Source organism: Streptomyces coerulescens (assembly GCF_042657965.1).
Lineage (GTDB): Bacteria > Actinomycetota > Actinomycetes > Streptomycetales > Streptomycetaceae > Streptomyces > Streptomyces coerulescens.
In genome coordinates, this window is sequence record NZ_JBHSKM010000025.1 from 224,352 (window position 1) to 280,830 (window position 56,479).

Below are 56,479 nucleotides of genomic sequence, written 5' to 3' on the forward strand. Positions count from 1 at the left end.
CATCGCCACGCTCCAGGTGTTCAACGAGCCGACGACCCTCAAGCCCCTCACCAACTCCGTGTCCACGACCTGGAGTCCGCTGATGAAGGTGTACCAGGACGCCTTCGGCAAGGGCGACATCCACGCGGCGGCCGCGCAGGCCACGATCATCGCCCTGGCCACGCTGCTGCTGTCGTTCGGCTTCCTGCGGGCCGCGAACCGTCGTAACAAGCAGGAGGCATCCCGATGAGCTCCCTCGCCGTCGGCAAGGCCGACACGGCCGCCGACGCCGCGCCCGGCACGGACCGCGGCCGCCCGCCGCTGCGCCGCCGGATCGCACTGGTCCCGACGGTCACGCTGCTGCTCGGCGCGCTCTACTGCCTGCTGCCCGTCGCCTGGGTGGTGATCGCGGCGACCAAGTCCGGCAGCGAACTGTTCTCCACGTTCACCTTCCTGCCGGGCACGGGCTTCGCGGACAACCTCGCGGACCTGAGCGCCTATCGCGACGGGGTGTACTGGCAGTGGATGGGCAACTCCGCCCTGTACGCCGGTCTCGGTGCCCTGTTGTCGACGGCCGTCTCGGCGTTCAGCGGCTACGCGCTGGCGATCTACCGCTTCCGGGGCCGCGAGACGCTGTTCAACGTGCTGCTGGCGGGGGTGCTGATGCCGCCGGTGATCCTCGCCGTCCCGCAGTACCTGCTGCTGGCGAAGGCCGACCTGACGGATTCGTACCTGTCCGTCCTGCTGCCGCAGATCCTGTCGCCGTACGGCGTCTACCTCTCGCGGATCTACGCGGCCGCCGCCGTGCCCACCGATGTGGTCGAGGCCGGGCGGATGGACGGGGCGAGCGAGTGGCGGATCTTCACGCGGATCGCGCTGCCGATGATGGTGCCCGGCATGGTGACGGTGTTCCTGTTCCAGTTCGTGGCGGTCTGGAACAACTTCCTGCTGCCGTACATCATGCTCAGCGACGACGAACGGTTCCCGATCACGCTGGGTCTGTACACGCTGCTCGAACAGGGCGCCAACACCCCGGCGCTGTACACCCTGGTGATCACGGGCGCGTTCCTCGCGGTGCTTCCGCTGGTGGCGCTCTTCCTGGTCATCCAGCGGTTCTGGAGTCTGGATCTGCTCTCCGGGGCCGTAAAGTCATGACCATGAGCAACACGGGGGGCCGACGCAGACCGCCGACGATCCATGACGTGGCGCGCGAGGCCGGAGTCTCACGGGGCACGGTCTCGCGGGTGCTCAACGGCGGGCACTACGTCAGCCCCACCGCCCAGGAGGCGGTCAACGCGGCGATCCGCAAGACCGGTTACGTCGTCAACCGGCATGCCCGCTCACTGATCACGGGGCGTTCGGACTCGGTCGGCTTCCTGCTGACCGAGCCGCAGGAGCGGTTCTTCGAGGACCCCAACTTCAATGTCCTGCTGAGCGGCTGCACCCAGGCGCTCGCCGCGCACGACATCCCGCTGCTGCTGATGCTGGCGGGTACGAAGGACGAACGGCGGCGCATCACGCGGTACATCACCGCCGGTCATGTCGATGGCGTGCTGCTGGTCTCCAGCCATTCCGGTGACCGGGTCGCGGAGGAACTGCGCGAGGCGGGCGTGCCGCTCGTCCAGTGCGGCAAGCCGATGGGGCTCGGCTCGAAGGTGAGCTATGTGGCGGCCGACGACCGCGACGGTGCCCGTGACATGGTGCGCCATCTGCTGTCGCTGGGCCGATGCCGGATCGGCGTGGTGAGCGGGCCGCTGGACACCCCGGGCGGTGTCGACCGCCTCGCCGGCTACAAGGAGGTGCTCACGGAGGCGGGCGTCGAGATCGACGAGCGGCTCATCACCTCCGGCGACTACACCCGGGCCGGCGGCGAGGCGGGCGCCGAACGGCTGCTGGCGCAGGCACCGGACATGGACGCCCTGTTCGTGGCGTCCGACCTGATGGCGCAGGGGGCGCTGGCGGCGCTGCGCCGGGCGGGCCGCCGGGTGCCCGAGGACGTGGCGGTCGGCGGCTTCGACGACTCCGCGGCGGCGACGGAGGCCACCCCCGCCCTCACGACGATCCGCCAGCCCTACGACCGGATCAGCGCCGAGATGGTGCGGCTGCTGCTCGCGCAGATCGGCGGTGAGGACCCGGCTGCGGTGATCTTGCCGACGGAGCTGGTGAAGCGGCAGTCGACGTGACCCGGTGCGCCCTCGGTTCGCTTCGGTTGCGTACGCACTAGTTGCACGGGCAACAATTGGCCGAATCGGTGTTACGGTGCGGGTATGGCAGTGAAGACGGCCGACGCGGGGCTCGAGGAACGGTGGCGGGACATCCTGTCCGTGCACGCGCGCACGATGTGCGAGATCGACCGCGTGCTGCATCCGCACGGACTGGGCGCGAGCGACTTCGAGGTGCTCGACATCCTCGCGACGGCGACTCCCGCGCAGGGCGAGCAGTGCCGGGTGCAGAACCTCGTCGGACGGGTCCACCTCAGCCAGAGTGCGCTGTCCCGGCTCATCGGCCGGCTGGAGAAGGACGGCCTGCTGGAGCGTTCCGTCTGCGTGGAGGACCGGCGCGGCGTGTACGTCACCCTGACCCAGAAGGGCCGTGACCTGCACGCCGAGGTGCTGCCGCTGCAGCGGGGCGCGCTGGCGCGCACGCTGAGCCGCTGACCGTCGTGCCGCGACGGGTCGTCGTCCCGGTGCGGCGCCGTCGTGGTTTGTCGCGCCCACGCGGCGGAGCCGCATATCGATACAGCCCCGCGCCCCTTGCGGCGATGCCATTAGGGTCGGCTAGAGCGCGAACTCCGTCCCGTCCGGCAGGACTTCCGCCCCCGTCTCCGAGACCTGGGCGCGGGCCGCCGAGGCCGGGTCGAGCAGGGGGTTCGAGTCGGCGAGGTGGGTGTAGATCCGGCGGGCCCGCGGGTGACGGGCCAGGGCGGCGAGGCTGCCCGCCGGGCCGGAGACCGGCAGATGCCGCCCGGCCGCGCCCGGCTCCTCGGCCGCGAAGTGCGTACCGTCCAGAACGACGCAGTCCGCCGTCGCGACCAGGTCGTCCAGCAGCGAGGACCAGGCACCCACGCGGGGGGCGTAGACGAGGACGCGTCCGGTGGCCAGGTCCTCGATGCGGTACACGGTCACCCAGCGGCGGTCCGAGGGACGGCCCGGCACATACGCCGGTGCCTTCCCCGGGACGGGATGTGCCGTGACGACCAGCCCGCCGGCCAGCACGAACCCGCCCTCGGTGAGACTGTCCGCCCACTCCCAGGGGGCGTGCCGGTCCAGGCCGGCCCGCGCCGGGGCCAGCGCGGCCAGTACCGGCGGGGCGGCGTAGGTCTTCAGTCCCGCGGCGGCGCCCAGTACGGCCAGGCCCGCCACATGATCGGTCTCGGCGTCGGTCAGCAGCACGCCCCGTACGGGGGTGTGCCGGGGGCCGGGCCACAGGGCGGAGGCGGCGGTGAGCTGGGCGCGGATGTCGGGTGGGGCGTTCAGCAGCCACCAGTCGCGGGAGTTGCCGGTGACGGCCGCGCACTCCGGACCGCGCACGGGCAGCTTGCCGTCGCGAGCGGCGTCGCATCGCACGCAGGCACAGTTCCAGCGGGGAAACCCGCCCGCGGCGGCGGTGCCGAGCAGGACGACCCTCAAGACGACCCCCACCCCTTCGTGTCGGCCCTCCCGGTGGGATCTTCCCTCTCCATACGGCCGAACCACCCCGCGGCAGGGAGCAGTTCCGGCCGACCTTTCCCGCGGCGCGCGAAGGGGATGGGCGGCCTCCCTGTGGCCGCCCATCCCCTTCGGTCGCTCGGTCCCGCTACGGTCGCGCCAGCAGCGTCCGTACGCCCTCCGACGTCAGGGTCAGCGGGTGCGCGGAGCCGGCGTCTATGGTCAGGGCCAGATCCTCGGCCGGCCACTGGGAGGCCAGTGCGCCCAGGGGGACCAGGCGGTAGCGCGAGATGTACGGCAGCAGCTCGGCCATCGCGGGCTCGGAGGTGAAGACCGGGACCACCGGTTCCCCGCCCGGCCGCTCGATGACCGGCAGCGCCACGGCGCCGGGGTCGGTGGCGTCCTCCTCGCCCACGTCGTCGGGTACGGGGACGAGGACGTCGCTGCTCGCGAGCGTGTCCAGCGCCGCCCTGTCCTCGGTGTTGTCGGCCAGGGCGTCCAGCGCCCGCCGGGCCGGTGTGGCGTTGTAGTCGTTCGCGGGTGTGTCCATGGCAGATCCCCTGTCAGCGACGGTAGTGCGGTCCGCCCGGGGATGATCGCGGGGTGCTCGGGCCCCCGGCGCGGCCCTGCTCGCGTACCCGATCCGGACTGGAGCATTCCTATGGTTGTCCAGAGGTCGGGGCATTCGATCCCCGCAGGTCAGGGGATCAGCGGAATGTGGTCGGACGGGAGCCCGAGACGATCGCAGCCGACCCGGCGGGCGAGCGGCTCGGCCATGCTGGGGCCCACATGGGTCCAGTACGTCGCCGCGTCCCGGAAGTAGCGCTGCATCCGCTCGCCGTCGCGGGCGTACCGGGAGCCGGCCGTGCGGAAGAGGGTGCCCTGGAGGACGTCCCAGGTCATACGGCCGGCGTTCAGGAACATCAGCGCCAGGCGGTTGTCCTCGGCGGTGGTGAAGGGGGCGCCGCCGCCCGCGTTGCGGTGGCAGGTCTCCATCCACGCCTCGGCGGTGCGGTGCAGCGCCGCCTCGGCCGTGTGGATCACGCCGAGGGCCTCGCCCAGGTGCCGCTGGTAGTCGTGGAGCTCTCCGCGGGTGCGGTCCGGTTCGAGGACGAGGCGCCGTTCCGCGATCACGCGGGCGTATTCGTCGGCGGCGGCGTACGCGGTGCCGATCATGATGGCGGCGAGCTCGCCGTGGAAGAAGCTGGGCGCCCGCCCGGCGTACATCGGGTTCCCGTGCAGTGCGGAGCCGACGCTGCCGCCCTCGACGGGCAGGTCGAGCAGGCTCGCCTCGCAGGTGAGGTGGGCGGGGATGCGGGCCTGTTCCATGCGGATGCTGTTGGAGCCGCTGCCGCGCAGGCCGAGGACGCCGTGCCAGTCGTCGAGCACCGTCCACACCGCGCGGGGGGCGACGAACAGCACCGGCGGTCCGGGCTGGCCACCGGGGTGGTCGGGGGCGCGCAGGGTCTGGCCGACGTAGTGGGTGGAGTAGGGGGCGCCCGAGGAGTACGGCCAGGTGCCGTCGAGGACGACATGGCCGTCGCCGGCGGGCCGGGCGACGCCGATCGGCGCGACCGTGGACGCGGCCCGGAAGTCGCCGTCGGCGCCGAAGATCTCGTCCTGTGCCCGCTCCTCGAAGAGGGTCGCGACCTGCAGGACGTGCGCCGCGGTGAGCGACAGGGCCCAACCCGTGGAGGGGCAGCCGCGGGCGATCTCGGTGACCACCCGGTAGAAGGTGGGCAGGGCGAACTCGTAGCCGCCGTACCTGCGCGGCTGGAGGATCCGGTAGAAACCTGCCCGCAGGAAGTCGTCGTGGGTGTCCTTGGGGTAGTGCGTCAGCCGTTCCGTCTCCGGCTGGCGTTCGAGCAGCACGGGCCGCAGCCGCACGGCTCGTTCGACGATGTCGCGTTCGGTCAGTCCGGGCTCGGGAGCGGCGATCACGATGCCTCCTGACGTGGGGGGCCGTCCGTCTCATGCCGTGATGCGTGACGCGATACGAGTGATTGAACACGGCAACCGCCTCGGGGTACCGACCGGAAATCGCCAAGTGCCGAAGCCTGTCGCGAACCGTCGTAGCCTGAAGGGAAGGGACAGCTCCCGTCCTCGTGGGCACGGGAGGCGCGTATGCGTTACGACGACCGCAGTGCGGCCGGGCGGCGGCTGGCCGAGGAGCTGCAGGAGCTGCGCGGCCGGGATGCCGTGGTGCTGGGCCTGCCCCGCGGTGGGGTGCCCGTGGCGGCGGAGGTGGCCCGGCGGCTCGACGCCCCGCTGGACGTCCTGGTGGTGCGGAAGCTGGGCGTGCCCGGACAGCCGGAGTGGGCGTTCGGGGCCATCGGCGAACACGGGGTCCGCGTCCTGAACCGCGATGTGATCAGCGAGGCCGGGCTGGCCTCCCCCGAGCTGGCGGCCGTGGAGGCGGCCGAGCGGGCCGAGCTGGAGCGGCGTGTGCGTGACTACCGGCGGGGCCGGGAGCCGTTGCCGGTGACCGGGCGTACCGCGCTCGTGGTGGACGACGGGCTCGCCACCGGGGCCACGGCCGAGGCCGCCTGCCGGGTGGTACGGGGTCAGGGCGCGGCCCGGGTCGTGCTCGCGGTGCCGGTGGGGCCGGCGCACGGCGTGGCCCGGCTGCGGCAGGTGGCGGACGAGGTGGTCTGTCCGCAGACGCATCGGATCCTCGGCTCGGTGGGTGCCTGGTACCGGCATTTCGGCCAGGTCCCGGACGCCGAGGTCACGTCCCTGCTCGCGCGGGCCGCCGAGGCCGGGGCCCCCTCCTCCACCGCCGCGGTCTCATCGGCGTCGGACCGTGAGGTGCTGATCCCGGCCGCCGGCGCCCGGGTGGGAGCCCGGCTGGTCGTGCCGGACGGAGCCGCGGCGGCGGTCGCCTTCGCGCACGGCAGCGGCAGCAGCCGGCACAGTCCGCGCAACCAGTACGTCGCCACCGCCCTCAACCGGGCGGGGCTGGCCACGCTGCTGCTGGACCTGCTGACCGACGGCGAGGCGCACGACCGGCACAACGTCTTCGACATCCTGCTGCTCGCCCGGCGACTGCATGCCGCGTCGGTGTGGCTGCGGGAGGAAACCGGTCTGCCCGTCGCCTACTTCGGGGCCAGCACCGGCGCCGCCGCCGCGCTGGAGGCGGCCGCGCTGTCCGGTTCCGACGTCCGCTCGGTCGTCTCCCGTGGGGGCCGGCCCGATCTGGCCACGCCGGCGGCGCTGGCCCGGCTGCGGGCGCCGACGCTGCTCATCGTCGGCAGCAGGGACACGCAGGTGCTCAGCCTCAACCGCCTGGCCGCGGACCGGATGCACTGCGAGCACCGGATCGCCGTCGTGCCGGGCGCCACCCATCTCTTCGAGGAACCCGGCACCCTGACCACCGTCGCCGAACTGGCCCGCGACTGGTTCACCGCCCACCTCGGCAGACCCACCACGGGCACGCCGCCGCGCCGCTCGGCCTGAGACTCCAGCGGCCGTCGCTGAGGGCGACCGGTTTCGGCCGGTCCGGAAGTGCTGGTTCCGTCAACCTCCGGGGTCATGGAGATTGAGTGTTGAACTTATGCCTAAACTCTGGATCCTGCACGGAGAGGGTCCCTTACGTGAGTGAACCGAACGATCCCGTCTGCCCGGAGTGCGGCACACCCCGGGCGTCCGACGGAACCCCCGACTGCTCCTGCGCCCGCCGTGTCTCCGACGCCCGTCGGGACGCGCGGGCGGCGGAGCGGGCGGCCGCGGAGGACTTCGATCCGGTGCGGATACGACCGTTCGTGGAACTCGACGACGACGCCGGAACGGACCCGATCGGCGACCAAGTACCGCAGGATCCAGGCGACTTGGCGACCACGAGCGCCGTCCCCGCACTCCCGTCCGCCGAGCAGGAGCCGCCGGACGAGACGGCACTCCCCGGCACGGAAATCCACGCGGGCACCCGACGCAGGAACCGCACTCTCCTCATCACGGGAGCGGGCGCCACCCTGGCCGTTCTGCTGACGGGAGCGTTCCTGGGCGGCCTGTTCACCTACGAAAGCCCCTCTCGGGACGGGGCCGTGTCCGACGACGTCCGCGCGCCCGTCCCCGACGCGACCACCGAGGACGGTACGTCCCCGGAAGGACAGTCCACCGCCGTACCCTCCGCATCGCCGTCCCGCGGCTCGACGCCCTCCCCCAGCACCACCCCGAGCGACGACTCCGCGACCCCGAGCGCGACTTCCTCCACGCCCACCACGGCCCCGGCCGGCACGGACACCACCACCAGCGCCGCTCCCGAACCGAGCGACGCGGAGGGGCAGCCCCCGGTTCTGCGGCGCGGCGACACGGGTCCGGAGGTGGTCGAACTCCAACTGCGTCTGCGCCAGACCGGCCTCTACTCCGCGGACGCGGACGGCGACTTCGACCGCCAGGTCGAGAGCGCCGTCCGCACCTACCAGCTCGCCCGCGTCATCCTCGACGACGAGTCGGGCGTGTACGGCGGCCCGACCCGCACCTCGCTGGAGTCGGAGACCTCGGAGCCGTAATCGGTCAGGGATGCGGGCCGGTGGCCCCCGTGCCGCGGTTCAACGCCCGGCACGGCAACGCTCGTTCGCCGACCTCACCCGCCCCGTCGCCCACCACCCGGTACACGTGAGCACCCGCCGTCCGGGACACCGTCTCCGTCAGCCGGCCGTCCGTGAAGAGGGCGCCGGTGCCGTCGTCGAGGGCCCATCCGGCGGGCAGGGCTCCCGTGGCCACGGCCGACCGGTAGGCAGGACGGCGGCCGGGTTCGCTGTCGTAGTGCGGACACACCGAGCCCGGCAGCAGCCCCAGGCCGTCAGGGAGGTGGGTGAGCGGGCCGAAGGAGTCCGTGTGCGAGCCCTGCGCCCAGCAGTTGGCGCCCGCACTGATCCCGCAGAGCAGGGTTCCGTGGTCGTAGGCCTCGTGCAGCAGCCGGTCCACACCGTGTACGCGCCACACCGCGAGGAGGTTGGCGGTGTTGCCGCCACCCACATAGACGACGTCCTGGGCGAGCACGAAGGCGCGCAGGGCTTCGTCGTCGAGCGTTCTTCCGAACAGGTGCAGGACGGAGGGCTCACAGTCGGGGCGGGCACGGAACGCGGCGAGGAACTTCGCGGTGTATCCCGGGGCGTCACCGCTGGCGGTGGGCAGGAAGCACACCTTGGGCCGGTGTGTCCGCGCGTGTCCCAGCACCCAGTCGTCCAGCAGCCCGTCCTCGTCCGTGGAGAAACCCCCGCCGAGGAGGGCCACCTGGAGTGGGCGGCTCATGTCGTGCTCACAGGGATGCGCCTTCTTCCGCCGGCGGGCTCGGTGTCTGCCTCTCCTGTTCGCGGACGCGGCCGCGGTGGAGCGCGAGGGCGCCGAGGAAGCCGAGTGCGAGGGCAGCGAGGACGCCCAGGTTGGCGTAGGCCCAGGCGCCGGACCTGCCGCCGAGGCCCAGGGGGTGCAGCAGATAGCCCTGCCAGTCCAGCCAGTTCGCCGTGGAGTTGGTGACGAGGCCCCAGCCGACGGCGGTGGCCGTGAGCGTCAACAGGAGGGGGGTGAGCGGTACGTCGCCGTAGCGGCCGGTCGGACGGTAGAGGTCGGGTTCGTCGTAGTCGCGGCGGCGCAGGACCAGGTCGGCGAGCATGATGCCGCACCAGGCGGCGATCGGGACGCCCAGCGTGGTGAGGAAGCCCATGAACGGGCCGAGGAAGTCGTCGGCGACGAACACGATGTAGATCGAACCGACGATCATCAGCACACCGTCGAACAGCGCGGCCACATAGCGCGGTACGCGCAGGCCCGCCGAGAGCAGGGCGAGACCTGACGAGTAGATGTCCAGGACCGCGCCGCCGACCAGGCCGAGGACGGCGACGACCGCGAACGGGACCAGGAACCAGGTCGGCAGGATGGTCGTCAGCGCGCCGATCGGGTCGGCGGCGACGGCTTTGTTCAGGTCGGCGGAGGAGCCGGCCAGCAGCAGGCCGAAGACGAGCAGGAGCAGCGGTGCGAGGGAAGCGCCGAATGTGGTCCAGCCGATCACGCCGCGGCTCGACGCGGTGCGCGGCAGATAGCGGGAGTAGTCTGCGGCCGCGTTGACCCAGCCGAGGCCGAAGCCGGTCATCATGAAGACGAGCGCGCCGATGAACTCCTGGGCGGAGCCCGCCGGTACGGCACTGACGGTGGACCAGTGGATGTGGTCGGCCACCAAGGCGACGTAGATGATCGTGAGCACGCCCGTCACCACGGTGATCAGGGTCTGGAGCCGTATGATCGGATCGAAGCCCATCACGCCGACGACGACCGTCAGCGCCCCGACCAGGACCAGGGCGACCACCTTGGTCTCGGTGCCGCCGCCCCAGCCGAGCCGGCCGAACACGGTCGCGGTGGCCATGGTGGCGAGGGCGCACAGGACCGTTTCCCAGCCGACGGTCAGGACCCAGGAGATCACCGACGGCAGCCGGTTGCCGCGCACGCCGTACGCGGCGCGACCGAGCACCATCGTGGGCGCCGAGCCGCGCTTTCCGGCCACGGCGACGAACCCGCACAGCAGGAAGGAGAACACGATGCCGACGACTCCGGCGATCAGCGCCTGCCAGAAGGAGATGCCGAAGCCGAGCGCGAAGGCACCGTAACTCAGGCCCAGGATCGACACGTTGGCTCCGAACCAGGGCCAGAACAGGGTGCGTGGTGTGCCTTTGCGTTCGGTGTCGGCGATCACGTCGAGACCGTGGGTCTCCACACGGAGCTTTCGGTCCGCGGGTCTGCCGTCGAGTGGATCCGGTCGTGTGATCACCCCGGCATCGTCGCACCGCGCACGGCGCCGGGGAAGGCGGAGTCGGTTCGGCGGGACTCGCCGGACGCGTCGAGCAGGCCCGTGAGCAGCGCGTCCGTGGCGGGGCCGAGCAGGCGCTCGCCGTCGGGCGTACCCTCCAGGCCGGCGACCAGGGCGAGGCAGACGTCGGCGGCGTCCTCGGGCCCGATCGAGGCGGCCGTCCCGGAGTCGGTGAACAGGGCGAGGAGCAGGTGCCGCAGATCGGCGGTGAAGGTCCCGCAGAGGTCGCCGCACAACCGGGCCTTGTCGTCGAGGAGTTCGGCGGTGTGCGGGGAGTCCCCGGTGAGCCGCCGGACCAGGTCGAACTTGGCGGCGAGCACGCCCTGTACCCGGGCGGCGTGCGAGGCGTCCTCGGCCGCGGCCGCCTCCCGGGCCCGCCGCAGCGCCTGGGCGTGCAGGCGGGCGGAGAGCCGGCGGAAGGCGTCGTCCTTGCCGCGGACGTACTGGTAGACGGCCGACCGGGACACGCCCATCGTCATGGCGATGTCGTCCATCGTGGTGCGCCGTGCGCCGTACCGCGTGAGGCAGTCGTACGCCGCGTCGAGGACCTCGTCGAGCCGGTCGGCGGCCATGGTTCAGCCCAGCTTCTTCAGCAGTTCGACGGCGAGCGGGGCTGAGGAGGCGGGGTTCTGGCCGGTGACCAGGTTGCGGTCGACGATCACGTGCGGCGCCCACGGCTCGCCCACCCGGACGTCCACTCCGGCCTCGGTGAGCCGGTCCTGGAGCAGCCACTCGGCCCGGTCGGCGAGGCCCGCCTGGGTCTCCTCGGTGTTGGTGAACGCGGCCACCCGGTAGCCGGCGAACGCGTTGGTGCCGTCGGCTCCGGTGGCGGCGAGCAGGGCGGCCGGGCCGTGGCAGACGACGCCGAGCGGCTTGCCGGAGTTCAGGGCGAGGGTCAGCAGCCGACCGGAGTCGGCGTCGACCGCGAGGTCCTCCATCGGGCCGTGGCCGCCGGGGTAGAACACGGCGGCGTGGTCGTCGAGGTCGACGTCCTCCAGCCGGACCGGCTCCCGCAGTTCGGTCATCGTCTCGAGCAGGGCGGCGATCCGGTCGGCGTTCTCCTGACCGCCGTTGACCTCGGCCGCGAGGCTGCCCTTGTCGACGGGCGGCACGACACCGCCGGGTGTGGCCACGACGACCTCGTGCCCGGCGGCCTTGAACGCCTCGTAGGGCGCGGCGGCCTCCTCGGCCCAGAAGCCGGTGGGGTGCTTGGTGCCGTCGGCCAGCGTCCACTGGTCGGCACCGGTCATCACGAACAGGATCTTCGACATGAGAGGGCTCTTTCGCGAGGGGGTTCCGGAGGTCCTGACGCTGTGCGTGCAGATCGTCAGGACGTCGATGCCCCGACGGTACGCACCATCAGCCATTGGAATCCAATAGGCTCATCCATATGAGACATAGGGATTCCGATGAGGAGGGGGAGGGAGTCCGGCCGGGTGGCGCGGCGCCGGTGGACCTGAACCTGCTGCGCACGTTCCTCGCGGTCTACCGCACCGGCTCCTTCACCGCCGGCGCCCGGCTGCTGGGGCTGTCCCAGCCGACGGTGACCACGCAGATCCGCACACTGGAGCGGCAGCTGGACCGGGAGCTGTTCCAGCGTCTGGCGCGCGGTGTGGCGCCCGGCCCCTACGCCGACGAGCTCGCCTCCCGGATCGTGGAGCCGCTGGACGCCCTCGCCACGGTCACGGGCCCGGGCGGCTCCGCCGACGTCCACCCGGTGGAACCCGTGCACCTCGCCGGTCCGACCGAGCTGCTGACCCACCGCGTGATGCCTGCCCTCGCACCGCTGGTGGACCGGGGCGTACGGCTGCGCATCACACCGGGTCTGACCGAACCCCTCCTGGAGGAACTGCGCACGGGCCGCTACGACCTGGTGGTGTCGACGTACCGGCCGCGGGGTCGCGCCCTGGCCTCGGCGCCGCTCGCGGACGAGGAGTTCGTACTGGTCACGACCCCGGCCTGGGCGGAGCGCATCGGCGGTCCCGCGCGGCTCGCGGCGGACGGGCCGGCCGCGCTGCACGGCGTGCCGCTGGTCGCCTACGCCGAGGACGTGCCGATAGTGCGCCGCTACTGGCGACATGTCTTCGGCAGGCGGCTGGTGCGCCACCCGGCGGTCACGATGCCGGACCTGAACGCGGTCAAGGCCGCGGTGGCGGGCGGTACGGGGTTCAGCGTGCTGCCCCGGTACCTGTGCTCCGCCGAACTGGCCTCGGGTGCGCTGGTCCCGCTGCTCGACCCGGACGATCCACCGATCAACACCGCTTTCCTCGTCCAGCGCCCGGGTTCCTCGGGCAACCCTCATGTCGCCCTGGTCCGCGACCACCTGCTGGAGATCGCCCGCGACTGGTGACGCGCCCGGCGGCTCACCCGGCGTCGGCCCGCAGGGCGTGCGTACGCAGCGCCAGCAGGGCCTCGAACCGGAAGCGCGGGTCGCCGAGCCGGTCGCCGAACAGCGTCTCCAGCTGCCGTAGGCGTTTACGGGCCGTCTGCGGATGGATGCCCAGCGCCTGGGCGACCTCGGGAGCGGTACGGCCCCACGACATCAGCAGGGCGTCCAGGGTCTCGGCGAGCCGGGCGGCGCGCCCCCGGGGCAGGTCCGCGAAGACGCCCAGCACCCGGCGGCCGAGCAACTGCCCGATGGGGGCGCCCCGCAAGAGGTACAGCTCGGCCAGCTCGTCGTCGACGCGCAGGAAGGCACCGTCGGTGGGCAGGTCCGCGCGCCGGTCGACGGCGAGGCGGGCGCACTGCAGGGAGAGCCATGCCTCGTGCGGGGGCACGGCCGGGCCGACGACGGCGACCCGGCCCCGGGCGGCGTCCCGCACCCGGTCGAGCAGCCCGCTCGTCTCCGGTTCGGGCACGATCAGCACGACGTCGCTGCCCCGGCCGAGGGAGAGCAGCTCACCGTCCGCGCCGGGCACGGAGAAGCGCCCCGCCGATCGCACGATCACGGACGCGACGGCACCCGGCAGCGGCCAGCGAGCCCGCTCCGCCAGCGGTCCCAGGGCCGCCCGCTCCTGTCCTCGCGGCGGTTCCAGCAGCCGCTCGACCAAGGCCCGGCGGGCCCGTTTCACCTCGCCCTCCGAGCGGAGCTGAGCAGCGAGGAAACCTTTCACCGACTCATTGGACAGGGCGTTGATGTGGACCAGCACGGCCTCGTGCAGGGTCAGGACGGTCGCGGGCGGCAGCGTGGCCTCCTGCACGAACTCGGCGTAGCGCCGGCTGCCGACCCGCGCGCCGACGCGGAAGGCGGCCTGCAGGGCGTCCGTCGTCCGGCCGTTCAGGAACTCGACGCGCCCGAGGTGCCGGAAGTGGTCGAGGTGATGGTCCTGGGCGCTGTCGGGGTGCTCGATCAGCTCCGCGAACTGGAGCACGGCCCGGCGGATCGACTCGGTCAGATCGCGGCCGACGGCGGAGTCGAGCGGTCGGCGGTAGGCCGGCACCTCGTCGCGGATCGCCCGGGTCATGTCGGCGACGATGTGCTCGGTCCGGGAGCGGATCAGCGCGGCGAGCACCGGGTGCAGCTCGTGCCAGGGCTGACGCGTGAACGTCTCGGCCTGTGCCGTCATCGCGCCGGCTCCGTCCCGGGCGGCGGGCAGGAGGTGCCGGGCGCGCGGCGCGACCGCCGGCGGCGACCGGCGGTGGCGTGCGAGGAAGCTGCGCCCGGTGAGGCACAGCCCGGGAAAGGTGTCACGCCCATGACATCTTCCTCCTCTCCCTCCGCTGCTCTCCTGGTCGACTCCCGCGGGCGACGCGAGTGTTGATCCGACGTTACGCGCCAGTAGCTTCCGTGTCTCGCTCTTGTGACAAGGCTTCACCTCGTCCTGACCGATCCCCTCGCGGCCGGGCCGCACGGATCCGCCGGCGCTCCCCACGACCAGTCAGAGGAGCCCCACATGCGCACCCGCAGACTGCGACACACCCGACGCCGACGCCTGCTGACCAGGTCCCTGGCCGGGCTCACGGCGGCCGCTTGTATCGGTGTGGTCGGCGTCGACCGGTCCCAGGCGGCGCCGGACACGAGCGACGCCGTGCCGGTCGCGGCGTCCGACCCGGTCGGCCCGCCCAAGGACGACTTCGCGTCGGCGTTCGCGTACTCCCTGGCCCATCCGACAGCCGTGCCCTCCGGCGCCAACGACTTCGGCTGCCGCCCCGGCGCCGCGCATCCGCGTCCCGTCGTCCTCGTGCACGGCACCCTGGAGAACCGCTACGACAACTGGGCCGCGCTGGCTCCACGGCTCAAGGAAGCCGGGTACTGCGTCTTCGCCCTCAACCACGGCGGCAGCTCCGGCCCGCTGCTCGGCACCGAGGACATGGCCACCTCGGCCCGGCAGCTGGCGGACTTCGTCGACCGCGTCCGGGCCGCCACCGGCGCGGCGAAGGTCGACCTCGTCGGGCACTCGCAGGGCGGCATGATGCCGCGCCACTACATCAAGCACCTCGGCGGCGCGGCGAAGACCGACAAGCTCGTCGCCCTGACCCCGTCCAACCACGGCACCACGTTCTCGGGCCTCGGCCTGCTGGCCCTGGTGATCCCGGGCGGCAACGCGGTGCTCGGAGCGGGCTGCAAGGCGTGCAGTCAGCAACTCATCGGCTCGGACTTCCTACGGGACCTGAACGCCGGTGCCGAGACCGACCCACGCGTCACCTACACGGTGATCACCACCCGGTACGACGAGGTCGTCACCCCGTACACCTCGGCCTATCTGGACGCGGCGCCCAACGTCACCAACATCAAGCTCCAGGACGTGTGCCCCGCCGAGTTCACCGACCACATCGGCATCAGCTACAACGACCTGGCCACCCGCCTGGTGCTCAACGCACTGGATCCGGCTCACGCACAGCGTCCCGCCTGCTGACGCCCTGCCCCCGTGGCCGTCCGGCCACGGGGGCAGGTTCAGTACTTCTTCGAGCCCGCCACGATGGCCTCCCGGATGCGGTGGTACGTCCCGCAGCGGCAGACGTTGCGGATCTCGTCGAGGTCGGCCTCACTGATCTCCCGGCCCTCCGCACGGGCCTGGCGCACCTTGGCGACGGCGGTCATGATCTGGCCGGGCTGGCAGTAGCCGCACTGGGCGACGTCGTACTCCAGCCAGGCCTCCTGCATCGGGTGCAGTCCGCCGCCGACCGTGGCGGGCAGGCCCTCGATGGTGGTGACCTCGTCGGTGGGGCGCAGATCCTTGACCGGGACCGAACAGGGGTTGAACGCCTTGCCGTTGATGTGGCTCGTGCACGCCTGGCAGACACCGATCCCGCAGCCGTACATCGGTCCGGTGACGCCGAGAACGTCCCGCAGCACCCACAGCAGCCGTACGTCGTCCTCGATGTCCACGGTCACGGACTCGCCGTTGAGGATGAAGGTGTGTTCGGGCACGGGAGCTCCTAGAAGGCGCGGCTCAGGCCGTCGGTCGGGGACGCGGGGATCGGCGGGGTGGTGGGCAGCGGTTCGAAGCCGAGCGGTTCCTCGTGGTTGAGGGGAAACGTCGTCGGCATCGTGCCCGTCGCGCGTCCGTAGGCGCAGGCCACGGCGGCCATCGCGCCCGCCACCGCCAACTCCCCGGCGCCGCCCGGGGTGTCGGTGGTCGGGGGCATCACGACGATCTCCAGCTGGGGCGGGGTGTTCCACTGCCGGGTGTAGAAGTAGTGGTCCCAACTGCCTTCCAGGAAATGACCGTTGTCGAGGTGCAGCCCGGAGCTCAGCGTGATCGCGATGCCGTCCATGATGCCGCCCATCATCTGCGCCTCAAGGCCGCGCGGATTCACCGCCAGACCCACGTCCACGGCGCACACGACCTTCGTCACGCGGGGGCCGGTGTACGCGTCGGGGATCTCGCGTCCGGTGGTCTCCCGGCGGCAGTCGATCTCGGCGAGGACCGCGACGTACCCGTGGTACTCGGGGTGCAGCGCGACGCCCTGCGCCGTACTGGCAGGCATGGCGCGGCCCCACTCCCCCACCTCGGCGACCTTGTCGAGGACGGCCCGGGCCCGCTCGTCCTTGAGGAAGGAGCGGCGGAACCGGTAGGGATCCTTGCCCATGCGCCTGGCCAGCTCGTCCACCACCAGTTCCTGCGCGCAGCGCACGTTGGGCGAGTAGATGTTGCGCATGGAGCCGGTGTTGAAGCCCTTGTCGGTCTCGCTGAGGAGCTGGGTGACGACGCCGAAGTGGTAGGGGGTCTGCTGGGTGAGCGTGAAGATCGTCTCGGAGAAGGTGAGGTCGCCGACGGGCAGCCGGCCGGCCTCGGCGGTGATGATCTCGCCGACGCCGTGGCCGAAGTCGGTGGCCACGGAGGTGTGGCGCTGGTCGTAGGTGAGCACCTGGCCGAGCGCGTAGGTGGCGCGCACGCGTGAGGTGGACATGGGGTGCGTGCGGCCCTGCCGGAAGTCGTCGGTGCGGTGCCACATCAGCTTGACCGGCTTGCCCATGGCCCGCGAGACCTCGGCGGCCTCACCCGCGGCGTCGTGGAACAGCTTGCGGCCGAAGGACCCGCCGCCCTCGGTCACATGGACCTTGACCGCGCTCACCGGGAGTCCGAGCCGGAGCGCGATCTCCTCCTGGGCGACGATCGGCGCCTTCAGGCTCGCCCAGATCTCGGCGGAGTCCCGGCGTACGTCGGCGACGGCGCAGTTGGTCTCCAGGGCGCTGTTGCTGGCGAAGTGGAAGGTGAAGCGGGCGTCGACCGAATTCGTCAGCAAGTCGATCCCGGGCAGCGGGAGTTCGGCCTTGCGCAGCTTGGTGCGGACGCTGTCGTCGGAGGCGTCCTCGGCGGTTCCGGGGCCCCAGTCCACCTGGAGCGCGCGGACCGCGTCGATGCACTGGCCGAAGGTACGGCCGCGCACGGCGACGCCGGTCGATACGCGGACGACGTCGGTGATGCCGGGCATGGCCCGCACCGCGTCCAGGTTGCGCACCGAGCGGACGGTGCCGTTGATCGTCGGCGGCCGGCACACCATCGTCGGCAGCGCGTCCGGTACCTGCACGTCCATGGCGAACTTCTTGCGGCCGGTGACCGCGGCCAGCGCGTCGATGCGGCGCCGGGCAGTGCCGATCACCTTGAAGTCCGCGGGCTCCTTCAGGCTGACGGCGACCTGACCGGTGGCCACCGAGGCGGCCTTCACGGCGAGTTCGCCGTAGCCGAGGCTCCTGCCGGTGACGGTGGAGGTGATGACGCCCGCCTTCGCCCTCAGGGTGCCGACGGCCTCCCCCAGTTCCAGCGCGGCCGCTTTCAGCAGGCGGCCCCGGGCCACGGCCGCGGCGACACGGATCGGGGTGTAGGTGGAGATGGTGGTGTTCGAGCCGCCGGTGAGCTGGTTGAACAGCAGCTCGGGCCGTGCGTCGGCGAGCGTGACGTGGATCCTCTCCAGCGGCAGGTCGAGTTCCTCGGCGACCAGCATCGCGCTGGAGGTGGTGACGCCCTGGCCGACCTCGGCCCGGGGCAGGGCGAAGGAGGCCGTGCCGTCGCTGTCGAGCCGGATGGTGATGAGGTTGGCCGTGGGCAGCGCGGCGTGCGTGAGCATGTCGTTGAGGTCGTAGATCTCGGCGGGGCCGGGCAGCGAGGGGACCGCCGCGGCGGCCTCGGTGGGCGCGAGGGCCGCCTCGCCGAGGGGTGCGGCGACGGTGAGCGTGGACGCGGCGACCACATAGCCGAGGAAGCGGCGTCGGCTGAAGCCGTCGAGGCCGGCGCCGGGCGGGGTGTCCCGCCGCTCGGAGCGGTGGTGGGTTCCCATCGGCTGACCTCCCGGCGACATGGCGTGCGGCGGTGCTCGGCGGTTCCTGACTGTGCACGCCCCACACGCGTTCCGGAAGATCCTGGCGGCGCTTCGACACGCAACGCCCACAACCGCCTCACCTGTGAAGCCCCGGGAGCGGCGAGCCTCGAAGAACCGGGGCCGCCCCCTCCCGGGACCTCGGCAGGATCAGCGCCCGGCGGTCACCGTGCGGAGCCCGCGCACGCGCCGGCTGCGCACTCCGTCAGCCACTGGTCGAAGTCTGCGTCGTAGCGGGTGCCGATGTCGTCGGCGTAGACGGCGTGGCCGCCGGGATAGTCGCCGACGCGGAAGCGGGCGAGCATCCGCTGGATGTCGTCCGGGTGCTTCTCGAACATGTACCGGACCGCGAGGTAGCCCCATGGGTAGGTGCGGGTCACATCGCTGTTGGTGTAGGTGTTCCGGAACAGGGTGCTCAGCCGGTAGGTGTGCCTGCCCGCCTCCGTGACCGCCTGGTCGTAGGTGATGCCGCGGTAGCCGTAGGAGACGTACTCGGCGAGTCCCTCGATCCACCACACGTCCGGCACCGACGTCTGCTCGGCGAAGTCGCCCTTCATGTTGAGGCGGGCGTCGAGGTAGTGGGTGTACTCGTGGTTGAGGTTCCAGATCCGGGCGGCGTGCCCGGTGTCCTCGCTCTTCTGGTACATGACCGCGAACGGCTCGTTCGCGGGGTCGGCCGGGTCACCGATCAGGGTCATGCCGCCGTTGTCGGTGCTGATGCCGAAGATCGCGCCGGCGTACGTCCGGTAGTCCTCACGACTGGCGAAGACGAAGAGGTCGAGGGTCGACAGGTACTGGCCCGGGATGGGCCCTGCGTCCCGGACGAGGTCGTGCACATACGCGTCCTGGCGCAGCACGCTCGCACACGCCGCGTCGAGGTCGGCCGAGGTGAGCGACTGGGCCCCGATGCTGCGGTCGGCGTCGCAGCCGTGGGTGATGGGCAGGGCGGCGCGCATCAGCTGTCCGGACAGGTCGCAGACGCCGTAGTAGGTGCAGTTGGCGCGGTCGTAGGCGTCGGCCTGAGTCGCCACCGCCACCCACAGAGCGGCCGTGGGTCCGGTGATGCGGCTCGTGTCCAGCAGGTGTTTGGCCCGGGGGCGCACCGTGCTCCGCAGTGCCGGGTGCTCGACGTAACGGGCCACGTTCATCCCGGCGTTGGAGGTGAGGTACGCACGGTCGGTGCCCAGCAGATCGAGATGGTCGAGGGCGAAGGTGTGGAGGGTGCGGACGACGGACGGGTCGGCGGTGACCGCCCTGACGTACGCCGTGTTCCAGTTGCCGCGCCAGAGCGGGGTGTACACCGAGTTCACGGCCGCGAGCATGCTGTGGATGGTGTCGTAGGAGCTGTCGTAGCCGCGCAGGATCCGCTGGTAGACCCGCAGATAGCGGGCCTGCTGGTCGGCGCTGTCGGTGAGGATGACGACCTCGCCCAGCACGTCGCCGTTCGCGTCGGTGACGTCCCCGGAGTGCGGGCGGGCGAAGAAGGCGTCCAGGCCGCGGGTGGTGTTACGGCTCAGGGCGGCGCCGTACGGGCCGACGTCTTCCGGGTGATTGAACTGCACGTAGTAGCCGGCCCGCAGGAACAGGACGAGTTGCCACACACCGGCGGAGTTGTCGCCGTTGTAGGTCCGTGCCGCTCGGGTGAACGCCTCGGCGACCGTGACCATTTGGGCCTCGCGGAAGACGGCGCGGGCGTCGGCGCCGGTGACCGCGAACAGGGTGTTGACGCAGTCCGTGGTCGACGCCTTCACGAACGCGACGAGGGCCGCGCCGGTCCTGCCGCCGAAGTCGCCGGGGGTGCACGGGGCCGCCCGGAGTCCCGGCTCCGGGCTCGGACGGGTCGGGACGCGCTCCGGCGGCAGGGGCGGCAGGTGGGTGCGGCTGAGCGGCCGGTCCTGTACGGCGGGACGGGCGGCGGTGGTGACGGTCGGGCCGGTCGGTGGCGGCTGTGCCGTGTCCCGGGAGGTGACCGGGACGGCGTCGGCTCGGGGCGCGGGGTTCGCGAGTGCCGGCGTCGACAGTAAGCCGCCGAGGGTGACGCAGACGGCGAGTGCCGTGACCATGCGTCTGGGCAGCACGAAGCGGTAGCGCATCTGGATTCCTCCACGGACGGATGCGCCTCGGAGTGGGGTGCTGAGGCGCGTGTGGCACTGTCTCAACGCCTCGCCGCACCAACAATGGTGTGTGACATAGCACATGGCACCGAGGGGCCATAACGCCCCGACACCCGCGATGAGTTGTGGCTAGGCCCCCGGCACGCTCCACATACGTGCGGCCCAGGTCCTCAAGTGCGGTGACTGTGCGACGAGTTGGCGGTGCGCCTCGGCCGCGGACTGGAACAGGGCGTCGGCCAGGTCCTCGGCGACCGCCGCACGCCGCCAGGCCAGCACGTACCGGCACCACAGCGGCGTCCCGGCGAGCGGCTTGACGACCACGTGCGGCATCGGCCGCATCGTCGGCTGCACCACGGCCACACCGAGCCCGTCCGCGATCATCCCCTGCAACTGCTGCTGGTCGCCGAGGAATTCGTGCACGGCCGACGGTGTGAAGCCGGCCGCCGTGCAGGCCGTGTAGAAGACGCCCGGCCAGCCGGCTCCGTCGTCGGGCGTCAGGAACCAGGCCTCGTCGGCGAGGTCGGCGAGCTCGACCTGGGTGCGCTGGGCGAGCGGATGCCGGGACGGCAGGGCCACGAACGTCGGCTCGGTGACGATGCCGCGATGGGCCACCGCCTCGGAGTGCTCCAGCTCCCTGCCCGGGTAGTCGGCGGCGATGGCCGCGTCCACGACGCCGTCCTCCAGCAGCTCGACGATCCGCGACGAGGCGTAGACGCTGCTCACCGCGAGGGAGACGTCCGGCAGCCGGGAGCGCAGGCCCGACACCATGCCGGCCAGCATCGGCGAATTGGTCGCGGCCACTCGCAGGGACCGGCGTTCCGCCGCGGCACCGGCGGCCGGACGGCGGCCGATCGCGTCGGCGCGGGCGAGGACGTCACGCGCCTGGGCGACGACCTCGAAGCCGTACGGGGTCAACCGCACACCGGTCGGGCCGCGCTCGAAGATCGACTCGCCGAAGTACCGCTCGATGCGCCGGAGTTGGGTGCTCATCGCGGGCTGCGAGTAGCCGAGCTCGGCCGCGGCCCGGCCGACGCTTCCCGCGTCCGCGATGGCACACAGCACACGCAGATGCCGTAGCTCCAGCTCCACCCGCTCACTCCTCCTCCGCACCACAAGGCCACCGCCCGAGCAAAAGGTGCAAATAACAGCAATAGCACACACTCTTGCTGCACACAGACCCCCCTTTGAACGGTCATCCGAACCTGCGGTTAGCATATGAGCGCCACCTAGCTCGAAAGATAGGCCCGTGACTGTCAACGACGACTCGTTCACCAACTGGAAGAACCGCGAGGAAATCGCGGAATCGATGATCCCGATCATTGGGAAGCTGCACCGGGAGCGGGACGTGACCGTCCTTCTCCACAGCCGCTCCTTGGTGAACAAGTCGGTGGTCAGCATCCTGAAGACCCACCGGTTCGCCCGGCAGATCGCGGGTGAGGAGCTCTCGGTCACCGAGACGCTGCCGTTCCTGAAGGCCCTCACCGAGCTGGACCTCGGCCCGTCGCAGATCGACATCGGCATGCTGGCCGCCACGTACAAGGCCGACGACCGCGGTCTGACCGTGGAGGCGTTCACCGCCGAGGCCGTCGCGGGTGCCACCGGCGCCAACAAGATCGAGCACGGCGAGGGCCGCGACGTCGTCCTGTACGGCTTCGGCCGCATCGGCCGCCTCGTGGCCCGCCTGCTGATCGAGAAGTCCGGCTCCGGCAACGGTCTGCGGCTGCGTGCCATCGTCGTGCGCGGCGGCGGCGACCAGGACATCGTCAAGCGCGCCTCGCTGCTGCGCCGTGACTCCATCCACGGCCAGTTCCAGGGCACGATCACGGTCGATGAGGCCAACAGCACGATCAACGCCAACGGCAACGCGATCAAGGTGATCTACGCCAACGACCCCAGCGAGGTCGACTACACGGCGTACGGCATCAAGAACGCCATCCTGATCGACAACACCGGCAAGTGGCGCGACCGCGAGGGCCTCTCGGGCCACCTGCGTCCCGGCATCGACAAGGTCGTGCTGACCGCGCCCGGCAAGGGCGACGTCCCGAACATCGTGCACGGCGTCAACCACGACACCCTCAAGCCGGACGAGCAGATCCTGTCCTGCGCCTCCTGCACCACCAACGCCATCGTCCCGCCGCTGAAGGCGATGGAGGACGAGTTCGGTGTGCAGCGCGGTCATGTGGAGACCGTCCACTCCTTCACCAATGACCAGAACCTGCTGGACAACTACCACAAGTCCGAGCGCCGTGGCCGCAGCGCGCCGCTGAACATGGTCATCACCGAGACCGGCGCCGCCTCGGCCGTCGCCAAGGCGCTGCCCGACCTCAAGGCCCGGATCACCGGCAGCTCGATCCGCGTCCCGGTCCCGGACGTCTCGATCGCGATCCTCAACCTCCAGCTGAAGCGCGAGACGAACCGCGAGGAGGTCCTCGACTATCTGCGTGACGTGTCGCTGACCTCGCCGCTGCGCCGCCAGATCGACTTCATCACGGCGCCCGACGCGGTCTCCAGCGACTTCATCGGCTCCCGCCACGCCTCGATCGTGGACGCGGGCGCCCTGAAGGTGGAGGGCGACAACGCGATCCTCTACCTCTGGTACGACAACGAGTTCGGCTACTCCTGCCAGGTCATCCGAGTCGTCCAGCACGTCTCCGGCGTGGAGTACCCGACGTACCCGGCCCCGGCGGTCTGATCCCACCCGGCTGCCCGGTGCGCGCAAGCACGCACCGGGCAGCGCCCCGAAGGGGCGCGGGGAACTGCGCGACCGGCCACAACGGCGCCGCAGACGAAAACCAACCCCCTTCGGCTCTCCCAGCAACGCGCTCAGTGGCCCCGAAACGCCTCCTCCAGCCACCACGCCCCCTGATCGGCGACCACCTTCGCGTCGATCAGCAGCGGAGCGCTCCGCGGACCGGCGACCCAGTCCGCCACCGCCTTCAGGTCGGCCCGCGTCCGCACGGTCACCGCCTCGAAGCCATAGCCCCGTCCCACGGCCGCGATGTCCGTGGGCGGGAAGCGCACGGTGTCGAGCGGGTGCCCGTCGGGCCCGAAGTGGTGCACCTCGGCACCGTAGGCCTCGTCGTCGTACACGACGACCACCATGGGCAGTCCCAGCCGGCGAACGGTGTCCAGCTCCACGGCGCTCATCAGCGCGCCGCCGTCCCCGAGCGCGGCCACCGGCAGCCGGTCCGGCCGGGCCAGCGCGGCGCCGATGGTGGTCGCGAGACCCAGCCCGATCGACTGGAAGGCCTGGGTGAAGCAGAAGCCCTGCTCGTCCGGCACCGACAGATACATGGTCGGGTAGCCCATGAAGTTGCCCGAGTCCACGCCGACCACCCGCTCGGCGGGCAGGATCTCGTCGAGCGCGATGCCGAGCGTCCTCGGGTCGATCCGCTCGCGTGTGCCGGTGTCCTCGTACGGCACGTCGTGCCAGCGCAGTCGTGCCGCGAGGGCCGCCGCGGTCTCCGGGGTCCGGTAGCCCTCCCGGGGTTCGCCACCCGCCCCTGTCACCCGGTGTGCGGTGAGGCGGACATCGCCGGTGACCCCGAGGTGGACCGGCCGGTGCGCGCCGAGCGCCGACGGGTCGTCGTCGACCTGGACGACGGTGGCGTCGGCGCCGATGAGACGGCCGTGCCGCATGGTCCACATGTTCAGCGCGCACCCCCAGCCGACGACGAGGTCGGCGCCCTGGATCAGTTCGACGGCGAGCGGGGAGGCGAAGCCTCCGGAGACGTCCAGGGACCACGGGTCGCCGTGGAAGAGCCCGCGGGCCACGGCCGAGGTCGCGAGCAGCGCGCCGTACCGCTCGGCGAGCGCGGCCAGGGCCTCCCGGGCGCCGGGTTGCCGCGCTCCGCGTCCGGCCACGAAGACCGGGCGCCGGGACCGTGCCAGTACCTCGGCGAGAGCCGTCACATCGGCCGCGGCCGGCTCCGCGGCGGGCCGCGGCGTGGGCGGCGCCACCTGCGCCAGGGCACCCTCGGGAGCCTCCAACGCCTGTACCGGAAGAGGGAGGTTGAGCACGACGGTACGCCGCTCCCGCACCGCGAGCCGGACCGCCGCGCACGTCTGCTCGACGGCCTCCTCGGCCGACGTCACCCGGACCGTGGCGGCGCCCACCGCACGGGCCAGTGCCTCCTGGTCGACGTAGAAGTTGGACCGGGGCTCGGTCACCTCGGCCGCCAGCACGATCAGTGGCGTGCGGCTCTTCGCCGCCTCCGCGATACCGGTCATGGCGTTCGTCAGTCCGGGTCCCTGATGGACGCTCACGACCGCGACCTCGCCGCTGGTACGGGCGTACGCGTCCGCCATCGTCGCCGCGCCGCCCTCGTGGCGTGCGGCGACGAAGCGCGCGCCCGCCGCGATCATCGCGTTGGTGACATGGAAGTTGCCCGACCCGACGACCCCGAAGACCTGGCCGACCCCGGCCGCGCACAGCGCCCGGCCGACCGCTTCCGCGACCTTCATCGCCGCTCCACCAGGGCGAGCACACGCGCGGGGGCGCCGGAACCGGTGACGATGGGCAGCGGCCCCGCGACGACGACGGCGCCGGTCGGCGGCAGCGCGGCGAGGTTCTGCAACTGCGTCAGGCCGTACTTGTCGCTGCCCATGAGGTAGGAGTGGCAGGGGAAGGCGGGGTCGAAGGAGTGCGCGGCGCCGGCGTCCGTGCCCACCGTCTCCACGCCCATTCCCAGGACCGGCGACTCCTCGGCGACCCAGCGGGCGCACTCCGGCGACAGGCCGGGGGTGTGCGGGCCGTTCTCGTCGGCGTTGAGGAACGCCTCCTGGGAGTGCGAGCGGGTGTCCCAGCCGGTGCGCAGCAGCAGCCAACCGCCGTCCGGCAAGGGGCCGTTCTCGGCTTCCCAGGCCTTCACGTGGTCGATCTCGACCAGGAAGTCGGGGTTCGCGGCGGCCTCGGCGGTGAAGTCCAGGACGGCCGCGGGCGCAAGCAGGTTGCGCGCGGGCACCGAGGCGACGTCGGCGAGGTCCTTGCCGGTGACCCAGTGGTTCGGAGCGTCGAAGTGGGTGCCGGTGTGCTCGCCGCTGCGGAAGTTGTTCCAGTACCAGGCGGGGCCGCGGTCGTCGTACCGGCTGATCTCCTCCAGCTCGAAGACGGCGGTCTGGCCGAACTGGGGCGGCAGTTGGATCACGGGGGTCGACGACGACAAGGGCGACGTCAGATCGACGACTTCGATCGATCCACCGCGCAGTCCGGACACCAGCGCGGCAAGGACGGACGGCTCGGACATGGCGCCTCCTCGAACGGACGGTGTTCGCACCCACAGCATCTCAGTACTGCTCCCTCCCGCCCCATGGGCGCGAGAGGTACAGAGGATTCGGCCTGTTCAGGGCAACTCTGGTCAGCGGCGGGGTAGCACGCCCAGGAGGGTTGCAGTCAGGGCCAGCTTCAAGGAGTCCTTCAGATCCAAATGGAAACGGGCCAGGTCGGGCTCGGCCTCGTAGGCCGCCCGCAGGCTGGGTGGGGGCGTGCTGTACGCCGACAGCGCGCCGGCCATGACCATGGTCTGGAGGCTGAACTGTGTTGCGTTCTCACCCAGCTCCGGCAGGTACTTCCGGATCAGGGCGGTCATGCTTGTCAGGCGGTCCAAGGAGGAGCGCTTGTAGCGTGCCACGACCTCGACGGAGACGTTGTGTTCCAGGACGCTGCCCTGTGCGCCGAAGAGATCGCACAGCACCGTTCGGCCGGACAGCGAGCGACTGAGGATCTCGGCCACCGCCGCCGCTCGCTCGGGCATGGGGAGATCTTCGTCGATGCCGGCGGCCAACTCCCCTGCCAGGTCCGTCAGCCACTCCCGCAGGAAGCGGTCAAGCAGTTCCAGCAGCACCGCCTCGCGAGACTCGAAGTAGCGCAGCACGTTCGGCTTCGCCAGGCCTACACGGCGGCTGAGCTCGTTCAGGGTCACCGCGGCCACAGGCATCTCGTCGAGCATCGCCGACGCCATGTCGAGGATCGCCCGTCGGCGGATCTCCCGCTGCTCTTCAGTTCGCGCCCGCTGGAAAGTCACGATCGCCAGTCTAGATTAGGTACCTTCGGTACGTTGACAACATACCGAAGGTACTTTAACGTCGACGGTACAAGATACCTTCGGTACGTTAACCGGCTGGGAGCCTGACATGGGCGAGAAGTGGACGACAGCAAACATTCCGGACCAGCGCGGGCGGGTGGCCGTGGTGACCGGGGCCAACACCGGCCTGGGGTACGAGACCGCCAGGGCGCTCGCCGAGCACGGGGCGTCCGTGGTGCTCGCCGTGCGCAACGCCGAGAAGGGAATGCGGGCCGCGGCCCGCATGACCGGCGAGGTGACCGTTCAGGCGCTGGACCTGACCTCGCTCGACTCCGTGCGGACCGCGGCGGCGGCGCTGCGGTCCCGGTTCGACCGGATCGACCTGCTCATCAACAACGCGGGCGTGATGTACACCCCGAAGGAGACCACCGCCGACGGCTTCGAGATGCAGTTCGGCACCAACCACCTCGGCCACTTCGCGCTCACCGGGCTGCTGCTCGACCTGATGCTGCCGGTGCCCGGCTCACGCGTGGTGACGGTCAGCAGCACCGGCCACCGCATCCGGGCCGCGATCCACTTCGACGACCTGCAGTGGGAGCGGTCGTACGGCCGGGTCGGCGCCTACGGTCAGTCCAAGCTGGCCAACCTGATGTTCACGTACGAGCTGCAGCGCCGGCTCGCCAGGCACGGCACCACCACCGCTCTCGCCGCCCATCCGGGCGTGTCCAACACCGAACTCATCCGCAACGCCCCCGCCGCGCTCCGCCTGCCCGTCACCTGGCTCGCGCCACTGATCACCCAGACGCCTGCCATGGGCGCCCTGCCCACCCTGCGCGCCGCCACCGACCCCGGCGCGCTCGGCGGCCAGTACTACGGTCCCGGCGGGCGCAACGAGATCAAGGGCCACCCCCGGTTGGTCACCTCCAGCCCGGAGTCGTACGACGTAGCCGTCCAGCAGCGGCTGTGGGCCGTCTCCGAAGACCTCACCTGCGTGAAGTTCCCCGTCGCTCAGTCCCAGCAGAACTCGTTTCCCTCCGGATCGGCCACCACGATGTAGCCCGCGCACAGGGAACCTGGAGGGGCGGAATCGCGTTCTTGTCTGGTAACGGGGTGGCAGGTCGGCCTGCCGACAGGAACGAAGGTGACACGATGAGTGACAAGGCCCGCAAGCTGTTCGAGGCGCTCGACCTCGACCACAACGGGACCCTGACACGCGCGGAGGTGATCATCGCCCTGCGGACGAAGGGGCCGTCGCTGGCCGCGTCGGGAGACCTGCCGATATGGGGCCTGGGCGACGAGGACGCCTCCTCCGCCCTCTTCGACGCCGCCGACCAGAACGGGGACGAGGTGCTGACCCTGGAGGAGTTCTCGGCCGTGGTGGACCGCCGTTTCGGCTGGCGCTGAGCCGGAGCCCGGGGAGCACGGTCACCAGTCCCCCGCTCGGTCCGAACGCCCGGCGCCGGCCGCGGCGGCCGCCTCGTCGACGCGTTCGGCGACCCATGCCAGGAAGGTCTGCACTTCCGTGGCGGGCAGTGCGGTCGCGGCGTCGCGTGCACGTTCGTAGCTGCGCAGCGCGGCGGCGATGAGCGGCCGGAAGCGTTCCTCGGACGCGGCGACCGCCTGCGCGGCCCGCCGCTTGGCCTGCCAGCGGCCCGTGCGGCAGAACCGCACCGAGCGGCAGCCATTGAGGACCCGGTTGTCGGCGAGATGTCCCTCGGCGGCGCTGTGCTCGCGGACCGAGGCTCGGATCGCGGTCAGCAGGTCGGCGCGTTCGGGTTCGGCGATCACCTCGCGCGGCGGACGGCCGTACAGCGGCAGCCCGGACCGATGGGCGACGGAACGATCGATGACGTACCAGAACGCGGGCGACTCGGCCGGGTCGAAGCTGACCCGGCTCGGCAGCAGCGGCCCGGTGTTGAGGTCCAGCAGATAGCCGCCCTCGCCGGACGGACGGGCCGCGAAGTCCTCGTCGTAGACCACCAGCTCCAGTCCCGTGGCGGGGCAGGGCAGCGCGGGGTGCGCCAGGGCGGTGGCGAGGTCGGACAGGGTCCGCTCGGGCAGGGGCTCGTCCACGACGACCGTCACATCGGTGTCGCTGCGCCCGTGCCGGTAGTCGCCGAGCGCGACGGAGCCGACCGCGACGACGCTCACCAGGTGAGGCCCGCACACGGCCCGCGCGCGATGGACGGCTTCTTGGAGGTAGGGGCGGAGTTCGGCGGGGACGGAGTGCGGCTGCGCGGGAGTCCGGGTCATACGGTCAGTGTCCGTGTCGGTAGCGGCCGGAAATCGACGAATGCCCGAGAACATCCGGACCGGGCGACCCTCAGGCATGCCGGCGACATCCGGTATCACGCCAATGTCGGCATACGGCGACCCACGAGCGACCGGCGCCCCGCCACCACCCGCGGCCGTCCCGCCGCGCCCCGTGCCGTGGGCAAATGCACCCCCAGACCATGCTTCACAGACTCGCCACAGAGCCATCACACCAGGTACACATTCGGCCGTTCCGTCGCCGACCCGTCCGCGCCGGGGCAGACGGCCCGGGCGACGACTGCCTAGCCTCCCGGGCCATGCGATCAACACGTACGAGACGCATGGGTCTCGCCGCCCTCCTCGGCCTCCTGCTCGCCGTCTTCGGACTGGCGCCCAGTGCGAGCGCCGCGGACCCCGCACCCGCCGCCCTGACGTTCGCCACCGACGCCGCCACCACGACGCCCGGTGGCACGGTGCAGCTCTCCATGACGATCACCAACAACAAGACGTACGACGTCCTGTTCATCTACCAGACGATCGAGCCCACGTGGCTCACCACGCAGCGCCCCGACCTGAAGTACAGCTTCACGGGCTGCACGCTCGCCACGGCCGCCGGCAGTACCCCGTGCGCCGGCACCGGCCCCAACAACCTCGGCACCAACTACGGCGCCACCATCCCGCCCGGGCAGAGCCGCACCGTGACGCTCACCCTCCAGGTCGCCGCCGACTCCGGCTGCAACGGCAACATCGGCTTCTACTCGTACTACTACGCCGAGTTCAGCGACCGGACGAACACCAGCGGGGGCCCGGTCTTCACGCCGGAGACCCGGGTGCTCTGCGCCTGACGTCCGACCCGGCGGGTCCGGACGGGCCCGCCCACGCCCCGCGCAGATGCCTCCCCTGCGCGGGGCGAGACGGCTCCCGGCTCAGGCCAGTTCGACCAGCAGGTCACCGCCCTCGACCTGCTGGATGCGGTTGATGGCGAGCCTGGCCACCGTGCCGGCCTTGGCGGCGGTGATCGAGGCCTCCATCTTCATCGCCTCGATCGTGGCCACCGTGGCACCGGCCGCCACCTCGTCGCCCTCGGCGACCGTCAGGGTCACCACGCCGGCGAACGGCGCCGCCACATGCCCGGGGTTGGCCCGGTCCGCCTTCTCCGTCACGGGCACGTCCGAGGCCGCCGCCCGGTCCCGGACCTGGATCGGCCGCAGCTGCCCGTTCAGCGTGGACATCACGGTGCGCATGCCGCGCTCGTCCGCGTCGCCGACGGCCTGCAACTCGATCAGCAGCCGCACCCCGCGCTCCAGGTCGACGGCGTACTCCTTGCCCGGGCGCAGCCCGTAGAAGAAGTCCTTGCTGTCCAGCACGCTGGTGTCACCGAAGGTGTCGCGGTGCGTCTCGAACTCCCGCGTGGGCGCCGGGAACAGCAGCCGGTTGAGGGTCCCGCGCCGGTCCTTCGCCAGCCCCTCACGGTCGTCGGCGCTCAGCTCCTGCACCGGCTTGGCCTCGGCCCGGCCCTGCAGCGCCTTGCTGCGGAACGGCTCGGGCCAGCCGCCGGGCGGCGTGCCGAGCTCGCCGCGCAGGAAGCCGATGACGGAGTCGGGGATGTCGAACCGGTCCGGCTCCCCCTCGAAGTCCTGCGGGGAGACCCCGGCGCCGACCAAGTGCAGCGCCAGGTCACCGACCACCTTCGAGGACGGGGTGACCTTCACCAGGCGGCCGAGCATCCGGTCGGCGGCGGCGTACATCGCCTCGATCTCCTCGAACCGGTCGCCGAGGCCGAGCGCGACCGCCTGGGTGCGCAGGTTGGAGAGCTGCCCGCCGGGGATCTCGTGGTGGTAGACCCGCCCGGTCGGCGAGGCAAGCCCCGCCTCGAACGGGGCGTAGACCTTGCGGACGCTCTCCCAGTACGGCTCCAGGTCGCCGACCGCCTGGAGATCCAGGCCGGTGGGCCGCTCGGAGTGGTCGGTCGCGGCGACGATCGCCGACAGCGAGGGCTGCGAGGTGGTGCCCGCCATGGACGCCACCGCTCCGTCGACCGCGTCCGCGCCGGCCTGGATCGCGGCCAGGTAGGTGGCGAGCTGCCCGCCCGCGGTGTCGTGGGTGTGCACATGGACCGGCAGGTCGAACTCCCGGCGCAGTGCCGACACCAGCTTCGCCGCGGCCGGTGCCCGCAGCAGGCCTGCCATGTCCTTGACGGCGATGACATGGGCGCCGGCGTCCACGATCTGCTCGGCAAGGCGCAGGTAGTAGTCCAGGGTGTACAGGCGCTCCGCCGGGTCGGACAGGTCGGAGGTGTAACACAGGGCCACCTCCGCGACCGACGTGCCGGTCTCCCGTACGGCCTCGATCGCGGGCCGCATCTGGGAGACGTCGTTCAGGGCGTCGAAGATGCGGAAGATGTCGATGCCGGTGGCGGCGGCCTCCTGCACGAAGGCGTCGGTCACCTCGGTGGGATACGGGGTGTAGCCGACGGTGTTGCGGCCGCGCAGCAGCATCTGGAGGCAGATGTTCGGGGCGGCCTCCCGCAGGGCCGCGAGGCGCTCCCACGGGTCCTCGGCGAGGAAGCGCAGGGCGACGTCGTAGGTCGCGCCGCCCCAGCACTCCAGGGACAGCAGCTGGGGCAGGGTGCGCGCGACGACAGGGGCGACGGCGAGCATGTCCTTGGTGCGCACCCGGGTGGCGAGCAGCGACTGGTGGGCGTCGCGGAAGGTGGTGTCGGTGACGCCGATGGTCGGCGAGGCGCGCAGCCAGCTCGCGAAGCCCTCCGGGCCCAGCTCGGCGAGCTTCTGCCGCGAACCGGCCGGCGGCTCACGGGTCGGCAGCGGCGGCACCTTGGTCAACGGATCGAGCAGTTCGGGCCGTTCGCCGTGCGGCTTGTTGACGGTGACGTCGGCCAGGTAGGTGAGCAGCTTGGTGCCGCGGTCCGCGGAGTGACGGGCCGTCAGCAGGTGCGGGCGCTGCTCGATGAACGACGTGGTGACCCGGCCCGCCTGGAAGTCGGGGTCGTCCAACACCGCTTGCAGGAAGGGGATGTTGGTGGCCACACCGCGGATGCGGAACTCGGCCACGGCACGCCGGGCGCGGCCCACCGCGGCACCGAAGTCCCGGCCCCGGCAGGTGAGCTTGACCAGCATCGAGTCGAAGTGCGCGCTGATCTCCGTACCAGCGTGGGTGGTTCCGCCGTCGAGCCGGATGCCCGAGCCGCCCGGCGAGCGGTAGGCGCTGATGCGGCCGGTGTCCGGGCGGAAGCCGTTGGCCGGGTCCTCGGTGGTGATACGGCACTGCAGCGCGGCGCCGCGCAGCGTGACGGTGTCCTGGGCGAGGCCGAGGTCGGTCAGGGTCTCGCCGGCGGCGATGCGCAGCTGCGACTGCACCAGGTCGACGTCGGTGACCTCCTCGGTCACCGTGTGCTCGACCTGGATGCGCGGGTTCATCTCGATGAAGACGTGGTTGCCGTCGCGGTCGAGCAGGAACTCCACAGTGCCGGCGTTGCGGTAGCCGATCTGCCGGGCGAAGCGGACGGCGTCGGCGCAGATACGGTCGCGCAGCTCGGGGTCGAGGTTCGGGGCGGGGGCGAGTTCGATGACCTTCTGGTGGCGGCGCTGCAGCGAGCAGTCCCGCTCGAAGAGGTGGATGACGTCGCCGTGTCCGTCCGCGAGGATCTGCACCTCGATGTGACGGGGCTCGACGACGGCCTTCTCCAGGAAGACGGTCGGGTCGCCGAAGGCGGAGGCCGCCTCGCGGGACGCCGCCTCGATGGACTCGCGCAGCTGCGCGGGCTCCTCGACCCGGCGCATACCGCGCCCGCCGCCGCCCGCGACGGCCTTGACGAACACCGGGAAGCCGATGTCATCGGCGGCACGGACCAGTTCGTCCACGTCGTTCGACGGCGCCGACGAGCCCAGCACCGGTACGCCGGCCTCGCGCGCGGCGGCCACGGCGCGGGCCTTGTTTCCGGTCAGCTCCAGGATGTCGGCGCTCGGTCCGACGAAGGTGATGCCGGCCTCTTCGCAGGCCCGGGCGAGGTCGGGGTTCTCGGAGAGGAATCCGTATCCCGGATAGACGGCGTCCGCTCCCGCCCGGCGTGCCGCTCGGACGATCTCCTCCACGGAGAGGTAGGCCCGCACCGGATGTCCCGGCTGCCCGATCTCGTACGCCTCGTCGGCCTTGAGCCGGTGCAGGGAGTTGCGGTCCTCGTGCGGGAAGACGGCGACGGTGCGCGCGCCCAGCTCGTAGCCTGCGCGGAAAGCGCGAATCGCGATCTCACCGCGGTTGGCGACCAGCACCTTGCGGAACATTCTTGATCCCTTCAGCCTGCCGGAGACGGACACCCATGGTGTCGGCGGCTCCCCTCATCACGCCATGTGAGCCGGGCCACTCGCCAGTCGGCGGACACCGGTCACGGTCACCACGGGTACCCAGGTGACCGGACGGGCCTACGCTGTCTGTGAGCCTTCTGTGTGGTCGAGGGTGGTGTGAGCGAGGTGCCCTCATGGTCGGCGCGATACACCGCGGTGCCAATGCGCACGACGCGATCGAGGAGTGGCCGGCGCGGCTGACGGCCGCGGTGGAGCACGCGGGCGTGTTCGAGGACCTGCTCCCGCTCGCCCTGTGGGTGGTCGACGGCGACGGGCGTCTGGCGCAGTGGTCGCTGGCCGCGCAGGACCTGCTCGGCCATACGCCGGAGCAGATGGTGGGACAGGACGCCAAGCGTGTCCTCGTGCCCGAGGAGAACCACGAGCTGGCGGACCGGCTGGCCGGGTCGGTGCGGACGGGCGCGGCGGTGGTCGCACGGCTGCCGGTCCGGCATCGCGACGGGACCCTCGTCGACATGGAGATGTGGCACTGCCCGATCGCCGACGCGCGGGGGCGCACGGGTGTGCTGGCCATCGCCGCGGAGACGTCGGCGGTGGAGCGGATGCGCGATGCGCTGGCGGCGCTGGAGGGACTGTTCACCCAGTCCCCGATCGGCCTCGCCATGCTCGGCCCCGACCTGCGGTTCCTGCGGGTCAACGAGGCGCTGGCCCGGATGGACGGCGTCCCGGTGGCCGAGCACATCGGCAGACGCGTGCCCGAGATCGCCGCCGGCACCGACAGGCTGGAGTCGGTGATGCGGCAGGTCCTGGACCGCGGTGAGGCGGTGGTGGACTTCCGCTACACCAGCGCGTCGGCGGACCCGGAACGGCAGCGGACGTGGTCCTGCTCCTACGCCCCCTTGCTCGGGGGTGCCGGGCAGCGGGTGGGCGTGATCGCCTCGCTGATCGACGTCACACAGGAGCAGCGGGCCCATCTGGAGGTGGAGCGGGCACGGCGGCGCCTCGCGCTGCTGGCGGAGGCGGGCACGCAGATGGGTTCCACGCTGGATCTGACGCAGACGGCGCAGGAGGTGGTGCGGGTCCTGGTGCCCCGGCTCGCGGACTCCGCCGACGTCCAGCTGCTGGAGGAGGCGGTGGCGCCGGACGAGACCGCGGCGTCGGCGCACGGCGTGGTCCGGCGGGCCGCGGCGTCCTTCACGGATCCGGCCGCGCCGGCCGATCACCTCGCGGTCGGCAGCACGCTCCAGGTCCCGCCCGGCTCGGTGTACGAGCAGGTCATCCGCGAGGGGCGGCCGATGAACCTGTATCTGTCCGACATCGGCCCGCTGATCCCCGCCCCCGGCGCCGACCGGCTGCGCGAGTATCTGCGCGCCCGGGTGGGTGCGGCACGCCTGGTGCCCATGGTGGCCCGGGGCACCGTGCTGGGCGCGGTGGTGGTGACCCGGACCCGGGACCGCGAGCCCTTCGACGACCAGGACACCTTGCTGATCGACGAGCTGGTCGCCCGGGCGGCGCTGAACATCGACAACGCACGCATGTACAGCCGGGAGCGCGACGCGGCGCTCACCCTGCAGCGCAGCCTGATGAACCCGTCCCTGCCCGCCGTCGGCGGACTGGAGCTGACCGCCCGCTATCTGCCGGCCGGCGACCACGAGGTGGGCGGCGACTGGTTCGACGCGATCGCCCTGTCGGGCGGCCGGACCGCGCTGGTGATCGGCGACGTGATGGGGCACGGCATCCACGCGGCGGCGGTCATGGGCCAGCTGCGCACCGCCGTACGGACCCTGGCGCGCCGGGACACGGCACCCGACCAGGTGCTGCGTTCCCTGGACGCCACCGTGGCCGATCTGGGCGACAACGAGATGGCCACCTGTCTGTACGCGGTGCACGATCCGGCCGACGGCCGCTGTGTGATCGCCCGGGCGGGCCACCCGCCGCCCGTGGTCGCCGACGCGCGCGGGACGGTCGCCTTCCTGGACGGGCCCGCGGGCCCGCCGCTGGGCGTGGGCGGGCAGGGCGGCGAGGTGCAGGAGGTGGTCCTCGCCCCGCACAGCCTGCTGGTGATCTACACCGACGGTCTGATCGAGACCCGTGGCACGGACCTCGACCAGGGCATGCGCCGGCTGGCGCGGGAGCTGCGGCATCCGGAGCATCCGCTGGACCGGCTCTGCGACGACCTGCTGGCCCGTCTGATGCCCGAGGTGGCGGACGACGACGTGGCCGTGCTGCTCGCCCGGGCGCTGCCCCGATGAACGGGGACGCGGTCCGGTCGCGGGCGTGCTTCGCGGGGGCGCCCCGGTCGCGACGACAAAGCGCGCGGCGCCCCTTCGGCCGATACTGGGAGTGAGCCGCTACGAATCCGACCATGCGCAACCGCAGGACCGGCCGGGGCGCCACACCGCGGGCCCCGGGAACGGCGCGAGATGGGTGGGCGATGCACGACACATCCCCGACGCTGCTCAGTGAGAGCCCGGAGGATCCTTTCTCGGTCCACCGATCCGCGTCGGCGGTGCTGGACGACCGCGGGCGCGTCGTCGCGTGGAGCGATCAGGCCACGGCGTTCCTCGGGCACGAGGCCGACGAGGTGCTGGGCCGGCCGGTGCGCGAGGTGCTGGTCGCCGACGGGGACGAGGCCGTGATCGCCGAGGCGACCGCCTCGTGCCTGCGCGAGCGGGGCTGGTTCGGGCTGCTGCCGGCGCGCCACCGCGACGGGCACCGGGTGTATGTGGGGTTCAGGGCCCGGCGGGTGCATCGGCTGGACTCCGCCGACGAATGGCTCCTCATCGGCTCGCTCGCCGAGGACATCGCCCAGTGGGAGATCGACCGGTCGGTGCTGGACGGTCTGTTCCGCCGGTCGCCGGTGGGTGTCGTGGTGCTCGGCCCGGACCTGCGTGTGCTGCGGGTGAACCGGGCGATCGCACGGTTCGGCGGACTGCCCCCGAAGGCGTACCGCGGGCGGCGCGCCGGCGAGTTCCTGTTCGGCCCCGACGCGGACCTGGCGGAGGCCAAGCTCCGGTCGGTCCTGGAGACCGGCAGGCCGGTGATCTTCGCCGAGCAGCACGCCCGGCTGCTGCACGACCCGCACCGGGAGCTGGTGATCTCCATCTCCGCCTTCCGGATGGAGGACCCGTCCGGGCGGGTGCTGGGCGTCACCGAGATCGTCGAGGACGTCACCGAACGTCACCGCGCCCGGCGGCGCCTCGCGCTCCTCAACGAGGCCGGGACCAGGATCGGCAGGACCCTGGACGTGGCCACGACCGCGCGTGAGCTGGCCGAGGCCGCGGTGCCCGAGCTCGCGGACGCCATCTCGGTGGATCTGCTGGAACCCGTGCCCCGGGGCGAGGAGCCGGACCCGCACGCCATGGGCCCGCTGCGCAGGATGGCGGCCCGCGCCATCCGGCCCGAGGCGACGTCCGTGATGTATCCCGAGGGCCATCTGTTCTTCTTCCCGGAGCGAACGGCGCCGACGAAGTGCCTGGCCGAGCGGCGTCCGGTCCTGCTGCCCGTGCTGGAGGCCAACTCCGGTTGGTTCGACTCCGAGCCGGAACGGGCCGCGCGGGCGCTCGCGATGGGCGTCCACTCCCTGATGGTGGTGCCGCTGGCCGCGCGCGGCGTGATCCTCGGGCTGGTCTGTCTGTGGCGCTCGAGGCAGCCGGAACCCTTCGAGGAGGACGATCTGACGCTGGCGGAGGAGTTCGCCGCCCGGGCCGCGGTCTGCATCGACAACGCCCGCCGCTACACCCAGCAGCACAGCGCGGCCGAGGCCCTCCAGCGCAGTCTGCTGCCGGGTGAGGTGCCCGAGCACCCGGCGCTCGACACGGCCCACCGCTATCTGCCCGCGCAGGCGTCCACCGGGGTCGGCGGCGACTGGTTCGACGTCATCCCGCTGTCGGGGCTGCGTGTCGCGCTGGTGGTCGGCGACGTGGTGGGCCACGGCATGCACGCCTCGGCGACCATGGGCCGGCTGCGCGCCGCCGTACGGACCCTGGCCCACCTCGACCTGTCCCCGGACGAGGTCCTCGCCCGGCTCGACGACCTGGTCGACCAGCTGGCCACCGAACAAAGGCAAGCCGAGGACAGCACCCCGCAGATCATCGGCGCGACCTGCCTGTACGCGATCTACGATCCGGTCTCCCGGCACTGTGCGATGGCCCGGGCCGGCCACCCGCCGCCGACGGTGCTGGGGCCGGACGGCCGGATGTGTCCGTTCGACGTGCCCGCCGGACCGCCGCTCGGGCTCGGTGGGCTGCCGTTCGAGACGGCCGAGCTGGAACTGGCCGAGGGCAGCCTGATCGCTCTGTACAGCGACGGTCTCCTGCTGGCCGACGGCCGCGACATCGACGAGGGACTGACGCTGCTGCGGAACTCGGTGACCGGTCCGTCTCGGTCGCTGGAGCACACGTGCAAGGCGGTGGAGGACGCGATGCTGCCGGACCGGCCGGCCGACGACGTCACGCTGCTGCTGGGCCGGACCCGGGTGCTGGCGGCGGACGACGTGGCCACCTGGGAGCTGCCGGCCGAGCCCACGGCGGCCGGCCGGGCCCGGACGCTGGTGACGGAGCAGCTGACGCAGTGGGGGCTGGAGGAGCTGGCCTTCACCACCGAACTCATCGTCAGCGAACTGGTCACGAACGCCTACCGGTACGCGGGCGGCCCGGTGCTGCTGCGGCTGATCCGCAACGGCCATCTCATCTGCGAGGTGTCCGACTCCAGCAGCACGTCCCCGCATCTGCGCCAGGCCCGCAGCACCGACGAGGGCGGACGCGGCCTGTTCCTGGTGGCCCAGCTCTCCGAGCGCTGGGGCACCCGGTACGGCCGCAACAGCAAGACCATCTGGACCGAGCAGCCCCTGTCGGGGAAGCACACCGATCCGGGTGCCTGACGCGTCACGCGCCGTTCGGGCGGGTGTCCGCCGGTACGGCGGCCGGCAGGCCGAGCGCGCCGGCCACATGGCGCCAGATGGCGGCGAGCGCCGAGTCGAGGGTGACCGTCGGGTCCCGCAGCATCAGCCGGATGCCGTAACCGTCGCTCAGGGACAGCACGAGGGTGCTGAGGTCGTCCACGTCGGCCGGCGTGAACTCGCCGGAGTCGATGCCGCGCCGTATCGCGTCGGACACCCAGCCGTGCAGTTGGGCGTACAGATCGACGGCGAAGACCCGGGTGGTCTCGTCGCGCAGGGCCCGCACCCACAGTTCCTGCCACAGCCGCCAGTCCTGGTGGAGTTCGGGGTCGGTGGGCAGCAGGTTGCGCACGATGCGGGCGAGGATGACCGCCGCCGGCGCCGTCCCCGCGTCGCGGTCGACGTCGAGGGCGGTGCTGGCGAACGAGTGCGTCATCGCCTCGGTGAACAGCTTCTCGCGGGTGTCGAAGTGGTAGTGCAGCAGCGCCGTCGACACACCGGCCCGCTCGGCGACCATGCGCATGCGGATCTTCTCGAAGCCGATGTCGGCGATGACCTCGCACGCCGCGGTCAGGATGCGCTCGCGGGTGTCTGCCGTGCGCACCTTGGTGGCCACCGTGCGGCTCCCCTCGTCCGGTCGTCGTCCGCCATGGCCATCTTCCCTCACGGGCGCCCCGCCGGTACCGGTGCCCCACGCTCCGGTCGTCCGTCGTAGACATGGAAGCCCCGCCCGGACTTGCGCCCCAGCAGGCCGGCCTCCACCATCCGCGACAGCAGCGGCGGCGGCGAGTACTGCGGTTCGCGGAACTCGGCGTACAGGGACTCGGCGATGGCCCGGGTGGTGTCGAGGCCGATGAGGTCGGTCAGGGCCAGCGGGCCGAGCGGGTGTGCGCAGCCCAGGACCATGCCGCGGTCGACGTCCTCGACGGTCGCGCTGCCCGACTCCACCATGCGGATGGCGGCCAGGAGATAGGGCACGAGCAGCGCGTTGACGACGAAGCCGGCCTTGTCCCGGGTGCGGACGACCTCCTTTCCGAGCGTGCCGGTCACGAACTCCTCGGCCCGCTCGGTGGTGGCGGGCGCGGTGAGCAGCGACGGCACGAGTTCGACGAGCCGCAGCACCGGTACGGGGTTGAAGAAGTGCACGCCGACGACACGGTCGGGGCGGGTCGTCGCGGCGGCGAGCCGGATGACCGGGATGGAGGAGGTGTTGGTGGCGAGGATGGTGCGCTCGTCGGTGACCACGGAGTCGAGGCGGGTGAACACGTCGACCTTGAGGCGTTCGTCCTCGGCGACCGCCTCGATGACCAGGTCGTGTTCGTGCAGTGCCGCCATCTCGTCGACGACGGTGACCAGGTCCGCGGCCCGGTCGCGTCGTTCGGCGTCGATCCTGCCGCTCGCGGCGGCCCGGTCGAGCGAGCGGGTGACGCGGAGGCGGCCCGCCCGGGCGGCCTCCGCGTCACGCTCCACGACCGTGACCGGCACGTCGGCCCGTGCGCACACCTCGGCGATGCCCGCGCCCATCAGACCGCAGCCCACCACCCCCACGCGCTTGATGTCGGTCATCGGTCTCCCTCTCTCGTGCGGTGCGGCACGCGTCATGCGACCGGCAGGTCCAGGACCCCGGAGCCGCGCTTGATGAGTTCGTTGGCGATGATCAGCCGCTGGATCTCGGAGGTGCCCTCCCAGATCCGGTCCACGCGCAGCTCGCGGTAGAGCCGTTCGACGGCGTAGGCGCGGTCGTAGCCGCGGCCGCCGTGGATCTGCAGGCACCGGTCGATCACCCGGCCGGACGCCTCGCTCGCCGAGAGCTTGGCGATGGCCGCCTTGGCGTGCAGGGTCTTGCGGTCCTCGGCCGAGGAGTGGTCGATCTCCCAGGCGACCTGGTGGGTGTAGGCACGGTTGACGGCGATGTCCACGGCGCAGTCGGCGAGCATGCCCTGGATCAGCTGGTACGAGGAGATCGGCGCCCCGAACTGCTCCCGCTCCACGGCCCAGTCCCGGGACAGTTCCAGCGCACGCTCGGCGGCGCCGATGGTGCGGGCCGCGATCATCAGGCGCTCCTCGGTGAACCAGGAGCGGGTGATGTCGTAGCCCTCGCCGATGCCGCCGAGCACGGCGTCCTCGCCCACCTGCACATCGGTGAAGGTGAACTCGGGGTGCTCGTAGACGAAGGTGTGCATGAAGCGCGGGACGCGCGTCATCTCTATCCCCGGGGTGTCCTTGTCGACGAGGAAGAGGGTGGGCGCGCGGTCCGGTCCTGCCGCGGCGAGCACGATCATGAAGTCGGCATGGTCGCCGACGGTGACGAACCACTTCTCGCCGTTGAGCACCCAGCCCCGGTCGTTCCTGGTGGCGGTGGTGGTGAGGTTCTGCGGGTCGGAGCCGGCGCCGCGCTCGGTGACGGCGTAGCAGTCGCGGCGCTCGCCCTTGATCACCGGGACGAGGAAGCGCTCGCGCTGCTCCGGGGTGCAGAACCGCAGCGCGTTCGCGGGGCGCCACACCATGTCCCACAGGGCGCCGGTGAGCCGCCCCAACTCCTCCTGCACGGTGACCTGTTCGGCGATGGTGAGGCCGGCGCCGCCCCATTCGGCGGGCATGTTGACGGCCTGGAGTCCGGCGTCCAGCACGGCGTCGCGGACCTTGGCGTGCGCGTCGGCGGGCAGGCCGTTCTCCTCCTCGCACTGGTTCTCGTAGCCGGCGATGAAGTCGGTGAGAGCACGGGCGTCGGCCTTGAGCTGAACCTGACGCGGGGTGAGACGGAAGTCCATGGAAGTCCTCGCTGTGCGGTACGAAAAGGGTGGGTGTCAGTGCGTGGGCAGGGCCAGGGCGCGGGTGCCGCGCTTGATGAGCTCGTTGGCGATGATCAGCCGCTGGATCTCGGAGGTGCCCTCCCAGATCCGGTCGACGCGCAGCTCGCGGTACATGCGCTCGACGGGGTAGGTGCGGTCGTAGCCGCGGCCGCCGAAGATCTGCAGACACCGGTCGGCGACCCGGCCTGCGGCCTCGCTGGCGGCGAGCTTGGCGGTGGAGGCCTTGGCGTGCAGGGTCTTGCGGTCGGTGCCGGGCTGGTCGGCCTCCCAGGCGACCTGGTGGGTGTAGGCGCGGTTGACGGCGATGTCGACGGCGCAGTCGGCGAGCATGCCCTGGATCAGCTGGTACGAGGCGATGGGCGCCCCGAACTGCTCGCGCTCGACGGCCCAGTCCCGGGCGAGCTGGAGGGCACGCTCGGCGGCGCCGACGGTCCGGGCGGCGATCATCAGGCGTTCGTCGGTGAACCACTCCTTGGTCAGTTCGTAGCCGTTCCCGACGCCGCCGAGCACGTCCTCGTCGGCGACGAAGACATCGGTGAAGGTGAACTCGGGGTGCCCGTTGACGGCGGAGTGCATGAAGTGCGGCAGCCGGCTCATCTTCACGCCGGGCGCGGCCTTGTCGACGAAGAACAGGGTGGGCAGCTTCTCGGGTCCGGCGTCCGCCTGCACCAGCAGGAAGTCGGCGATGTCGCCGCAGGTGACGAACCACTTCTCGCCGTTGAGCAGCCAGCCGCCGTCGGTGCGGGTGGCCGTGGAGGTGCCGGAGGACGGGTCGGAGCCGGCGCCCGGCTCGGTGACGGCGAACGCGTCGAACCTCTCGGCGCGGATCACCGGCAGCAGGTACTTCTCGCGCTGCCGCTCGTCGCCGTACGCCAGGACGTTGGCGGGCCGCCAGGGGATGTCCCACAGGCAGTTGGTGACCTTGCCGAACTCCTCCTCGACGATGACCTGGTCGAGCAGGCTCAGGCCCGCCCCGCCCCACTCGGCGGGCATGTTGATGGCGTAGACCCCGGCGTCTATCGCGGCGCGGGTCAGTTCGGTGACGAGTTCCTGCGGCAGGGGTCCGCCGGCCTGTTCGGACTGGTCCTCGTATCGCATCAGCAGGCGGGCGTAGTCGGCGGCACGCCGCTTCAGGTCGGCCTGTTCGGGGGTGTAGCGCATGTCCATGGGGACCTCTTCTGGGTCGGTCGGGCGGGTGCGGCTCGGTCAGGCGAGTACGGCGCGGGAGTCGAGGGCCAGGACGCCGTCGGGCCGTACGAGAAGGGGGTTGACCTCGATCTCGGCGATCTCGGGGTGGGCGGCGGCGAAGGCCGTGATCGTCTCGACGGCCCGCGCCGCGGCCTCGACGTCGACGGGCGGTCGTCCGCGCACCCCGTCGAGCAGGGCGGCGGTGCGCAGTCCGCGCAGCAGGTGCAGGGCGCGGTCGGCGGGCACGGGGGCGAGGGTGAAGGCGATGTCGTGCAGTGCCTCCGCGAGCACCCCGCCGAGGCCGACCATGGCGACCGGGCCGAAGCGCGGGTCGCGGTTGACGCCGACGATCAGCTCGATGCCGTCGGTGAGGTCGGCCATCGCCTCCACGGAGTAGGCGGGGGCGCCGAGCCGGGTGTGCATCTCCCGGAAGGCGGCGACCAGTTCGTCGCGGCCGGCCAGGCCCAGGGCCACTCCCCCGGCGTCGGACTTGTGGAGCAGGTGCAGGGCCTTGAGGACGTACGGGCCGCTGAACTCCCTTGTCGCCGCGAGCAGTTCGGTCACGTCGTGGATCTCGCGGGCGGCGGGGAAGGCGAGTCCGGCCGCCTCGAGGGCTCTGCGGGTCTCCAGATAGCCGGTCTCCCGCAGCGGGGCGGCGGGGCTGGGCAGCGGTGTCACACCGGTGCGGGACACGCCGGGTGCGGTGGCGGCGAGTGCGCGGGCGGCGTCCTCGGTGGCGCCGAAGACGGGCACACCGGCTGCGGCGAGCGTGCGGCAGCTGGGCGAGTCGGGGTACATCGACTGCACGACCAGGGGTTTGGCGGTGGCGCGGTGCCGGGCGGCGATGAGGCGGGCGGCGGCCCGTTCCCCCTCCGCGAGCGCCGTGCCGCCTCCGCCGAGTCCGCTCTCGGCGGCCGCGTAACCGCCGAAGTAGCCGGTCATCAGCACCGCGTCGACCTCCTCGGCCGCGAGCAGCGCGTCGACGGTCTCCGCGTACGAGCCGGGGTCCTGCTCGCCCATCCCGGCGAGGTCCACCGGGTTGGCGACGGCCGACTGCTCCCACAGCGCCTCACGCAGTCGCTCCCGCGTGGGCTCCCGCAGTTCGGGCACGGTCAGCCCGGCGGTCTCGACGGCGTCGGCGGCGATGACACCGTGCCCGCCGCCGTCCGTGAGGACGGCGACCCGGCGGCCTGTGGTCCGGCGTCCGCCGTGCGACGCGGCGAGGACGACGGTGAGTTCGCGCGGGGTGGCGACCAGTTCCACCCCGGCGTCCCGGCAGGCTGCGGCAACCACGTCGGCGGAGGTGGTCAGCGCCCCGGTGTGCGACTGGGCGCTGCGCGCGGAGGCGTCCCCGCGGCCGGCGGTCAGCAGCACCACCGGTTTCCCGGCGTCGGCGGCCGCCTCGGCGAAGGCGCGCCCGTCGCCGAAGTCCTCGGCATACACCGCGATGGCGCGGGTGCCCTCGTGCCGGGCGCAGTCGGCGAGCAGGTCGACGAGGGTGACGTCGGCCTGGTTGCCGAGGGAGACGAACCGGGAGAAGCCGAGGCCGTGCGGGCGGAAGCGGAGCTGGAGTTCGAGGGCGAGGTTGCCGCTCTGGCTCAGCAGCGCGACGCCGCCGGGTGTGAAGGTGTCGGAGGCCAGGAACAGGTCGGTGGTGTTGTCGGCCAGGCCGAGGCAGTTGGGGCCGACCATCACCGCTCCGGCGGCGCGCACCCGTTCGGCGACGGCCTCCTGCCTGGCGCGTCCGGCGTCGCCGGTCTCGGCGAAGCCCGCGGTGATCGCGACGATCGCCCGGGCCCCGCACCGCAGTGCCTCGTCGACGGCGTCCTCGAACCCGGCGGCGGGCACGGAGACCACCGCCAGGTCGACGGGCTCGCCGACCGCGCTCAGGCTGGTCGCGGCGGTGCGGCCGAGGACGGTGCCGCCGCGCCGGTTGATCAGGTGGACGGGCCGGCGGCCGTTCGCGCGGATGGCCTGGGCGGCTATGGCGTGGCCGTACTTGGCTGGGTCGTCGCTGGCTCCGACCACGGCGACGGATACGGGGTCGAAGAGGGCGGAGAGGTCGCGTCCCATGTCACTTCACCAGCCGCAGCGCGGAGTTGGGGCAGGCGGCGACGGCGGCCTCGGCGGCGTCCTCCGCGCCCGGGGGCACCTCGGTCGCGCGCACCTGCGCATAGCCCCATTCGTCGAGGTCGATCAGCTCGGGTGCGGGTTCCTGGCAGAGGCCGTAGCCCTGGCAGCGGGTGGAGTCCAGCAGCAGTTTCATGGTGCGGTCCTTTCGGCGCGGCTCGGCGCGGTGAGGGCTGGGGGTGGGGAGGCGCCCGGAGGGATCCGGGTGCGGCTCACGGCACCGGCACGGTGAAGCGGCGCCCGTCCTCGGGTGCCGGGCCCGCGCAGCCGGGGCAGGCGGAGCGGCCGTGGGCGTCGACCAGGTCGGGGAACCGGTCGAGGAGGGTGGCGACGACGCGGGCGGCGGCGTCGAGCAGTCCGCAGGCGCCGCGGCCGGGCAGTTGCTGCGACCAGCGGTGGAGCTTGGCGACCGTGTCGAAGTTCGCCTCCCCGTGGGCGACGGCCTGGAGTGCCTTGGCCATCGCCCCGGTCCCGGAGAGGCACACCCCGCACTGCCGGGCGCTCTGCGCCCCGAGGTAGGCGGCGCCCTCGACGGCCACGGCGACCGGGCAGTCCTCCGGGTGCAGGAAGTGCAGCGCACCGCAGCCGAGGGCTCCGCCCGCCGCTTTCAGGCTGTCGTGGTCGAGCGGCAGGTCGGACCAGCCCTCGCCGTGCAGCCCGCCGAACATGCCGCCCAGCAGGACCGCCTCGGCCCTGCCGTGCCCGCACACATCGGCGAGGACCTTGAGATGGGTGCCGGCGGGCGCCTCCACGAGCGCGGCACCACCGGCACCGCCGGAGAGGGTCACCAGATGGCTCGCGGCGACGGCGTCCGCCTCATCGGGGCGCGAGTACATCAAGGCGATGCGGGCCAGGGTCTCCACGTTGGCGAGCAGGGTGGGCGCGCCGCCGACACCGCTCTCGAACGGGCGCGGGGGTTTGGCGGTGGGAAGCGCCGGGCCGCCGTCGATGCGCCGTACGACGGCGCTCTCCTCCCCCGCGACGTAGGTGTGCTCCGTCCGCACGACGTCGATGCGCAGCTCCGGGGAGCTTTGAGCCAGCGCCCCGCGTACGGTCCGCTCGGCATCGGCGTCCGAGAGGTACACGAACCCGCGCTCGGCGCCGGTCATGGCCGCAGCCAGCCGCAGACCGTCGAGCACGGCGTGCGGACGGTGCCGCAGCAGCCAGCGGTCCTTCACGGACCCCGGCTCGCCTTCCTCCCCGTTGGCGACGACGACGCGCGGGCCGGGGGCGTCGCGGACGGCACGGAGTTTGACGGCGGCGGGGAAACCGGCCCCGCCCCGGCCGCGCAGCCCCGCGGCGGCGATCCGGTCGAGCAGTCGGTCGGGCGCGACCAGCGGTGCGTAGCCGCCCGCGGCGAGGTATCCGTCGATGCCCTCGCCGCCGGCGTCGGGCGGTGCGTCGAGGAGGCCGGCCCGTCCTTCGGGGAGGAGGGAGAACACGCCGGTCATATGGTGCTCCAGGGCTCGGAAGGGCCGACGAGTGCGGGTTCGGGGCGCGCCCTGAGCCGCGCCAGCGCACGTTCCAGATCGCGCCGCTGGAGAGCGGTGCGGTCGTAGCCCGCTCCGGGCAGGCCGATCAGCATGCGGTGGTGGTCGAGGACGACCTCGCCGGCGAGCAGGGCCGCTCGCGGGTCGGTGGTCCCAGCTCCCGCCGCCTGCACGACCAGGTCGGTGACCTCGCGCAGATAGCGCAGCCAGCCGCGCTGGGTGCCGCGCAGCACCAGCCGCTCGACGCGGTGCCGCTCGGCGGTGACGAGGGCCGACGGCGACCGGCCGGCCGCCGTGGACCGCAGGGCGGCCACCGCTGCGGGCAGCTCCTGTTCGGGCTCCGGCGTGAGGCCGAGCCAGACGAGACTGCGGCGAGCGCTCATGCGTGCCTCCGGGTTCGCTCCGCCTCCGCGTGGTCCGGGGGCGGGGGTGGCGCGGCCATGACGTGGGATGGGGATGCTCCGCCGCCGTGACGTGAGGGACGGGGAGCCGGGGTGGGTGTCCGGATCCGGACCCCCGACGTGGCGCGGACCTGTGGCCCGCGGGCTTACGGAGTGCGCCTGGGGATCCGTCTGCGGGCCAGGGCCATCCGACTACCCAGGAGACTAACTAACTAATTAGTCAGCCCACAAGTCTTGACTTGCCACCACTCCGCCCCCACTCTGACTAACCAATCAGTCAGCCGGATCGCGGCAGGTCCGGAAGTCGTACCTGCCCCCTGTCCCGGCCCATCCCTCACCGCCCATCGCCGCCGCAGCGGCGCGGAGGAGGACCCCATGAACCCCTCGACGACCCGGGCAGCGGAGACCGTCTCCCATGCCCCACCGCAGCCGCCCCCCGAGCATCCCGGGGAGGCCCTGCCGGCCCGCTACTACACAGATCCGGCCGTCGCACAGGCCGAGACCGACCGGATCTTCGCCAAGTCCTGGCAGCTCGTCTGCCACGAATCGGATCTCCCCGGCCCCGGCGCGCGGCTGGCCGCCACCGCCGCAGGCCGCGAAGTGCTGGTCGTCCGCACCGAGGACGGCACTCTCGCCGCCCATCTCAACGCGTGCCGGCACCGCGGGACCCGCCTGGTCACCGACCCCGAGCCGGCGGGCAAGGCGATCCGCTGCCCGTACCACGGCTGGACCTACAAGCTGGACGGACGCCTGGTCGGCGCGCCCGAGGCCCGCCGCATCCCCTGCCTGGACAAGCCCAAGCTCGGGCTGCACCCGGTCAACGTGGAGTCCTTCCTCGGCTTCGTCTTCGTCAACCTGGACATGGAGGCGACCCCGCTCGCCGAGAGCTGCGCCGGGCTCGCCGAGGCCGTCGGCCGCTACGCCGGGCCCGGCCTGATGCCGGTCGGCAAGCACCGCATCCACGACCTGAAGGGCGGCGAGGAGCAGAACGCCAACTGGAAGGTGATCGTCGACAACTATCTGGAGGGCTACCACGTCCCGGTCGCCCACCCGGCGCTCATGCGACTGCTCGACTACGCCGCGTACACGGTGGACGTACAGGAGAACTACGTCCTGTTCGAATCACCCCTGCGCGACAAGCCCTCCTCGAACTGGACCGAGCGGCTCTACCAGCGGCTCGCGACACCGATGCCGGGGCTCCTCGAGGCTGACCGGCGGGTATGGCGGTACGCCGTGATCTACCCGAACACTCTCATCGACTTCTACCCTGACCACGTGCTCGCGTGGACCGCCCTGCCCACCGCCCAGGACCGGGCGGCGATCCCGGGCGCCTTCTACACGAAGACCGGCGAGGGCCTGCGCACCCGGCTCGCCCGGCGGCTCAACATCCACATCGGCTGGGAGACCAACGACGAGGACGCCGAGCTGGTGGAGCGCGTGCAGGCCGGGATGCAGACCCCCGGATTCGAGCCTGGACCCCTCTCGCAGCGCGAAGCCGCCGTCGGCTGGTTCGCCCGCCGGGTCCGGCGGGACCTGGAGGGTGACGCACGGTGACGCCCCCGCAGACCTCCCCCGTGCGTTCCGCCGTACGTCCTTCCTCGGCCTCGGCCTTATCGCGCGCCCTCTGAGCCGCGCACGCACCCTCCCCAGACCGGTCATCACTACGGAATCAGGGCCTGAAGTGAGCCGACCAGCCGGTCCCGCCCTGGAGTTGTGCCGTTCCTCGACGGAGAGGACGCTTCATGTCCCCCGAGGTACCACCGCCGACCCGACGCGCCGTGCTGCGGGCGGGCGCCGGCGGCCTGCTGGCCGCCGCGGCCGGCGGCTGCGGGTTCATGCCCGCCCAGAAGCCCGACGCCGACCGGCTCGCCCCGGTCGATGCGCGCGTCGACGGCGATCTCGTCTACTTCAACTGGGCCGACTTCGTCGACCCGTCCGTGTTCAAGGGCTTCGAGAAGGAGTACGGCGTCAAGGTCATCCAGTCGAACTTCGACTCGATGGAAGGCATGGTCGCCAAGCTCAACGCGGGCAATCGCTACGACATCGTCTTTCCCACGGCCAAATGGGCCCAGCGGCTGGTCAGGGGCGGCCGGCTGCGCCGTATCGACCACTCCCGGCTCGACCACTCCCAGGCCATATTCGGGACGTACGACTACTTCGCGGACCCCTGGTACGACCCCGGTTCCGCGCACACCGTCCCCTTCACCGCGTACAAGACCGGCATCGGCTGGCGGCGCGACAAGATCGGTGAGCTCACCGACTCCTGGCGGGATCTGTGGAACGACCGGGCCCGCGGCAAGGTCTTCCTGCTGGACGACCGCGACGAGGTGCTCGGCATGGGTGCCCTCGCGCTCGGCCTCGACGTCAGCACCGGGGATCCCGGCGACCTCGACCGCATCACCTCCCTGCTGGGCAGCCTGCGGCCGCGGCTGCGCGGCTTCTCCAGCGACAGCTACAACAACCTCCTCAACGGCAACGCACTGATCCAGCAGGCGTGGAGCGGCGACATGGCCGCCATGCTCAACACGGCCGACGACCCCTCCGTGTTCGGGTTCCAGGCCCCCAAGGAGGGCACGCCGATCAACTCCGACTGCTACGCCATCCCCTGGAACGCCCCGCACCCCGGCACGGCGATGCTGTTCATCGACTACATGCTCCGACCGGAGAACGTGAAGAAGAACATCGAGTACATCGGCTACCCGATGCCGGTCGCGGGCACCGAGAAGACCTACGCCGACCTGGTCGAGCCCTTCCCCGAGTGTCTGGTCACCCAGGACGACCTGAAGGCCGACGTCTTCTTCCGCAACGGCGGCCGCGCGGCGGAGGACGCCCGCGATACCGCCTGGACCCATGTGAAGGCGGGCTGAGACATGGCACTGCTGCGCCCCTCGTCCCGCGCCCGCCGCCGGGACACCTCCGGCAACCGGATATGGCTCTGGTTCATGCTGCCGGGCACGCTGTGGATGACCGGCTTCCTGATCGCCTCGCTGGTCCTCGTCGCCGTTCTCGCGGTCGGCACCACCGACGAGCTCGGCAACCCGCGCTTCGGCTTCGACCTGGCCGGCGTGCGCGCCCTCGCCGACCCGGCCTACACCGAGGTCCTGGCGCGCTCCCTCGGCTACGCCCTGCTGACCTGCGTGATCTGTCTGCTGATCGCCTATCCGGTGGCGTACACGATCGCCCTGTACGGCGGCCGGTACAAGCACGCGCTGATCGCCGCGATCGTGGTGCCGTTCTTCGCCAACTACCTGGTGCGGATGTACGGGTGGTCGGTGGTCCTGTCCGACGACGGACCGGTGCTGCGCAGCCTGCGCGCGGTCGGCCTGGCCGACGAGGGCACGAAGATCCTCAACAGCGGCTTCGGCGTGGTCGCGGGACTGGTCTACGGCTTCGTCGTCTTCATGATCATCCCGCTCTACGCGGCGCTGGAACGCCTCGACGTCTCCCTCATCGAGGCCGGCCGCGATCTGTACGGCGGCCCGGTCCGCACGTTCTTCTTCGTCACCCTGCCCGCCACCCGGCAGGGCGCGGCGGCCGGACTCGTCCTGGTCTTCCTGCCCGCGATGGGTGACTTCGTCAGCGCACAGCTCATGGGAGGCCCGGACCAGATCATGATCGGCAACCTCATCCAGGACAAGTTCTTCCAGGGCCAGAACTGGCCGCTCGGCTCGGCGCTCACCATGCTGCTGATGCTGGTCCTGCTGATCGGGATGCTCGGCTACCTGCGGCGCACCCGCAAGGACGAGGCGGAGGCACTGCGATGACTCTGGTCAGCACCCCCTCCACCACCGCCCCGGCCGGCACGTCCGCCCCGACGCGAAAGCGCCGGCGCACCCATCGCAGGCCCCGTGTCCTCATCGCGGTCACCGGGCTGTTCTTCGCGCTGCTCTATCTGCCCATCGCGGTCGTGGCGCTCTTCTCCTTCAACTCCCAGAAGTCGCTGACCGTGTTCGACGGGTTCAGCCTGCGCTGGTACCGCGCCTTCGTGCACGACGACGTGCTCATCGCCTCCCTCGGCACCAGCCTGCGCATCTCCCTGGTGGCGATGGCCGGTTCGGTGCTCCTCGGAGTGGCGCTCGCCGTCGGCCTGGTCCGCTGCCGCACCCGGCTCGGCTCCCTGGCCGGACTGATCATGCTGGTCCCGCTGATCACGCCGGAGATCGTCACCGGCGTCGCCTCGATGCTGCTGTTCAAGGGCCTGGGCGTCCCCCTGTCCACCGGCACGGTGATGCTCGCCGAGATCACCTTCTCCATCTCCTACGTCACCGTCATCCTGCGCTCCCGGGTCGCCGCACTGAACCCGGAGGTGGAGGAGGCCGCGATGGATCTCGGCGCCACCCGCTGGCAGGCGGTGCGGCTGGTGACCCTGCCGGCGCTGCTGCCCGCCGTGCTGGCGAGTGCCGTACTGATCTTCGCGCTCGTCTTCGACGACTTCGTGCTCGCCTACTTCACCACCGGCGTCGACCCGCAGCCCCTGTCCGTGCGGATCTACTCGGCGATCCGCTTCGGGGTGCAGCCCACCATCAACGCGGTCGGCACGCTCATGCTCGCCGGGTCCATCGCCCTGATCGCCCTGGCCCTGTTCCTCCCGCGCCTCTTCGGCCGCCGCGGCGGCCTCGACATCCTCTCCGGAGAGTGATCCCCATGGACGCGACCCCCGCCGTCCGGCTCGACGGTGTCTCCAAGCAGTACGCGGACTCCTACGCCGTCCACCGTCTGGACCTCGACATCGAGGCCGGCCACTTCTTCTCCCTGCTGGGCCCCTCCGGCTGCGGCAAGACCACGACCCTGCGCATGATCGGCGGGTTCAGCGACCCCAGCGAGGGCGCGGTGCTGCTGGCCGGTGAGGACGTGACCGACCTGCCGCCGAACAGGCGCAACGTCAACACCGTCTTCCAGAGCTACGCCCTGTTCGACCATCTCGGCGTCGCCGACAACGTCGGCTTCGGCCTCAAGCGCAAGGGCGTCGCCAAGAACGAGATACGGCAGCGGGTCGGCGAGATGCTGGAGCTGGTGCAGCTCGCCGGCCTCGCCGACCGCAAGCCGCGCACCCTGTCCGGGGGCCAGCGCCAGCGCGTCGCCCTCGCCCGCGCGCTCGTCAACCGGCCCGCCGTACTGCTCCTCGACGAGCCGCTCGCCGCCCTCGACCTGAAGCTGCGCCGCCAGATGCAGGTGGAGCTGAAGCAGATCCAGCGCGAGGTCGGCATCACCTTCGTCTTCGTCACGCACGACCAGGACGAGGCGCTGACCATGTCCGACCGGATCGCGGTGATGAACGAGGGGCGCATCGAGCAGTGCGGCACCCCCGAGGACATCTACGAGCACCCCGGCACCGGCTTCGTGGCCTCCTTCATGGGCACCTCCAACCTGATGACCGGCACCTACCGGGACGGAGAGGTGGCCCTGGAGAAGGGGCCCGCCCTGCCCGTCGGCGCCCGCTCCGGCATCGCGGACGGCACCGCCGTCAGTGTGTCCGTGCGCCCCGAGAAGATCTGGCTGTCGGACTTCGAACCCGGCATGTCGATGCTGAGCGGCGTGCTCCGCGAGACCGTCTACAGCGGCCCGACCACGACCTATCTGATCGAGCTCGCCCCCGGCGTCACGTTGTCGGTGCTGGAGCAGAACACGGCCCGTGCCCGCATGGAGGACCGCTGGAGCGGTGGCGAGACGGTGGAGTTCGGATGGCGGCCCGAGCACTGCCTGGTCCTGGCCTGAGCGCCCCTGACGGAAGAAAGCGAAACCCATGCATCACGATGTGATCGTGCTCGGCGCCGGTCTCGCGGGCCTCTCCGCCGCCCGGGACCTGGCCGCCGCCGGCACCGACGTGCTCGTCCTGGAGGCCCGGGACCGCGTCGGCGGCCGGGTCGAGCAGACCCGCACACCCGACGGCCGTACCGTCCAGCTGGGCGGTGAAGTGGTCGGCCACGGGCACACCGCCTATCTCCGGCTCGCCAAGGAGCTGGGCCTGGCCCTGGTTCCCAGCTATGTCGAGGAGCCGGGCCGCATGACCCGCGCCACCCCGGAGGGACTCTCGGCCGGTGAACCGCCGCACTGGTTCGGCCCCGGTGACGCGGCCCTGCACGCGCGCCTGAGCAAGGAGTTCTCCGCCCTCGCCGCCACCGTCGACCCGGACGACCCCTGGTCGCATCCGGACGCGGCCGCCCTGGACCGGCTCTCCGTGGCCGACTGGCTGCGTTCCCAGGAGGCCGGAGCGGCGGTGGTGCGGCTGTGGGACATCGGCCAACTCGCCCTGGCGGGAGGCTCCTACGAGCGGATCTCGCTGCTCGCCGCGCTGCGCAAGAGCGCGGCGGTCCCCGGCTCGGGAACGGGCGACTACGACTACGAAGACTGGGAGGGGCTACGGCTCGCGGAGGGCTCGGCGACACTCGCCGAGGTCCTGGGCCGTGTGCTGGGCCCGCGCATCCGGCTCGGCTCGCCCGTCGCCGCGCTGGACATCCGCCCCGGTCGCTGCACGGTGCGCCTGGCCTCCGGCGAGGTCCTCACCGCCGGTGCCGTGGTCAGCGCCCTGCCCGTCGGCCCGCTGCGGGACGTCGCCGTCAGCGGGGTGAGCGAGGAGCGGCTCGCCTCCCTGCACCGGCAACGCCACGCCACGGCCGCGAAGTTCGCCGCCGTCTACGACCGTCCCTTCTGGCGGGAGGCCGGTCTGAACGGCCTGTCCGAGGCGGAGGGCGTGCTGGGCAGCACCTGGCCGCAGAACGAGGGCGTCCTGTCGGCGCTGATCCCGCCCGAGCGGTACGGCGTCCTGCTCGGCACCCCGCCCCAGCTGCGCACCCCCGAACTGCTCGCCGAGATGGCCGGCATGTTCGGCGACGAGGCACTGCGGCCGACCGCCTGCCATCTGCGGCTGTGGGGCACCGACCGGTGGACACAGGGCTATGTCACCCAGTGGCCGCCGGGCGAGGTCATGGCCGTCGGCCCCCTGCACGGCACCCATGAACCGCCGTTCTACGTCTGCGGCTCCGACCAGTGGGTCGCCGGATACATGGAGGGCGCCGTCCGCACCGGCCGCGCCGCCGCCGAGGAGGCGCTGCGCCGTGGCTGACACCGACCGTCTCAACCACATCGGCGGCAAGGAGGTGCCGGCCGCCTCCGGCGCCACCCTGCCGCTGATCGACCCGGCCACCGGCCTCACCCATGGGACGGCCCCGCTGTCCGGCCCGGAGGACGTGGACGCGGCCTGCCGGGCCGCCGAAGAGGCCTTCGAGAGCTGGTCGGCGACGACTCCGGGGCAGCGGCAGACGGCGCTCCTGCGGATCGCGGACGCCCTGGAGCGGGCGGCCGGCCCGGTCGCGGACGCCGAGGTGGCCGACACGGGCAAGCCGCGGGCCCTGTTCCTGGGCGACGAACTCCCCGCGATCGTGGATGTGTTGCGCTACTTCGCCGGAGCCGCCCGCAACCTGCCGGGCGCGGCCGCCGCCGAGTACACGCCGGGCCGTACCTCGGTGCTGCGGCGCGAGCCGGTCGGGGTCTGCGCCCAGATCACGCCGTGGAACTACCCGCTGATGATGGCCGTATGGAAGGTCGCGCCCGCGCTCGCCGCCGGAAACACGGTCGTTCTGAAGCCGTCCGACACCACGCCGTCGTCGGCCGTGCTCCTGGCCCGGCTGGCCGCCGAGCACCTGCCGCCCGGTGTGCTGAACGTGGTGTGCGGTGACCGTGACACCGGACGTGCTCTGGTCGGCCATCCGTATGTCCGGCTCGTGGCCGTGACAGGAAGCATCCGCGCGGGGCAGGAGATCGCCGCCGCGGCAGCCGCTGATCTGAAGCGGCTGCACCTCGAACTCGGCGGAAACGCACCGGTGTTGATCCATGCGGATGCCGATCTCGACGACGCCGTGGAGCAGTTGTCGGCCCTGTCCTTCTACAACGCGGGGCAGGACTGTACGGCCGCGACCAGGATCCTGGTCGACCGCCGGGTCCACGACACCTTCCTGGATCTCTTCGCCGACCGTGCCGCCCGGCGGCTGCCCGGCGCGCCGGACGACGAGCACGCCGACTTCGGCCCTCTCGCGAACGCCGCCCAACTGGCCGCTGTTCGTGGTCTGTTGGAGCGGCTTCCGGGTCACGCCGAGGTCGTCACCGGCGGCTCCGTGCCGGACCGGCCCGGCTATTTCCACCGGGCCACGGTGGTCGCCGGGGTGCGGCAGGGGGACGAGATCGTGCAGGGCGAGGTGTTCGGGCCGGTGGTCACCGTCCAGCCGTTCGCCGACGAGTCCGAGGCCGTCCGTATGGCCAACGACGTGCCCCAGGGGCTCGCCGCGAGCGTGTGGACCCGCGACCACGACCGCGCCATGCGCGCCACCCGTGCGCTGCGAACCGGAATCGTCTGGGTCAACGCCCACGGCACGACGGTGTCGGAGATGCCGCACGGCGGCGTACGCCACTCCGGCTACGGCAGCGATCTGTCCCTCACCGGCCTGCTCGACTACACCCAGGTCAAGCACGTCATGCTGTGACGGGGTGCCCGCCGACCGGTCGGCGGGCACCCGGCGGGCCGTCCTACAGCTTGGCGCCGAAGTTCTGCGTCCACCAGGGGCCGCCGGGGCCGTTGTGGATGCCGACGCCGATGTCCTTGAACGAGCAGTTGAGGATGTTGGCCTTGTGGCCGGGGCTGTTCATCCAGGAGTCCATCACGGCCGCCGGGGTCTGCTGGCCCATCGCGATGTTCTCGCCGTAGGTGGACCAGCGGTAGCCGGCCGCCGTGATGCGCTGACCGGGGTCGGCGCCGTCCGGGTTGGTGTGGTCGAAGAAGTCACGGGCGGCCATGTCCTCGGAGTGCCCCTGCGCCGACTTGTTCAGCAGGGAGTCCTCCGCGAGCGGACCGCAGCCGGCGTTGGCCCGCTCCTTGTTCACCAGCGCGACGACCTGTCCGACGGTGTCCGTCGGCGCCGACTGGGCCTGGGGTGCACTGGACGCGGTTCGCGTCGGCTTCGGGGTGGGGCGGGGAGTCGGCGTGGCCTTCTTGGTCGGTTTGGGTGATGTGGAGGGGGTCGCCTTCTTCGACGGCGAGGCGGACGGCGACGGGGACTTCGACGGCGACGCCGAGGTCTCCACGGGGCCGGACTCCGAGAGCTCCGGGACCGGGGCGCCCGCGGAGGCCGCGGCCGTCGCCTCTTCGGTCCCGGAGCCGGGATCCGAGTCGAAGTACCAGAACCCACCGCCCGCCACACAGGCCGCGACGACGGCACCTCCGACGGCGCGGCGCCGGTTCCGCCGACGGCGGCGGGCCTCCCCGCGGGAGACCGTCCGGCTGCGCGCGGCACGACGCCCGGCGCCGGCGTGTCCCCCCGACGGGCTCACCGCGGAGGCCGAGCCGACCGGGGCCATGCCGCCGGACGCGGACAGGACCCGGTCCAGCAGCGCGGGCGTCGCGGCGACCAACGCGAGGCCGGCCAGGAGCCCTTCGGCGGGCATCAACCCGCTCCACAGACCGGAACAACGCACACAACCCCGGGCATGCCGGGCTATTCGCTTGCGCCACAGCGCGGAGGGCCGGCCGTCCCAGGAGGCGAGCAGACCGTGCAGTTCCTCGCATCGCGGGCGCGCGTCCAGTGCCCGTACGACCACCCGGGCCGCCTCCAGTTGCGCCTTCATCCGCTGCACCCGGACCGCCGTGTGCTGCGGCGACAGCTCCAGGGCCGCCGCCACCTCGGTCCGGGTCAGCTCGCCTGCGCACTCCAGCCACCACAGCGACAGCAGGCCTCGGTCGTCGGGCTCCAGCCAGCGGGTGGCGCGTGCCGTCTCCTGGCGCTGGCCGGACAACTGGAGCTGCACCAGGGTCAGATCCACGAAGTCCGCACCCGGATCCGCCAGCTCCTCGGCCTCCTCCACGCCACCCGGGGCCGTCTGCCGGTCGTGCCAGTGCGCCCGGACCTGGTTCATGGCGATCGCCACGAGCCAGGAGCGGAAGCTCTCCGGAGTGCGCAGCCCGCCGAGCGCGTCGAGGGCGCGCAGCATGGTCTCCTGCACCACGTCGTCGACGTCGACCGAGCCGTTCAGAGCCCTCCCCACGACGTTGTAGACCAGCGGGAGGTATGCGCTGACCAGGGCGTCCTGAGCCTCCGGGTCGCCACTGCGGGCGGCCGTCACCAGTGCCGCGAGGTCCCTCGTGGGCTCTGTACTCATCAAAAAACTTCCCTGTCCTCGACGCCGAACGATGCTGTCCGATACCTGGGAGATCGCTCGGTGAACCGCGGATAACAGTTCTTCGCACGGTTCTTCGGACGCTTGTTCCACGAGAGCCTCACGAGGCTGGTGCGACGGCGCAATGGAGAACGTCACATCCGCGGGAAGTCGGCGCTGCGGAACGTCAGGATATGAGCTGAATGCCCTTTCCGCCCCCTCGAATTACTCCGGCCAGTCGGAGTTCTTGATGACCTCCACGAAGTCTCCGGGCACGAAGTCGGGCACGAAATGGCCCAGTACGTCCGCCTTGACGTTGCCGAAGGTCGTGTCGGGGCGGTCCTGGATGCCCTCGGTGAACGCGGCGAGGATCCGGTTCTTGAAGTCGGGGCGGGGGTGGGCCGCGACGACGGCGGCGCGCTGTTCGTCGGAGACGGCGTGGTAGCCGATGCCCAGGACGTCCAGTTCCACCCCACGCGTGACCAGTGCGACCTCGGGTGCCATGTGGAGGGGGAT

The 56,479-nt window shown here is 71.9% G+C and carries 48 protein-coding genes (2 of these 48 only partly in view); 21 read left to right on the forward strand and 27 right to left on the reverse strand.

Annotated elements, in window-relative coordinates; all coding sequences use genetic code 11:
• The 4 genes from ACFPQ9_RS33075 to ACFPQ9_RS33090 all read left to right on the forward strand — a co-directional run.
• A protein-coding gene (locus tag ACFPQ9_RS33075) for a carbohydrate ABC transporter permease (RefSeq protein WP_380861713.1) crosses the window boundary here: on the forward strand, positions 1-229 show its final stretch. 695 nt of this gene lie to the left of the window's left edge; the window shows 229 of its 924 coding nt (coding positions 696-924); its start codon lies off the left edge, out of view; its stop codon occupies positions 227-229.
• The gene (locus ACFPQ9_RS33080; RefSeq protein ID WP_380861715.1) at positions 226-1,134 is read left to right on the forward strand and encodes a carbohydrate ABC transporter permease; all 909 of its coding nucleotides are present in this window, start codon (positions 226-228) and stop codon (positions 1,132-1,134) included. The genes ACFPQ9_RS33075 and ACFPQ9_RS33080 overlap by 4 nt, the downstream gene beginning before the upstream one ends.
• On the forward strand, positions 1,131-2,162 hold the full coding sequence (locus tag ACFPQ9_RS33085) for a LacI family DNA-binding transcriptional regulator (RefSeq protein ID WP_380861717.1): 1,032 nt from the start codon (positions 1,131-1,133) through the stop codon (positions 2,160-2,162). The genes ACFPQ9_RS33080 and ACFPQ9_RS33085 overlap by 4 nt, the downstream gene beginning before the upstream one ends.
• A gap of 84 nt (positions 2,163-2,246) precedes the next feature.
• A complete protein-coding gene (locus tag ACFPQ9_RS33090; RefSeq protein WP_380861719.1) occupies positions 2,247-2,636 on the forward strand; it encodes a MarR family winged helix-turn-helix transcriptional regulator in 390 nt (129 codons plus the stop codon).
• Positions 2,637-2,756: 120 nt separating this feature from the next.
• Here ACFPQ9_RS33090 and pqqB read toward each other — a convergent pair whose 3' ends face one another.
• From pqqB to ACFPQ9_RS33105, 3 genes are all read right to left on the reverse strand, one after another.
• Positions 2,757-3,608, reverse strand: coding sequence for a pyrroloquinoline quinone biosynthesis protein PqqB (pqqB, locus tag ACFPQ9_RS33095; protein ID WP_380861721.1), 852 nt, complete (start codon positions 3,606-3,608; stop codon positions 2,757-2,759).
• Between the two features lie 166 nt (positions 3,609-3,774).
• The gene (locus tag ACFPQ9_RS33100) at positions 3,775-4,176 is read right to left on the reverse strand and encodes an SseB family protein (RefSeq protein ID WP_380861723.1); all 402 of its coding nucleotides are present in this window, start codon (positions 4,174-4,176) and stop codon (positions 3,775-3,777) included.
• Between the two features lie 149 nt (positions 4,177-4,325).
• On the reverse strand, positions 4,326-5,567 hold the full coding sequence (locus ACFPQ9_RS33105) for an acyl-CoA dehydrogenase family protein (RefSeq protein ID WP_380861725.1): 1,242 nt from the start codon (positions 5,565-5,567) through the stop codon (positions 4,326-4,328).
• 183 nt (positions 5,568-5,750) lie between these two features.
• Here ACFPQ9_RS33105 and ACFPQ9_RS33110 point away from each other — a divergent pair, with 183 nt between their 5' ends.
• On the forward strand, positions 5,751-7,082 hold the full coding sequence (locus ACFPQ9_RS33110) for a phosphoribosyltransferase family protein (protein ID WP_380861727.1): 1,332 nt from the start codon (positions 5,751-5,753) through the stop codon (positions 7,080-7,082).
• Positions 7,083-7,219: 137 nt separating this feature from the next.
• The gene (locus ACFPQ9_RS33115) at positions 7,220-8,134 is read left to right on the forward strand and encodes a peptidoglycan-binding domain-containing protein (RefSeq protein WP_380861729.1); all 915 of its coding nucleotides are present in this window, start codon (positions 7,220-7,222) and stop codon (positions 8,132-8,134) included.
• A gap of 4 nt (positions 8,135-8,138) precedes the next feature.
• On the opposite strand, the gene ACFPQ9_RS33120 is transcribed toward ACFPQ9_RS33115, so the two are convergent.
• From ACFPQ9_RS33120 to ACFPQ9_RS33135, 4 genes are read right to left on the reverse strand one after another with little or no spacing between them, the layout of a single operon-like run.
• Positions 8,139-8,879 (reverse strand): Type 1 glutamine amidotransferase-like domain-containing protein, encoded by a 741-nt coding sequence (locus ACFPQ9_RS33120; RefSeq protein WP_380861731.1) that lies wholly within the window; start codon positions 8,877-8,879, stop codon positions 8,139-8,141.
• A 7-nt stretch (positions 8,880-8,886) separates the two neighbouring features.
• Positions 8,887-10,386: a purine-cytosine permease family protein gene (locus ACFPQ9_RS33125; protein ID WP_380861947.1), complete on the reverse strand. Its 1,500-nt coding sequence runs from the start codon at positions 10,384-10,386 to the stop codon at positions 8,887-8,889.
• Positions 10,386-11,000 (reverse strand): TetR/AcrR family transcriptional regulator, encoded by a 615-nt coding sequence (locus ACFPQ9_RS33130; protein ID WP_380861733.1) that lies wholly within the window; start codon positions 10,998-11,000, stop codon positions 10,386-10,388. Before ACFPQ9_RS33130 ends, ACFPQ9_RS33125 begins: the two co-directional genes overlap by 1 nt.
• Positions 11,001-11,003: 3 nt before the next feature.
• Positions 11,004-11,699, reverse strand: a complete 696-nt coding sequence (locus tag ACFPQ9_RS33135; protein ID WP_380861735.1) for a type 1 glutamine amidotransferase domain-containing protein — start codon at positions 11,697-11,699, stop codon at positions 11,004-11,006.
• Between the two features lie 119 nt (positions 11,700-11,818).
• Here ACFPQ9_RS33135 and ACFPQ9_RS33140 point away from each other — a divergent pair, with 119 nt between their 5' ends.
• A complete protein-coding gene (locus ACFPQ9_RS33140; protein ID WP_380861737.1) occupies positions 11,819-12,778 on the forward strand; it encodes a LysR family transcriptional regulator in 960 nt (319 codons plus the stop codon).
• 13 nt (positions 12,779-12,791) lie between these two features.
• Here the strand turns inward: ACFPQ9_RS33140 and ACFPQ9_RS33145 are convergent, their stop codons facing one another.
• Entirely contained in the window at positions 12,792-13,994 is a 1,203-nt protein-coding gene (locus tag ACFPQ9_RS33145; RefSeq protein WP_380861739.1) for a PucR-like N-terminal domain-containing protein, read from the reverse strand.
• A gap of 327 nt (positions 13,995-14,321) precedes the next feature.
• Here ACFPQ9_RS33145 and ACFPQ9_RS33150 point away from each other — a divergent pair, with 327 nt between their 5' ends.
• Positions 14,322-15,284: an esterase/lipase family protein gene (locus tag ACFPQ9_RS33150; RefSeq protein WP_380861741.1), complete on the forward strand. Its 963-nt coding sequence runs from the start codon at positions 14,322-14,324 to the stop codon at positions 15,282-15,284.
• 38 nt (positions 15,285-15,322) lie between these two features.
• Here the strand turns inward: ACFPQ9_RS33150 and ACFPQ9_RS33155 are convergent, their stop codons facing one another.
• From ACFPQ9_RS33155 to ACFPQ9_RS33170, 4 genes are all read right to left on the reverse strand, one after another.
• Positions 15,323-15,799 (reverse strand): (2Fe-2S)-binding protein, encoded by a 477-nt coding sequence (locus ACFPQ9_RS33155; protein ID WP_380861743.1) that lies wholly within the window; start codon positions 15,797-15,799, stop codon positions 15,323-15,325.
• An 8-nt stretch (positions 15,800-15,807) separates the two neighbouring features.
• Positions 15,808-18,150 carry a molybdopterin cofactor-binding domain-containing protein gene (locus ACFPQ9_RS33160; protein ID WP_380861745.1) on the reverse strand — a complete coding sequence of 781 codons (2,343 nt, stop codon included), beginning with the start codon at positions 18,148-18,150 and terminating at the stop codon, positions 15,808-15,810.
• Positions 18,151-18,353: 203 nt separating this feature from the next.
• Positions 18,354-20,282 carry a collagenase gene (locus tag ACFPQ9_RS33165; protein ID WP_380861747.1) on the reverse strand — a complete coding sequence of 643 codons (1,929 nt, stop codon included), beginning with the start codon at positions 20,280-20,282 and terminating at the stop codon, positions 18,354-18,356.
• Positions 20,283-20,432: 150 nt separating this feature from the next.
• Positions 20,433-21,392: a LysR family transcriptional regulator gene (locus ACFPQ9_RS33170; protein ID WP_380861749.1), complete on the reverse strand. Its 960-nt coding sequence runs from the start codon at positions 21,390-21,392 to the stop codon at positions 20,433-20,435.
• Between the two features lie 157 nt (positions 21,393-21,549).
• On the opposite strand from ACFPQ9_RS33170, the gene ACFPQ9_RS33175 reads away from it, so the two are divergent.
• Positions 21,550-22,995, forward strand: coding sequence for a glyceraldehyde-3-phosphate dehydrogenase (locus ACFPQ9_RS33175; RefSeq protein ID WP_380861751.1), 1,446 nt, complete (start codon positions 21,550-21,552; stop codon positions 22,993-22,995).
• 131 nt (positions 22,996-23,126) lie between these two features.
• On the opposite strand, the gene ACFPQ9_RS33180 is transcribed toward ACFPQ9_RS33175, so the two are convergent.
• The 3 genes from ACFPQ9_RS33180 to ACFPQ9_RS33190 form a co-directional block, all read right to left on the reverse strand.
• Complete coding sequence (locus tag ACFPQ9_RS33180; protein WP_380861753.1) at positions 23,127-24,767, reverse strand: thiamine pyrophosphate-binding protein; 1,641 nt, start codon at positions 24,765-24,767, stop codon at positions 23,127-23,129.
• A complete protein-coding gene (locus ACFPQ9_RS33185; protein WP_380861755.1) occupies positions 24,764-25,549 on the reverse strand; it encodes a cyclase family protein in 786 nt (261 codons plus the stop codon). Before ACFPQ9_RS33185 ends, ACFPQ9_RS33180 begins: the two co-directional genes overlap by 4 nt.
• 111 nt (positions 25,550-25,660) lie before the next feature.
• A complete protein-coding gene (locus ACFPQ9_RS33190) occupies positions 25,661-26,326 on the reverse strand; it encodes a TetR/AcrR family transcriptional regulator (RefSeq protein ID WP_380861757.1) in 666 nt (221 codons plus the stop codon).
• Between the two features lie 109 nt (positions 26,327-26,435).
• On the opposite strand from ACFPQ9_RS33190, the gene ACFPQ9_RS33195 reads away from it, so the two are divergent.
• Both ACFPQ9_RS33195 and ACFPQ9_RS33200 read left to right on the forward strand, forming a co-directional pair.
• A complete protein-coding gene (locus ACFPQ9_RS33195; RefSeq protein ID WP_380861759.1) occupies positions 26,436-27,383 on the forward strand; it encodes an SDR family NAD(P)-dependent oxidoreductase in 948 nt (315 codons plus the stop codon).
• A 92-nt stretch (positions 27,384-27,475) separates the two neighbouring features.
• A complete protein-coding gene (locus ACFPQ9_RS33200; RefSeq protein ID WP_380861761.1) occupies positions 27,476-27,730 on the forward strand; it encodes an EF-hand domain-containing protein in 255 nt (84 codons plus the stop codon).
• Positions 27,731-27,751: 21 nt separating this feature from the next.
• Here the strand turns inward: ACFPQ9_RS33200 and ACFPQ9_RS33205 are convergent, their stop codons facing one another.
• Positions 27,752-28,579 (reverse strand): aminoglycoside adenylyltransferase domain-containing protein, encoded by an 828-nt coding sequence (locus tag ACFPQ9_RS33205; RefSeq protein WP_380861763.1) that lies wholly within the window; start codon positions 28,577-28,579, stop codon positions 27,752-27,754.
• Between the two features lie 317 nt (positions 28,580-28,896).
• Between ACFPQ9_RS33205 and ACFPQ9_RS33210 the strand changes: the two genes are divergently transcribed.
• A complete protein-coding gene (locus ACFPQ9_RS33210; protein ID WP_380861765.1) occupies positions 28,897-29,424 on the forward strand; it encodes a hypothetical protein in 528 nt (175 codons plus the stop codon).
• An 81-nt stretch (positions 29,425-29,505) separates the two neighbouring features.
• On the opposite strand, the gene ACFPQ9_RS33215 is transcribed toward ACFPQ9_RS33210, so the two are convergent.
• Positions 29,506-32,880, reverse strand: coding sequence for a pyruvate carboxylase (locus ACFPQ9_RS33215; protein WP_380861767.1), 3,375 nt, complete (start codon positions 32,878-32,880; stop codon positions 29,506-29,508).
• Positions 32,881-33,074: 194 nt separating this feature from the next.
• Between ACFPQ9_RS33215 and ACFPQ9_RS33220 the strand changes: the two genes are divergently transcribed.
• Both ACFPQ9_RS33220 and ACFPQ9_RS33225 read left to right on the forward strand, forming a co-directional pair.
• A complete protein-coding gene (locus tag ACFPQ9_RS33220) occupies positions 33,075-35,150 on the forward strand; it encodes a SpoIIE family protein phosphatase (RefSeq protein ID WP_380861769.1) in 2,076 nt (691 codons plus the stop codon).
• Between the two features lie 182 nt (positions 35,151-35,332).
• Complete coding sequence (locus ACFPQ9_RS33225) at positions 35,333-37,780, forward strand: SpoIIE family protein phosphatase (RefSeq protein ID WP_380861771.1); 2,448 nt, start codon at positions 35,333-35,335, stop codon at positions 37,778-37,780.
• Positions 37,781-37,784: 4 nt separating this feature from the next.
• Here ACFPQ9_RS33225 and ACFPQ9_RS33230 read toward each other — a convergent pair whose 3' ends face one another.
• From ACFPQ9_RS33230 to ACFPQ9_RS33265, 8 genes are all read right to left on the reverse strand, one after another.
• On the reverse strand, positions 37,785-38,414 hold the full coding sequence (locus tag ACFPQ9_RS33230; RefSeq protein ID WP_380861773.1) for a TetR/AcrR family transcriptional regulator: 630 nt from the start codon (positions 38,412-38,414) through the stop codon (positions 37,785-37,787).
• Positions 38,415-38,461: 47 nt separating this feature from the next.
• Positions 38,462-39,364 (reverse strand): 3-hydroxybutyryl-CoA dehydrogenase, encoded by a 903-nt coding sequence (locus ACFPQ9_RS33235; protein ID WP_380861774.1) that lies wholly within the window; start codon positions 39,362-39,364, stop codon positions 38,462-38,464.
• A gap of 32 nt (positions 39,365-39,396) precedes the next feature.
• Entirely contained in the window at positions 39,397-40,569 is a 1,173-nt protein-coding gene (locus ACFPQ9_RS33240) for an acyl-CoA dehydrogenase family protein (protein ID WP_380861776.1), read from the reverse strand.
• A 36-nt stretch (positions 40,570-40,605) separates the two neighbouring features.
• Entirely contained in the window at positions 40,606-41,778 is a 1,173-nt protein-coding gene (locus tag ACFPQ9_RS33245) for an acyl-CoA dehydrogenase family protein (protein WP_380861778.1), read from the reverse strand.
• Between the two features lie 39 nt (positions 41,779-41,817).
• Positions 41,818-43,872: an acetate--CoA ligase family protein gene (locus ACFPQ9_RS33250; protein WP_380861780.1), complete on the reverse strand. Its 2,055-nt coding sequence runs from the start codon at positions 43,870-43,872 to the stop codon at positions 41,818-41,820.
• A 1-nt stretch (position 43,873) separates the two neighbouring features.
• Positions 43,874-44,065: a ferredoxin gene (locus tag ACFPQ9_RS33255; protein WP_380861782.1), complete on the reverse strand. Its 192-nt coding sequence runs from the start codon at positions 44,063-44,065 to the stop codon at positions 43,874-43,876.
• A gap of 76 nt (positions 44,066-44,141) precedes the next feature.
• On the reverse strand, positions 44,142-45,380 hold the full coding sequence (locus ACFPQ9_RS33260) for an NADH-ubiquinone oxidoreductase-F iron-sulfur binding region domain-containing protein (protein WP_380861784.1): 1,239 nt from the start codon (positions 45,378-45,380) through the stop codon (positions 44,142-44,144).
• Complete coding sequence (locus tag ACFPQ9_RS33265) at positions 45,377-45,802, reverse strand: hypothetical protein (protein WP_380861786.1); 426 nt, start codon at positions 45,800-45,802, stop codon at positions 45,377-45,379. Before ACFPQ9_RS33265 ends, ACFPQ9_RS33260 begins: the two co-directional genes overlap by 4 nt.
• 393 nt (positions 45,803-46,195) lie before the next feature.
• Here ACFPQ9_RS33265 and ACFPQ9_RS33270 point away from each other — a divergent pair, with 393 nt between their 5' ends.
• The 7 genes from ACFPQ9_RS33270 to ACFPQ9_RS33300 all read left to right on the forward strand — a co-directional run bounded on the left by ACFPQ9_RS33270 (position 46,196) and on the right by ACFPQ9_RS33300 (position 54,297).
• Complete coding sequence (locus tag ACFPQ9_RS33270) at positions 46,196-47,374, forward strand: aromatic ring-hydroxylating oxygenase subunit alpha (protein ID WP_380861788.1); 1,179 nt, start codon at positions 46,196-46,198, stop codon at positions 47,372-47,374.
• Between the two features lie 188 nt (positions 47,375-47,562).
• On the forward strand, positions 47,563-48,687 hold the full coding sequence (locus ACFPQ9_RS33275; protein WP_380861790.1) for a polyamine ABC transporter substrate-binding protein: 1,125 nt from the start codon (positions 47,563-47,565) through the stop codon (positions 48,685-48,687).
• A gap of 3 nt (positions 48,688-48,690) precedes the next feature.
• Positions 48,691-49,584, forward strand: coding sequence for an ABC transporter permease (locus ACFPQ9_RS33280; protein ID WP_380861792.1), 894 nt, complete (start codon positions 48,691-48,693; stop codon positions 49,582-49,584).
• The gene (locus ACFPQ9_RS33285; protein WP_380861794.1) at positions 49,581-50,459 is read left to right on the forward strand and encodes an ABC transporter permease; all 879 of its coding nucleotides are present in this window, start codon (positions 49,581-49,583) and stop codon (positions 50,457-50,459) included. The genes ACFPQ9_RS33280 and ACFPQ9_RS33285 overlap by 4 nt, the downstream gene beginning before the upstream one ends.
• Before the next feature lie 5 nt (positions 50,460-50,464).
• Positions 50,465-51,535, forward strand: a complete 1,071-nt coding sequence (locus ACFPQ9_RS33290) for an ABC transporter ATP-binding protein (RefSeq protein WP_380861796.1) — start codon at positions 50,465-50,467, stop codon at positions 51,533-51,535.
• 28 nt (positions 51,536-51,563) lie between these two features.
• Complete coding sequence (locus ACFPQ9_RS33295; protein WP_380861798.1) at positions 51,564-52,883, forward strand: flavin monoamine oxidase family protein; 1,320 nt, start codon at positions 51,564-51,566, stop codon at positions 52,881-52,883.
• Positions 52,876-54,297 (forward strand): aminobutyraldehyde dehydrogenase, encoded by a 1,422-nt coding sequence (locus tag ACFPQ9_RS33300; protein WP_380861800.1) that lies wholly within the window; start codon positions 52,876-52,878, stop codon positions 54,295-54,297. The genes ACFPQ9_RS33295 and ACFPQ9_RS33300 overlap by 8 nt, the downstream gene beginning before the upstream one ends.
• 43 nt (positions 54,298-54,340) lie before the next feature.
• On the opposite strand, the gene ACFPQ9_RS33305 is transcribed toward ACFPQ9_RS33300, so the two are convergent.
• Together ACFPQ9_RS33305 and ACFPQ9_RS33310 are read right to left on the reverse strand one after the other, a co-directional pair.
• Positions 54,341-55,966, reverse strand: coding sequence for a sigma-70 family RNA polymerase sigma factor (locus tag ACFPQ9_RS33305; RefSeq protein ID WP_380861802.1), 1,626 nt, complete (start codon positions 55,964-55,966; stop codon positions 54,341-54,343).
• Between the two features lie 222 nt (positions 55,967-56,188).
• Positions 56,189-56,479 carry the 3' end of an HD domain-containing protein gene (locus ACFPQ9_RS33310; RefSeq protein WP_380861804.1) on the reverse strand. The gene runs 348 nt beyond the window's last position, so 291 of the gene's 639 nt are visible here — the last part of the coding sequence; its start codon lies off the right edge, out of view — the gene reads right to left on this strand; it ends in the stop codon at positions 56,189-56,191.

Bases quoted from the DNA above. Each gene is read 5' to 3' on its own strand.
- ACFPQ9_RS33235 (WP_380861774.1), bottom strand. From the start codon at position 39,364: ATGACCGACATCAAGCGCGTGGGGGTGGTGGGCTGCGGTCTGATGGGC.
- ACFPQ9_RS33135 (WP_380861735.1), bottom strand. From the start codon at position 11,699: ATGTCGAAGATCCTGTTCGTGATGACCGGTGCCGACCAGTGGACGCTG.
- ACFPQ9_RS33255 (WP_380861782.1), bottom strand. From the start codon at position 44,065: ATGAAACTGCTGCTGGACTCCACCCGCTGCCAGGGCTACGGCCTCTGC.
- ACFPQ9_RS33165 (WP_380861747.1), bottom strand. From the start codon at position 20,282: ATGCGCTACCGCTTCGTGCTGCCCAGACGCATGGTCACGGCACTCGCC.
- ACFPQ9_RS33305 (WP_380861802.1), bottom strand. From the start codon at position 55,966: ATGAGTACAGAGCCCACGAGGGACCTCGCGGCACTGGTGACGGCCGCC.
- ACFPQ9_RS33150 (WP_380861741.1), top strand. From the start codon at position 14,322: ATGCGCACCCGCAGACTGCGACACACCCGACGCCGACGCCTGCTGACC.
- ACFPQ9_RS33085 (WP_380861717.1), top strand. From the start codon at position 1,131: ATGACCATGAGCAACACGGGGGGCCGACGCAGACCGCCGACGATCCAT.
- ACFPQ9_RS33180 (WP_380861753.1), bottom strand. From the start codon at position 24,767: ATGAAGGTCGCGGAAGCGGTCGGCCGGGCGCTGTGCGCGGCCGGGGTC.
- ACFPQ9_RS33290 (WP_380861796.1), top strand. From the start codon at position 50,465: ATGGACGCGACCCCCGCCGTCCGGCTCGACGGTGTCTCCAAGCAGTAC.
- ACFPQ9_RS33130 (WP_380861733.1), bottom strand. From the start codon at position 11,000: ATGGCCGCCGACCGGCTCGACGAGGTCCTCGACGCGGCGTACGACTGC.
- ACFPQ9_RS33240 (WP_380861776.1), bottom strand. From the start codon at position 40,569: ATGGACTTCCGTCTCACCCCGCGTCAGGTTCAGCTCAAGGCCGACGCC.
- ACFPQ9_RS33215 (WP_380861767.1), bottom strand. From the start codon at position 32,880: ATGTTCCGCAAGGTGCTGGTCGCCAACCGCGGTGAGATCGCGATTCGC.
- ACFPQ9_RS33220 (WP_380861769.1), top strand. From the start codon at position 33,075: ATGGTCGGCGCGATACACCGCGGTGCCAATGCGCACGACGCGATCGAG.
- ACFPQ9_RS33245 (WP_380861778.1), bottom strand. From the start codon at position 41,778: ATGGACATGCGCTACACCCCCGAACAGGCCGACCTGAAGCGGCGTGCC.
- ACFPQ9_RS33205 (WP_380861763.1), bottom strand. From the start codon at position 28,579: ATGACCCGGACTCCCGCGCAGCCGCACTCCGTCCCCGCCGAACTCCGC.
- ACFPQ9_RS33210 (WP_380861765.1), top strand. From the start codon at position 28,897: ATGCGATCAACACGTACGAGACGCATGGGTCTCGCCGCCCTCCTCGGC.
- ACFPQ9_RS33270 (WP_380861788.1), top strand. From the start codon at position 46,196: ATGAACCCCTCGACGACCCGGGCAGCGGAGACCGTCTCCCATGCCCCA.
- ACFPQ9_RS33285 (WP_380861794.1), top strand. From the start codon at position 49,581: ATGACTCTGGTCAGCACCCCCTCCACCACCGCCCCGGCCGGCACGTCC.
- ACFPQ9_RS33195 (WP_380861759.1), top strand. From the start codon at position 26,436: ATGGGCGAGAAGTGGACGACAGCAAACATTCCGGACCAGCGCGGGCGG.
- ACFPQ9_RS33160 (WP_380861745.1), bottom strand. From the start codon at position 18,150: ATGGGAACCCACCACCGCTCCGAGCGGCGGGACACCCCGCCCGGCGCC.
- ACFPQ9_RS33295 (WP_380861798.1), top strand. From the start codon at position 51,564: ATGCATCACGATGTGATCGTGCTCGGCGCCGGTCTCGCGGGCCTCTCC.
- ACFPQ9_RS33120 (WP_380861731.1), bottom strand. From the start codon at position 8,879: ATGAGCCGCCCACTCCAGGTGGCCCTCCTCGGCGGGGGTTTCTCCACG.
- ACFPQ9_RS33260 (WP_380861784.1), bottom strand. From the start codon at position 45,380: ATGACCGGCGTGTTCTCCCTCCTCCCCGAAGGACGGGCCGGCCTCCTC.
- ACFPQ9_RS33185 (WP_380861755.1), bottom strand. From the start codon at position 25,549: ATGTCCGAGCCGTCCGTCCTTGCCGCGCTGGTGTCCGGACTGCGCGGT.
- ACFPQ9_RS33110 (WP_380861727.1), top strand. From the start codon at position 5,751: ATGCGTTACGACGACCGCAGTGCGGCCGGGCGGCGGCTGGCCGAGGAG.
- ACFPQ9_RS33265 (WP_380861786.1), bottom strand. From the start codon at position 45,802: ATGAGCGCTCGCCGCAGTCTCGTCTGGCTCGGCCTCACGCCGGAGCCC.
- ACFPQ9_RS33275 (WP_380861790.1), top strand. From the start codon at position 47,563: ATGTCCCCCGAGGTACCACCGCCGACCCGACGCGCCGTGCTGCGGGCG.
- ACFPQ9_RS33145 (WP_380861739.1), bottom strand. From the start codon at position 13,994: ATGACGGCACAGGCCGAGACGTTCACGCGTCAGCCCTGGCACGAGCTG.
- ACFPQ9_RS33280 (WP_380861792.1), top strand. From the start codon at position 48,691: ATGGCACTGCTGCGCCCCTCGTCCCGCGCCCGCCGCCGGGACACCTCC.
- ACFPQ9_RS33090 (WP_380861719.1), top strand. From the start codon at position 2,247: ATGGCAGTGAAGACGGCCGACGCGGGGCTCGAGGAACGGTGGCGGGAC.
- ACFPQ9_RS33100 (WP_380861723.1), bottom strand. From the start codon at position 4,176: ATGGACACACCCGCGAACGACTACAACGCCACACCGGCCCGGCGGGCG.
- ACFPQ9_RS33080 (WP_380861715.1), top strand. From the start codon at position 226: ATGAGCTCCCTCGCCGTCGGCAAGGCCGACACGGCCGCCGACGCCGCG.
- ACFPQ9_RS33140 (WP_380861737.1), top strand. From the start codon at position 11,819: ATGAGACATAGGGATTCCGATGAGGAGGGGGAGGGAGTCCGGCCGGGT.
- ACFPQ9_RS33250 (WP_380861780.1), bottom strand. From the start codon at position 43,872: ATGGGACGCGACCTCTCCGCCCTCTTCGACCCCGTATCCGTCGCCGTG.
- ACFPQ9_RS33200 (WP_380861761.1), top strand. From the start codon at position 27,476: ATGAGTGACAAGGCCCGCAAGCTGTTCGAGGCGCTCGACCTCGACCAC.
- ACFPQ9_RS33225 (WP_380861771.1), top strand. From the start codon at position 35,333: ATGCACGACACATCCCCGACGCTGCTCAGTGAGAGCCCGGAGGATCCT.